We start from the raw sequence: 54,401 nt of genomic DNA, 5'->3' as shown, positions 1-54,401 counted from the left end.
GCGCGAGTTGCTCACTGAGAAGGGCATCGACATGGACCGCCTCAACCGCGACCTCACCACCAACGCCAAGGCGATCGACGCCATCCTCGCGCGCAACCACGCCCAGGCCGAAGCTTTCGGTTTCCGCGGCACCCCGTCCTTTATCGTCGGAAAGTTTCGTGTGCCGGGCATCCTGACCATGGCGGAGTTCGAAATGGTCATCAAAGACGCGCGGAAAGCCAAAGCCGCCAACTAATCGCGTCAAAGGAAAGGGCGCCCCCGTCGATGACGAGGACGCCCAATTTCGCTCGAATAAGCTCGCGTGATTACTTCGACGCGATCCTGGTCCACTCCTCATGGGCGCGCGTTTTCAGCGCCTTCCAATCGGTGGCGGCGACATCCCAGTTGACGATCGTGCGGTTGGCCTGCGCGACCTGACCGTTCGCCACGCTGGACGTGTTCATCGAATCATAGACGTAAACGCCGCAAACCAGCAGCAGCGCGCCCAAAATCATTCCAAAAAAAGTTCGCATGACGTCCTCCGATGATGCGCAAACAACGCAGCTTTGAGAGGAAAGTTCCGCCGGGCTATTTGCCGATCCGGCTCACTCGTTCCACAAGGAAATCGACGAATAGTCGCGCCCGCACCGGCAGTTGCCGGCCAAAGGCGTGCACGACGTGCATCGGAACCGATGGCATCGCGACGTCAGGCAGTATTTCGACCAACCGACCGGCAGCAAAATCGTCCTCGACGGCGAAGCGGAGCACCTGCGTGATGCCGGCGCCGTGAAGGGCAGCGTGATACAGCGTAATGCCGTCGTCTGAATCAAGCGCGCCTTCCGGCGTGATGGTAGTGCCATCGGCGAAAGCAAACGGATAGGGCTTTCCGGCGAGCAGATAGCGCAGACAAGCATGCTGGCGCAGATCTTCGACGCTGCGGGGCACGCCGCGCGCGGCGACGTAACCGGGCGAGGCGATCATCACCAAGGCAAGATCGGCCAGCTTGCGCGCCGTCAAATCGGTATCGGCGAGATCGCCGATGCGCAACGCGACATCAAAACCTTCGCGGATCAGATCGGCATGGCGATCGCTGACGCTGAGTTCGAGCTTGACGTTGGGATGCCGCGCCAGGAAGGCTTGCGACCATTCACCGACCAGCGTTCGCCCGACAAACACCGGCGCGGTCACGCGCAACAGGCCGCGCGCGCTTTCGGCCATCTGCACGACATCCTCGGCGTCCTCGATCGCGCGGAGTAGCGGCGCGACGCGTTCGTAATAGGCCGCGCCCTCGGTGGTGAGGCTCAGCGTCCGCGTCGATCGCTGCAGCAGCCGGACGCCGAGCCGGCGCTCCAGCCGCGCCACGCTTTTCGAGACGGCCGACGCGCTGGAGCCGATGGCGCGGCTGGCGTTCGAGAAGGAGCCGGAATCCACGGTTCGCACGAACGCGACCAGACCGGCGGTTTTCTCCAGAATTGTCGTCATTACGGAATTCCAGGCACAAATCCTGCGATTAATGCGATCCTAATAAGCCATATGATCCGAAGTAGATAGCCGGTCACAAACGCCGGCAACTGGGCCGGCCCGTCAGGAGAATCCAAATGAATGACCTCAAGGGCAAGGTGGCGATCGTCACGGGGGCGTCGAAAGGCATCGGCGCCGGTATCGCGAAAGGTTTGGCCGCGGCCGGCGCCGCCGTGGTGGTCAACTACGCGTCCAGCCGCGAAGGCGCCGATCGCGTCGTAGCTGACATCACGGCCAAGGGCGGCAAGGCGATCGCGGTGCAGGGCGATGTCGCGGATGCCGCCGACGTGAAGCGTTTGTTCGAACAGACCAGGACGTCGTTCGGCAGGCTGGACGTGCTGGTGAACAATGCCGGCGTCTACCAGTTCGAGCCGCTCGAGAAGGTGACCGAGAAGGAGTTTCACCGCGAGTTCAACACCAACGTGCTGGGAACGCTGCTGACCATCCAGCAAGCGCTGAACTATTTCGGCCCGCAGGGCGGCAGCATCATCAACGTCTCGTCGATCGCAAGCCTCAATCCGACGCCCGGTTCGGTAGTCTATGCCGCCACCAAGAGCGCGGTCGATTCGATCACGCGCGGGTTGGCGAAAGAGTTCGGCGCGCGACAAATCCGCGTCAACGCCATCGCGCCGGGAGCCACGGCATCGGAAGGGCTCGAGAGTGCCGGCCTGCTCGGAGGCGAAGTCGAAAAGCAGGTGATCGGCATGACGCCGCTCGGCCGCTACGGCCAGCCCGACGACATCGCGAAGGTGGCGGTGTTCCTCGCGTCGGATGATTCGGCGTGGCTGACAGGTGAGCGCATCTCGGCGTCCGGCGGTTGGCGCTAACCCGGCCCACGACTTGCGGACGTTCGCCGCTCAAATGCGACCGAACGCCCGCATTACTGGAATCATTCGCCGCGCAGCCAGGCCAGCATTGGCGCGTTCATTTCGCGCGGGTAGGTGTGGCTGAGATCATCCAGCTCGCGATAGGCCACCTTGGCGCCTGCCGCCGACAGTAATTGCCGGGTTTGCCGCGCCACTTGCACCGGAAACATCCAGTCGAGCTTGCCATGCACGAGGTGAATCGGCAGGCCGCGCAATCTCTCCGCATCCGCCATTTCAGCCATCAGCGGATGGAACGTCGCCGAGACCGGCGCGAGATGCGTGAACGGTGAGCCACTTTCGAGCCCGCTGACATAGCAGAAGGTGCCGCCGTCGCTCATGCCGGTCAGCAGCATTTTTGTCGCGTCGATATTCCAGCGCGCGCGCACCTGTTCGAGGATGCGCATCAGGTTCGGCGTATCGGTATCCTCGCCCATCAAGGCCCAGGTGGTTTTGCTGTTCGAAGCGTTTCCGGTCGCGGTCGGCGCGATCAGGATTGCGCCGTGGCTTCGCGCGTCGCGCAGCCAGCTCCACAGAAAACCGCGGCCATTGCCGCTGCCGCCATGCAGCGCCATGACAAGCGGAAGAGCGCGGTCCGGCGTGTAATATTCCGGCACGTAGAGCGAGAAGCCACCGCGGCTGCCGGGCTCGTTATGGTCGTGAAAGATGCCGGTGTTTTCATTGGCCGGTTGCGCCAGCCGTGCCGCGAGGTCGGCATCCTCGCGGAGCGAAGGCTCGACAAAGAACTCGCTGACCGGCGGCAGTTTTTCGACCAGCGCATAGAGCGCCTCCTGCGCGCGCGGCGAATAGCGCAGTGCCCGAAACACGCTGACCAGATCGCCATTGCCGTTCTGCACGTCGCGCAGGCCGTCGAAGGCGGCCAGCGCTGCGTCGCTGGCGGCCTCGAGCGAGGTCTTGACATCGCTGAACTCCGCGGGCCACTGCGAGAGCCGCGGGCGCACCGCGCGCAGCGCCTCGTCCGGCGTGCCCGCAGCTTCCATCACGCGGCCGAAATCCGGCGGGTTCAGATGGCGCGCGACAAAGCCGAGCGCTTCAAGCGATTGCAACAGCGGCGGCAGCACGGCAACGATGTCGTCCACCACGGCCTCGCTCATCGCGCATTCCCTGCTTGTTGGAGTTATTGTTCTGGCGCGGCGTTCTCGGTGCAGTCTTCTTAGTGCAGCCTTGCTCAGTGAAGTCTTGCTCAGTGCAGTCTTGGCGCCTTCAGCAGCTTGGCGCGTTCGACCGAGGTCAGCACCACGTCGAAAGTGACGCCCTCATGATAGACCGTGAGCGGCACGTCGACGCCGGCAGGGCCCAGCGACCAGAGTTTTCGGTAGAAGCCGGTCTGGCTGGTGATCTTGTCGCCGTTGATCGCGAGGATGACGTCGCCGGTCTTGATTTCGGCGCGTGCCGCGGGACCCTTGCCGGCAACGCCGACCACCACGATGCGGTTGTCGATCTCGGTCGAAAACATCCCGAGCCATGGCCGCGCCGGCTTGTTGACGCGGCCGAACTTGCGCAGATCGTCGAGCACCGGCTTCAACAGGTCGATCGGCACGATCATGTTGACGTGTTCGGCCTTGCCCTCGCGCTCGCGTTCGAGCTGCAGCGAGCCGATGCCGATCAGTTCGCCCCGGCTGGAGATCAGCCCGGTGCCGCCCCAGTTCGGATGCGCGGGGTGGGTGAAGAGCGCTTCATCCAAGAGATATTCCCAATAGCCGGCGAATTCCTGCTTGGCCGCGATCTGGCTCGCGACCGATCGCGTGCGGCCGCCGGCGCCGCCGAGCACGACGCGGTCGCCGACCCTTGTGATGGCGGAAGAGCCGAGCGGCAGCGGCTCGATGTCGAGACGCCCGAGCGCCTGCACCAGGCCGAAGCCGGATTCGAAGTCGAAGCCGAGCGGATGGCCCTGCATCACGCGGCCGTCGCCCAGATGCAGCCACACGGTTTCGGCCTCGGTGATGAGATAGCCGATGGTCAGCACCAGGCCGTCGTCGATCAGCACGCCATTGCCGGCGCGCTCGGTGCCGAGCGTTTCCGCGCTGAAGGCGTCGGCGGGGATAATCGAATGCAGCCCGACCACCGAGGCCAGTGCGCGGTCGAGATCAAAACTGTAATCGCCCGGGCGCGGCTGGTTGGCCGGCGGCACTTTCCATTCGGTCAAAGAGGGCATGAAGGGTCTCCCATACGGTTGCGCACAGCTAACCAACGCCGCGCAACCCGAATAGATCATGGTCCTGTCAGCGGCAGCCTTTGCCGGATTATACCAGCGAAACGGCCGCGGATCGAGATCGCGGATCGAACGCGGTTTGCGATCCGTGCATCGATGGAACGCGCGTCAGCTCCGCCATTCCCGATAATCGCGCTTGACTTTGTCGGCCGCAACCGCTGCGGCCGCGTTCAGCCAGCCGCGCGGGCGTTTCGCAAGGTCGGCCTGCAGCGCCTCGACCGGCACCGCGCCTGCCGCGTGGACCGACGCCACTTCCAGTCCCATCGCCTCCAGCAGCTTGAGGTGCAATTTCTTCCCCGCGGCATCACCCAGCTCGATCTTGCGGGAATCGGCGGCGATGCGCCGAAAGATGAATTGATGGCGCACGTCGAGAAACGGATCCGGCGCGCGATAGCGGCTGTTTGCCAGCGCCAGGAAATTCGACTTGCTGGATTTCTTGCCAGATTTCGTGCCGGATGTTTGGCCGTTGGCATATGTCCACGCCGAGGGCACCAGCGCCTTGGCCTCGCGCAATACCTGCCCGCCGCGCCAGTCGCCGACCGCGACGTAGCGCGGCCGCCCCAGGCTGCCGCCACCCTTGTAGAGCAGGCGGCACAATCGGATGCTGTTTTTGTCCACGCCGTCAGGCAGGCTTTCGATCAGCGCTTTGGCGATTGCGGGCGGCGGCCTGTAATCCGGGTAGTCGGCAACTTCCTTCCAGAACTCCTTCAGCTTCTCTTCCTCAGGCTCGGCATAGGGCCGCAACCAGCTTTGCGCTTCGAACAGCAGCGCCGGCCGTGGCTCTTTAAGGCCGTCGCGATAGCCCCGGAGCAGGGCGCTCGCGGCATGCCTGGGATCGACCGCCGGATTCGGCGCAAGCTGGATGCTGGCCGCAAGCCGGACCAGATCGAGCACGTAGGGCATCACGGCGGCTTCGTCGAAATCGTTGATGCCCCAGACCAGGCGGCCGTCCGCATCGCGCCAGGTCCCGAAATTCTCCAGATGCAGATCGCCGACCGAAAGCAAATGCGGCGCATCCATCAGCTCCGGACACCAGTCGCCGATTTTTCTGGCCCAGCGGAAATAGGTCGCCCGCAGGAAGATAAAAGGGCTCTCTTTCATCCGCTCGTGCTTGCGGGCGATGTCCTTTTTGACGACGCGGCACTGCCTGGCCAGCCAGGCTTCGTAAGCCTTGTTGTCGCTGCGGAAAGACATTGCAGATCCTCATGCGGTGCGGCCGGCGACCGGCACGTCAATCGGATCATCCTACCTCAGGATGTCTTGATATAGAACATCCCGAAAAACGAGAGATGGCTTTCCTGACACTTCAGGCGGTCGTTCAGTCCGCTCCTCACTCCGCCTTGGCCCGCGCCCGCGCGGGCAATATCCGGAACGCGCGATTCTCCTTCAGCCAGGCGGCGCGCTCGTCGCGCAGCAAGGTGCGGCGGACCTTGCCGGAATCATCGCGCAGGCCGAAATTGACCACTTCAAAACTTTCCGGGTGCTTGTAGCGGCTGAGCAGGTCGGACAGGAAATCCCCCATGCCATCGGCGACCGATTGCGCGTCGGTGTCGGGCCCAAGTTCCAGGATTGCGTGGACGCGCTGGCCGAATTCCGGATCGGGCAGGCCGACCGCAACGCAGGAGCGAACTAACGGATGCGCTGATACCGCAGCCTCGATTTCGGCCGGGTAGATGTTGGCGCCGCCGCGCAGGATCATGTCGGCGAGCCGGTCGCCGAGATACAGATAGCCGTCGGCGTCCAGCCTTCCGATATCGCCGAGCGATTCCCAGCCGTCGGCGCGGCGCTTTGGTTCGGCGCCGAGATAATGATAGCTGCTGCCGGCGCCGTCATTGGGCAGGAAATAGATTTCACCGGTCTCGCCGGTGGCGACCTCGTTGCCGTCCTCGCCGATGATGCGCAGGCGGGAGGTCTCGGCGATCTTGCCGACCGATCCCCTGTGTTCGAGCCATTCGACGCCCGAAATGATGCATGCGCCCTGCGCTTCGGTGCCGCCATAGAGCTCATAGATGCGCTCGGGCCCGAGCCATTCGATCCATTTTTCCTTCAGCCATGGCGGCATCGGCGCTGCCATGTGAAACACGATTTGCAGGCTCGACAGATCGTAGCGGCTCCGCACCTCGCCCGGCAGCGCCCAGATCCGGTGCATCATGGTCGGCACGAAATTGACCCACTGCACCCGGCTCGCTTCGATCAGGCGCAGGCATTCCTCGGCGTCGAACTTGACGAGGCCGGTGACGCGCCCGCCATGGAACAGCGCGGTGTGCGAAACAATGAAGGGAGCGTTGTGGTAGAGCGGCCCGGGGTTGAGCAGCGAAGCGCCAATCGGCATGCCGAGTGCGGCGGGGCCCGCAGTATCGATTACGGCGGGCCGGTGGTCGAGGATCACCTTCGGCCGGCCGGTCGAGCCGCCAGAGGTCATCGCCTTCCAGTAGCGCGCCACCGGATTGTCGATCGGATCTCCGGAAAAGCCGTCCGGCATGAAATCAATCGGTAGGGCATTTGGCGCATTCCAGTCCGGCTGACCGCCGACAACAAGCGAGGGCTTGAGAATCTCCAGCACCGCAGCGGCCTCGCCGCGCGGCAACCGCCAGGTCAGCGAGGTCGGCGTCGCGCCGCATTTCCATACCGCAAACGTGGTCTCGAAGAACGCGTTGCTGTTGGGCAGGCCGATGGCGACGAAATCGCCGGGCTTGACCCCCTTGGCGGCAAAAGCGCGGGCGCGGGCGTTGGCATTGCGCTCCAGCTGCTCCCAGCTCAGCGTCTCAGCGCCATGGCTGACCGCGATCGTGTCTTTCGGTTTGCGCTCGGCATACCAGCGCGGCACGTCGGCAAGGGGGATCAGCATGGGGCGTTTCCATTGCGGGGCGTCTTGATGCCGCTCTTGTGTTTCGTATCAGGCGGCATACGGCCACCGCTGGCACTTCGCCAACAGGAGACATTGTCACTCAAGACGGGCGCGGCGTCCATATTGCCGCAGATATCCCCGATCGCGAGCGTTCACCTCATTGCGCGGCTCGGGCGCCTGACCGCCGACGGCTTCCGTTCACGGACATTCTCGGGGTCCACCGTCATGTCTCAAAAGTGCTACCTGCCGATATCGCAATGGGCTCGCGCACCGATAGGTCGCGTCCGCTTCCGTCGTGTGCCGTGCGCCGGAATTGGAACCACGCGTTCCGCATTACTACGGTGGTACTCATGCGCATTTTGTTGTTGCGTCCGGTGCATTTGCATCTAACTCTGCGAAATCCACATCGCGGCCGACGCTTAGAGTCTTGTTGTTGGGAGCAAATTTTTTGTCGAGAGTAAAAGCGTACCAAGGTGAGTTTGATCGCGGAGCAAGATCGCCGTTTCGCGACGCTCCAGATGATGAAGGCCGCGAATGCCTCATCGCGGGCTTCCTTCAGTGAAGCCTCTGGGCGGAACTGGTAACCGCCTTCTTGCAGCGCTGGCGCCGTCGGACCTCGACCTGCTGGGGCCCGTGCTGGAGACGGTCGCGCTCGATCCGGACGCGGTCATTTCGCGAGCGGGTGACCCGATCGAGGATGTCTTTTTCCCTCATAGCGGCGCCATCTCGCTGATGATCGACATGGCGGACGGACAGACGGTTGCCACCGCCGCAGTCGGGCGCGAGGGAGCAATAGGCATTCTTTCAGTGCTCGGGCCGTCACCTTCGGCTGTTACCGCGGTCGTTCGTGCGGCGGGCATCGCCTCGCGGATTCCTGCATCGCGCTTTCATGCCGCTTTCAATCGGAGTCCGGCGATCCGGCACCAGGTCCAGAATCACGTCAGGGCGATGCTGGTACAGTTCCAGCTCGGCTCGGCCTGCAATGCGCTGCACCCGGTCGAAGCCCGCATGGCCCGCTGGCTGCTGCAGTTTCGCGACCGCATCGACCACGACGTTCTCCCGCTCACCCAACAGGCGTTGTCGCAGATCCTTGGTGTGCGACGAACGACGGTGACCCTCCTGATGGGCAAACTGCGCGCTTCCGGAGCGATCAGGTCCGATCAACGAGGCCGGATCGAGATCGACCGATCGCGACTCGCGGCGGCCTCGTGCGAATGCCACGGCACCATGCGTCTCGAAGTCGAGGAGATCTTTTCGTCGAACACGGGCCGATCACGCGCGGCGGCCGCGCCCGCTGCTGTGCGCATCCCGGAAACTGAATCGGGCGATGTCGTGTGAGCGGGCGGCCGCCGACCTAGCCGCGCTGCGACTGACCGTTGCGTCGTTTCTTCCCGTTGTGTCGTTTCTTCGCCTCGAGTTTGGCAAGCTCGTGCAGCACTTTCGCGGTCTGGCGCAGCTCGTTGCGCGCGGGGCCCGGTTTCAGCCGTCGTGCTTCTTCAAGAAAATCCTTGGCCTGCAGCAGCCAGGTCGACGTTTCAGTTGAGATTTCCATGCGCGCCATGGTGTCCCCCATTGCGCAGCGACGGTCAGGCGCTGGAGCCCGCGCCGAGACGCCGCGTCCGGATGCTCGGCTCGTGGACCCAGGCTTCCCGTGCGAACCAGTCGTGATAAGTGCTGCAGATCGGACAATGGGTGCGCGAGAAGAACACCGCGCTACGTCCAAAGCTCTCGCGATCGATCTTGATGCCGGTGGGAATCGCGCGTCCGCTTTGCGGACATTTCACCATAACCATACCCATGTTTCCCTCCCTTGAAATGGTACTTGCTGTCTTTGCAGCAAAAGTACCGGCCGGTTGGATTTGCGCCTCTTGTCGGTGCGGTGACTGGGGGGCATAGCGCACCTGTGCCTTTGTTTGATCGAGCATGGGGTGGGCATGCTCGTTGCTGGGCTTAATCCAACCGGCCGGATCCCTCCTGAACGAATCCTCTATGTGAATGGAGCGCCGTTTTTTTAGCCGGCTTTGTGGAGAATCTTGGTGAAGTGATCTCTGATCGGCTCACCCGTTTCCGTCGCAAGCTTCTGGGCAAGGGCCAGCAATTCCTTGTTCTGGCCGGATGCGGCGTCGAAGGTCTTGCGCGCCTGCGACGCAGACAAGGTAAAGACATCCGAAACGGATTTGCTGCCCAGCAGATTGACGAAGAAATCGATCGCGGAGGCGGCATTGGCGTTTGAGATTTCGAGCACCTTGAGCCCGTAGTCGGTGGTGCTTCTGGCGTTGCTCGAATAGCTCTCGCGCAGCGCGTCCGTCATCCCCTTTGACGCGACCATCATCTTCTCGCAACCTTCCCGCGCGCGGGCAAGACCCTGCTCGGCCAACTCGAAGCTCACGCCAGGCAACGCGATCTTCGGCAGTTCCAACAACGGCATCCCGAATACATTCGTTCCGTTCGGTACAATTTTCGTTTCGCTTTCACTCACTGCGGCATCACCTTTCTCAAGCGAAAGCCCTTTCTCGAGACGCTCGCTTGCGTCACGAGAGCTCACGCTTCCGTGTTCGATCTGCTTTTTTGATGAGCTTCAATCCAGCCCCGCACCACTGTGCCCTGCGAAAACGGGGCGGTCGGTCCGATTTGCGACTCTCGATTAAAATTTTTTCGATGATGTCAATTCACACCATCGTATATAGGTATGGTTAACGGGGATGATGTTGTGAATTGAGTGGACACTGCGAGGCGCGGGCTTTCGTTCGTTTCCGCCGCTGTCCTGGGCGGCCGCGTCGCCCAGGGGTAACCCAATAGGGCGCGTCTCAGGGGCATGCTCGTGCGGTAAAATTGCTGCCGATCGGCATGCACGCAGTATCGGAGCGGAGACCGAGATGCGCGAACCGACCGAGGAATTGCATTCAACAAATGGAGCTGATCATGAGCAGGATGGCACAGGTGATTGCATTCGTGCTGGCGTTGATCGGACCTGCGTCGGCACAGAAGGCGGAAATCGAGGCGACAAACGCCAAATGGATCGAATTCTTCAATAAGGCGGATTTCGCCGGGATCGCATCATTCTACACCGCTGATGCCATCGCACTTCCGCCCGGTGCTGCGATGGTGCAGGGACGAGCGGCGATCGAGGCAATGTGGAAAAGCATGGCCGAACAAGTTGGCGATCCGAAACTCACAGTGCTGGACGTCAAGCCGCTCGGCCCCTCTGCGGCACGCGAGATCGGGAATTTCAGCTTGAAGACGAAGGGCCCGACGCCACAGGAAGTGAGCGGGAAGTATGTTGTAGTTTGGGAAAAGATCGGAAATGACTGGAAAATGACGACCGATATCTGGAACGATGGCAAGTAGGCTCCTCGCGGTTGTTGGCTGAACTCCGCTCGTGATGCTTTGGCTCGCCGCTGCAATCATGTTGGTCAGGTCATCCTGGCCCGCAACGGTAACGCTGGCACTCCAGGTCCCATTACCGCTCGGTTATGGCTCGGCAATCCAGGTCCGAAAGTGCCGGAAGCGGAACTCTAACCCATTCTTCGTTTGGTCAGGATCTGCGCCCGCGCGTACGCGTCGTCGGCGACCCTGATCACGTAGGGCTTCTCAAGTTTGCGCTCTACATCAAACTCGGAGCGTCCAGTGTAGTTGATGTGCCGGCCGTAAGTGTGCAGCGACATCGAGATGCCTGTTCCAACGTTCCGGACGCTATGTATGTGTTCAGGATAACAACAGGCAGTGTCACCAACGGTCATCACTTGTTCACCGCTGCGTTTCAGGTCGGCATAGCCGGGCTTACCACCGTCATCGCGCCGGTCGTAGTTGATCTCTTGTTCCTGGCCTTCGATACCGACCACCACGGCCCAGGTTTTGTGGTTGTGCGGGGTGGTGCCGCGGTTAGGCAGCCACGATACCAGGAAAACGGCCAGATCGTGATTGGGCTCTTCATGGAGCATGTGAACGCCGAAGCCTTGCTCGGCATCGCATTCACGATATTCGGGGCGGCGTAGTTCCGGCGATTGCGCAAATTTCTTGGCGAGCGGTACAACTAGGTCCGTGATTTCAACTGGATCAGAATGCTGAGCAGTAATCTCCCGCAGGTCACGCACATACTGGTCGAGGGTCATTGCATCTACCTCCAGGGTTTCAAGGCGTTGCAATCCGGACGAAGTTTACGACGTTCGCTGCGAAACTCAATGTCTGCTCCGGGTCTGCAAGAAGCCGACCTGCGCTTGATGGGTGTGTGGGGATACCTCCGTGTTGCCCGACGGGCAAATCATTTTCGGTTTTCAGAAATCGTGTCAAGCCCTGAAATGAAAAATATTTCTGTTTACCAGAAGGCAAATCAGGTGCATATCTTTGGCCATCCCGTCCTCCTCAGAAGGGCGTCGGCCGTCGTCACGGACGTTGGACGGGTTGCGGTGGACGCTGGTTTACGCTGAGACGATGGCGTGGATTTAGCGTACGGCAAAACCGTGTGGTCCTGGCACCCGTTGCAGGTGTCAAGCTGTCGGGTAGGCGAGAGCCGAACGGCAGCGACGGAGTCAACCAAGAACTCGTCTCCGGGGAGAGCGCGGCATAAGCCGTAAAGCCATTGCGCAGGGAAGGCCGGGTGTTCACCGCTGCCCTGTATGCTCGTGTGCAGCCTACTTAGTGCAAACCGCACACGGGACCGCGGGTGCAGCGCGCACCCGGTCTTCCCTGCGCCCTCTTGATGAGAGGGCAAGGATTTCTGGCAAAGCTCGGGCTTATCAAGCCGCGAGATCGCAAAAGTGCGTTTGGATAATGGTGCAGCGACAAACACAGCCGTCGTCCCGGCCTTGAGCCGGGACCCATAACCACAGGAAGAAATTTTGCGAAAGGTCTCTGCTACCGAGCCTTCATCGAGAGATCACGCGGTATGGGTCCCGGCGTTCGCCGGGACGACGCGTTGATGGAGCGCAGATCGCTGCGCCTAAACCGGCTTCCCCGTATACGGCATCGAGGCCGTCAGGCCGCCGTCGACCGGGATCGCCTGGCCGTTGACGTAGGACGCATCATCACTCGCAAGGAACAGTCCCATCGCTGCGAGTTCATGCGGCTGGCCGGCGCGCTTCAGCGGATTGAGCTGGCCGATCTTGTCTTGGGTGCCGCGCTGTTTGGCGTTGTCGAAGATCGGCTTGGTCATGCCGGTTTCGATCAGGCCCGGGCACACTGCGTTGATGCGCACGCCGGTGCCGGACAGCGAATAGGCGGTCGTTTGCACCAAACTGATCACGCCGGCCTTGCTCGCGCCATAGGGATGTCCGCTGGCGCCGGCCTTGAGACCTGCGACGGAAGCGGTGCAGACGATCGAGCCGGACTTCTGCCCGATCATGTGCGGCATCGAATGCTTGATCGCGAGGAACGGTCCGATCAGGTTGATGCGCAGCACTTCCTGCCAGTGCTCCACCGTCTGTTCGGGAATCGGAACCAGCCCGCCGCTGACGCCGGCATTGGCCCAGATCGCATCGAGCTTGCCGTATTTCGAGACCGCCTTGTCGATGAAGGCCTTCACGTCGGCTTCCGATCCCGCATCCGCCATCACGGCTTCGACAATGCCGCCGGCGTCACTGACGAGCTTTGCGGTTTCCTTCACCGCTTCGCTGCGATCGACCGCAATCAGCTTTGCGCCTTCCCTGGTGAACAGCAAGGAGGCCGCGCGTCCGATCCCGCTGCCTGCGCCGGTGATGATGACGGATTTGCCTTCGAGGCGGCCCATGAGTTTCTCCCTGGTGTGGATGTGGTTATAGCGTTTTCAAGCGAAGTGGCTACCGGTTCGCGTGCAGAAAACGCGTCAGACATAGATACGCTTGCCGCCTTGCGGAATTTCAAACAAGATTTCAAACGCTGAAGTCACTTGAGACGTTGCGTGCTCTGACGTACAGCGACAGTGAACACTATTGAAGGGTGCCAGCGATGTCCAATACCGACAAATCAGTAGCTGCTCCGAAGACCGGAGTGGTTACCACGCGCTGGTGGTGGGTACGGCATGCGCCGGTCCGCGAGGATGGCGGCTGCATCTACGGGCAAAAGGATCTGGGCTGCGACACCAGCGATCGCGTGGTGTTCGACGCGGTCGGAAAAATCCTGCCGCGGGGCGCGGTCTGGTATTCAAGCAACCTGAAGCGCACGCATCAGACCGCGGACGCGATCTGGGCCGCCGGATTTCCGAGGCCCGCCGACATGCCGCACATCAAGGACTTTGCCGAACAGCATCTCGGCGAATGGCAGGGCATGAATCGCGCGGCGTTTCTGGCCAGCCGTCCCGCCGGCAGCCATTGGTTCGCGGCGATCGACGAACCGGCTCCCGGCGGCGAAAGTTTCATGGATCTCTACAACCGTGTCTGCGGCGCGATCGAGCGTATCACCAGGGAGCATGCCGGCAAGGACGTGATTGCCGTCACCCATGGCGGAACGATCAAGGCCGCGGTTGGTCTTGCGCTCGGTGGCTTGCCGGAAAAGGGCCTCGCCTTCGACATCGATAACTGTTCGGTCACGCGGCTTGATCACGTCGCAAGCGAGAACCATTCGATCTGGCGGCTGCCGATGGTCAACCAGCAGCCGTGGATTGCGGACGCCTCGCACAATGCGATGCATCAGCCGGCCGGACCGGAGATCGTGCCGCCTGCGACGAAGCTTGCCTGAGCCGTCATTCCGGGGCACGCGAAGCGTGAACCTCAGATGCGCAATTGCGCATCGGGGAATCGAGATTCCGGGTTCGATGCTTCGCATCGCCCCGGAACGACGTTAAGTTTTAACGAGAACCGGCTTGCCGCCGGACCAACATCTGGGAGAGAGACATGAGCTTGTTCGACATGAAGGGCAAAGTCGCCGTCATCACCGGCTCCACGCGCGGCATCGGCCTTGCCATCGCCGAGCGGATGGCCGAGCACGGCGCCAAGGTCGTGATCTCCTCGCGCAAGCAGGACGTCTGCGATTCCGTCACCAAATCGATCAACGAAAAATTCGGCAAGGGCACGGCGGTCTCGATCGCGGCGAATATTTCGAGCAAGGAAAACCTTCAAAACCTCGTCGATGAATCCAACCGCGCTTTCGGCAAGATCGACGTGCTGGTCTGCAACGCGGCGTCCAATCCCTACTATGGTCCGCTCGGCGGCATCTCCGACGATCAGTTCCGCAAGATCCTGGACAACAACATCGTCGCCAACAACTGGCTGATCAACATGGTCGTGCCGCAGATGATCGAACGCAAGGACGGCTCGATCATCATCGTGTCTTCGATCGGCGGTCTGAAGGGATCGACCGTGCTCGGCGCCTATGCGATCTCGAAGGCCGCCGACATGCAACTCGCGCGCAACCTCGCCTGCGAATACGGCAAGCACAACATCCGTGTGAACTGCATCGCGCCCGGCCTGATCAAGACCGATTTTGCCAAGGCGCTGTGGGACAATCCCGATACCCTGAAAGCCTCGACCGCGCGCTCGCCGCTGCTCCGCATCGGCACTCCCGACGAGATCGCGGGCGCCGCCGTGTTCATGGGATCGGCGGCCGGCGACTTCATGACCGGCCAGACCATCGTGATCGACGGTGGGGCGACGATTAGTTGACGCGATCCTGTCGTCCCGGCGAAGGCCGGGACCCATACGCCGTGTCGCCAATTGTTGCGGACGACACGGCGTTACGGATGGGCCGCGGAGTACGGGTCCCCCGATGCGCAATTGCGCATCTGACTTCGCCGGGACGACGCTATTGTTTGCGTGAAACAGTCACTCCACCGCCGCGTACACCAGGTTCCGCAACATCGTGCGGATGTACTCCCGCTGGCCGGGGCCCTGCATCATGAACACCGCGAACAGATCCTCCTTCGGATCGATCCAGAAGAACGTCCCGGCCATCCCGCTCCAGAAGAAGTTGCCGCGCGAGCCCGGGAACGGCGCCATGCCGTCATGGGTGCGGACCGCAAAGCCGAGGCCAAAGCCGTGGCCGGCCGGCATCAAGGGCGAGTTGACCTTGACTGACGGGGCGAGGTGATCGGACGCCATCAGTTCCAGCGTCTTGCGGCCGACGATCCTGACGCCGTCAAGCGTGCCGCCGCTCAGCAGCATCTGGCTGAAGCGGGCGTAGTCCATCGTGGTCGACACCAGCCCGCCGCCGCCGGATTCCATGACCGGCTTCTCGAGCATGTTGAAGAGCTGGACCTTGTCGCCGTTCCAGGGATCGGTCGGGAACGCCTCGGCCAGCCGGCCGGCATTTTCCTCTGCGGTGTGGAACGCGGTCTCGGCCATCTGCAGCGGCGCCAGGATGCGCTCGGTCAGGAAGGCGCCGAGCGACTTGCCGGAGACGACTTCGATGATGCGGCCGAGGATGTCGGTGGAGCGGCTGTAATTCCATTCGGCGCCGGGCTGGCAGATCAGCGGCATGCTCGCGACCATCACCGCATGTTCGGCATTGGTGATCTTGCGGCTGCGCAGCCGCGACTGCTGATAGAGCTGTTGCACCAGTCCGTTGCCGGTATGGTCGTAAGTGATACCCGAAGTGTGGCGCAGCAGATCCTGCACCGTCATCTGCCGCTTCGGGGACACCAGATCGAGCTGGCCGTTGTGCTCGACGCCGACCTTCTGGCCGGCGAATTCGGGGATGAATTTTGCGACGGGGTCGCTGAGCAGGAAGTGGCCGTCCTCGATCAGCATCATGATGCCGATCGAGACGATCGGCTTGGTCATCGAGAAGATGCGGAAGATGCTGTCCTGCGCCATCGGCGCGGACAGGATGGGCGCCTGCCTGCCGATCGCGTCGAACCAGCCGATCTGGCCGCGGCGGGCCACCAGCACGGTCGCACCCGGCAGGGTTCCCTTGTCAACCTCGCGCTTGAAGGCGTCCGACATCCGCTGCAGGCGGGTGGCGGAGAGTCCGATCTGTTCGGGCTTGGCGTGGGGGAGGGACGGGGTCTGCGGGGAGGCGGCGTGTTTGGGGGCGGTCTGCGCGTTCATGGTCTCTCCCATTGCTCTTGTTGTTATGGCAGGAGGGAAGTTTGGCGCAGAACCCTTGACTTGAACAGGGCGGTCACCGATTTCCATAGGGCCGCGCGCGGCTTCGCCCTTGCAATCGGGGCATCGCCTATGCTTGAAACGGGCCGAAACCGGCGGCGACGCATGGTTTGCGTAGGGGTGTAGCTCAGTTGGTAGAGTACCGGTCTCCAAAACCGGTTGTCGCAGGTTCGAGCCCTGCCGCCCCTGCCAGTTAAATCAAGGATTTGAAATCAAGGACTTGGTCGAGGTTCCTGCCGCCAGTCCTGAACTAGCCGAAGAAGGCGACGACCACTGCCATATCCGAAGTCGCAGGCTGGGCGCCGCGCAGATTCGCGTCAATCACCCGTCGGCAGGCATCGATGGTGACGGTATCGCCGAGGTCGTTGGCCGCGTCGAGAACGCTCCAGGCGATGTCACCTGCAGGTCCGTCCTGGCCGGTCTGGTGTTGGCTGAGCAGCGACATCGTCACCTCATGGTCCATCAAGGGGACGGTCAGGATGGCGGGGAGCCTTTAAGAACCCGATCACGCTCTGATTCGGATTTGAGGTGCGCCCGGCACCAGCGGTTAACCAAGGGCCTTCGGTCCGGCCGGGGCGTTTCCGCCGGCCCGGGGACCTTCCGCGGCCGGCGCATACCTTGACCTTTTGCCCGACTGGCAGTAGATACCCGCCACCTGCTGCCGGCCCGTTATGCGGATATCCGGCGCGGCTTTGAAATCCCCCGAACAATCGAGCCCGCTTGGCGGCTCATCCTTCGAGAGAGGGCTGGGCGCTAGAGGGCTGTTCGGATTCGTTTAAATTCAGAAATTCGTCTCAAAGGACGCGGTACCCAACGATGGCTATCAGCCCGTTCAAGTTCCTGCAGGAAGTGCGTTCGGAGACCGCCAAGGTCACTTGGCCGACCCGCCGCGAAGTGACCATCACCACCATCATGGTGTTCATCATGGTGGCGCTGTCTTCGATCTTCTTCTTCGCCGCGGATATGATCATCCGCTATCTCATTACCTTCCTGCTGGGCGTCCACTGATGAGCACCGGAACCCAAACGATGGACAAGCGCTGGTATATTGTTCACGCCTATTCGAACTTCGAGAAGAAGGTCGCGGAATCGATCCGCGAACAGTCCAAGCAGCGCGGGCTGGAGGAACTGTTCGAGCAGGTGCTGGTGCCGACCGAAAAGGTCACCGAAGTGCGCCGCGGCCGCAAAATCGACGCCGAGCGCAAGTTCTTCCCGGGCTACGTGCTGGTGAAGATGAAGCTGACCGACGAGGCGTTCCATCTCATCAAGAACACGCCCAAGGTAACCGGCTTCCTGGGCGCCGAAAACAAGCCGATGCCGATCTCGGAGTCCGAGGCGATGCGGATCCTGCACCAGGTGCAGGAAGGCGTCGAACGTCCGAAGGCGTCGGTGTCGTTCGAAATCGGCGAGAACGTCCGCGTGGCCGATGGGCCGTTCGCGTCGTTCTCCGGCGTGGTCGAGGAAATTGACGAGGCGCGCAGCCGCGTGAAGGTCGCAGTGTCGATCTTCGGCCGCGCCACGCCCGTCGAACTGGAATTCGGTCAGGTCGAGAAGGTCTGATCGTCTTGACCTCTCCCCGGCAAGTCCGGGGCGGGGAGAAGTGCCGTGGGAGGAGATGGGTGATCGCCAGTCATCCGTTGAACCGCACCACGGTCCTGTGAAGCTTCCGGATGATCCGGAGCAACATGAGGAGTGACGTATGGCAAAGAAAGTGACCGGATACCTGAAATTGCAGGTGCCGGCGGGTGCTGCGAATCCTTCGCCCCCGATCGGTCCCGCGCTTGGTCAGCGCGGTCTCAACATCATGGAATTCTGCAAGGCGTTCAACGCCCAGACGCAGAAAGAAGAAAAGAACACCCCGATTCCGGTGGTGATCACGATCTACGCCGATCGTTCGTTCACCTTCGAGATGAAGACCCCGCCGATGTCCTTCTTCCTCAAGCAGGCCGCCAAGATCCAGTCCGGTTCGAAAGCCCCGGGCCGCGACAAGGCCGGCCAGGTGACCAAAGCGCAGGTGCGCGAGATCGCCGAGAAGAAGATGAAGGATCTCAATTGCGATTCCGTCGAGTCGGCCATGAAGATGGTCGAGGGCTCCGCCCGTTCGATGGGTCTGGAAGTTGCGGGGTAACGGACCATGGCAATCGGAAAACGTTTGAAGAAGGCCCGCGAGGGCGTCGATCGCGAGAAGCTCTATCCGCTCGCGGACGCCATCAAGATGGTCAAGGAACGCGCCAAGTCGAAGTTCGACGAGACGATCGAGATCGCGATCAATCTCGGCGTCGATCCGCGTCACGCCGACCAGATGGTTCGCGGCGTGGTGACCCTGCCGAACGGCACCGGCCGCACCCTGCGCGTCGGCGTGTTCGCGCGCGGCGCCAAGGCGGAAGAGGCCAAGGCTGCGGGTGCTGACGTCGTCGGCGCCGAAGACCTGGTCGAGAAGGTGCAGGGCGGTGCGATCGATTTCGATCGTTGTATCGCCACCCCCGACATGATGCCGCTGGTCGGCCGCCTCGGTAAGGTGCTCGGCCCGCGCGGCATGATGCCGAACCCGAAGATCGGCACCGTGACGATGGATGTCGCCACCGCCGTGAAGGGCGCCAAGGGCGGCTCGGTCGAGTTCCGCGTCGAGAAGGCCGGCATCGTGCAGGCCGGCATCGGCAAGGCCTCGTTCACCGAAGAAAAGCTGGTGCAGAACGTCAAGGCGCTCGCGGATGCGGTCTCCAAGGCGAAACCCGCCGGCTCGAAGGGCACCTACATCCAGCGCGTGGCGGTCTCCTCCACCATGGGCCCGGGCGTCAAGGTCGAGCCGGGCACGCTGCTCGGTTAAGGTCTTGCGGCACTGATGAGAAAACAGGGCGGAATCGGGTGACCGGTTCCGCCCTTTGCTTTGCGACAGGGAAAGAACAACATGCCCGAGAAGGTCCTGGTCTATTCGCGCTTCCCAAAAGCCCTGATGGTGCGGATCGGTGAGCGCTACGAACTGCTGGACGCTGCGGGCAAGCCACCGAACGAGACGTTCTCGGCCGAACAACTCTCCGGTATTCGCGCGATGATCACGGCAGGCGGCACACCGCTCAGCGCCAACACGATGGACCAGATGCCGAAACTGGCCGCCATTGTCTGTTACGGTACCGGATATGACGGCGTCGATCTGGCCGCCGTCGCCAAGCGCAACATTGTGCTTGGCCACAGCCCGGGCGCGAATGCCGCCTCCGTTGCCGACATCGCGGTGACGCTGATGCTGGCCGCGACCCGGCGCTTGCTGGTGGCCGATGATTACGTGCGCAGCGGTAGCTGGGCCGGCGCAAAGCCATCGCCGATGATGCGTCCGCAGGCCGGCATGCCCGGCCGAAAGATCGGCGTCTACGGCATGGGCGAGATCGGTCGCAAGATCGCCGCGCGTGTCGCAGCCTTTGAAACCGAGGTCGGCTATTTCAGCCGCAGCCAACACGACGTGCCGTATCAATATTTTCCGACGCTCGAGGCGCTCGCGGAATGGTGCAGCGTGCTGATGATCGCGGTTCGCGCCGGCAGCGACACGCACCATGCCGTCGACGCCAATATCCTGAACAAGCTCGGCAAGGACGGCTACGTCATCAACATCGCGCGGGGTTCGGTGATCGACCAGCAGGCACTGGTCGCGGCGCTGACCGACCAGACCATCGCCGGCGCCGGCCTCGACGTCTACGCCAGGGAGCCGCACGCGCCCGACGCGCTGACGGCATTGCCGAACGTCGTGCTGTCTCCGCATATCGGCGGCCACACGCTGGAATCGCACGTGGCGATGCAGGACTGCGTGATGGCCAATCTCGAGGCGTACTTCGCCGGCCGGCCATTGCGATATGAGGTCCGGGCCGCCTAGACCATGATCCGCTAGCTGTCGCGATTGTGGTACCGTTCCTGCAGATTGCGCCGGAGCATCTCGTCCTTTACCGCCGCGATGCGGACTGCGCCGCGTTCGCGTAGCTGGCGGGTCGCCGCGGTGAGGGTGGCCTCCTCCGGAGCGTCGCGATTCCAGCCGGCCGCAATCAGAAACTGTTCCAGCACTGCATCCGGGACACGATCGAGCTGTTGCGCGAAAAATTCGCGCTGCTCGTCATTGTTCAGAAGATAGACCCGCTTGAACGCGAGCGCGCGGCTGACGAAGGCGCCGCTGCTGTCGTCCTGGATCGAACGAAAACGCTGGCGCTGCTCGGCAAAATACTCCACGGATTTGTAGGGGATCCGCTCGTTCTGGGCGAGGCGCAACGCCAGCTCGTATTGCCAGGTCTTGAGATCGCGCCGGTCCTCGAAGATGCGCAGAGCCTGATCCGCGACGCCCGGGAACCTTCCGGCCCCCCAGCGAAATGCGGCGTGATTGTAGTCGAAGCCGATCGTGGGATCCTGCATGCGCGCCATGACCAGATCAATGAATTTGCGCTGCTGGTCGGGATTGAGCTTGAACCAGAATTCCTGAATCTTGTCATAGGCGGTGCCGCCGAAATATGCCGTTTCGATGAAGGAGGAGACCACGCCGAGAACGTCGTCATCGACAACGCCCTTGCCCTGAACCGTCAGGGCGATGTCGAGCGCGGCAGCGCGGGTCGATCGCCTGGAAATTTCGACCGCGCGCCGGATGAGTACCGCGGTGCTGACATCGGCGGTTTTCGGTGGCGCGTCCCAATCGATGCCGTAAGCGGCGGCCGCGAGGTCTTCACCGGCGAAGGTTGGGCCACCGATCCAGATCATCAGTAAAGGGCCGCCAGCAAACCCGTCCCACAGGGACAGCGTCGGATCGGGCGCATTCGGCATCCCAAAGAGCGGGACATAGCTGAGCACGATTTGCCGGCCTGAGTGCCAGGTCGCCGCGGCGCGCTCTTCACCATTCTGCCTGATGTTGATCGTGCCAACCGTGCAGCAGCCGACCATGGGGTAGTATGGTCTCTCCTGCATGCGGATCACGAGCCCGTCGGGAATCGCATCGATTGTGGTCGTTTTCAGACATTCGTCGATGCGGCCGGCGCGCTGCAACAGCTCGGATTGGCGCAGCTCGTCGCTCGTACAGTCCTTTGCCGCGGCCAGCTGCGTGAGGCGGATCGGTCCGATATGACCGTTCTCACCGTCATAGGCGTGGACGTAGCCGTCGACCAGGCCGTTGGCGAGGAGCGAGGCATGTCCGCAGCAGCCTCGCGTTGCCCGGGTCACGAGGGTGACTGTTCGGATGTTACGCAATTCCGCCGGCACCGCGCGGACGGCCAGTGCGGGATCGGTTTCGTCAGCTACCTTGTACCGCTCCGCCAGCGCGGCGCCGAACCAGATCGCGAAAAACAATGGCGGCGCGACGACCAGGCCCGGATGTTTCCGGATCGCACCGAAGGTCATCATTCCGATGACGATCGCGACCCAGACGAAATTGAGGCCGCCGGTAATGACCAGAAGGAGATAGACAAGGGCGATCGCCCTGAACGGAAAGTTCGCCAGCACCCAGTAGACCCCGGCGAGGATCGCGAGGCCGAGCAGGAGGGTGAGGATATGCCGGATCATTCGCGGAGCTCTGACTTAAACTGGCCGGAGGCCGGTTAGCGGCTACCGGTACCAAGAATAAATTGCCTGATCCGTAAGGCGTTTGGGACGATGTCTTGCCACGGCGCAGGCATTCGCTAACCTTCATCGGGACGTCGTCGCTCCGGGTTCCATCAGGCTCATCCGCCGCGGCCCGAAATTTGCTCTTGGCAAGACGGGCGAGACTCGGTAAAGAACGGCTTCCGGGCGTGCTGGCCGTTGCTGGCACGTCTGTGCTCGCATTCCGAAAACCCGATACGGTAGGAGATCATTCCTTTCAGGACATCCGCTATGGATTGCTCGAAAGGGAGGAAACCCATCGTCAGGCTGGAATGCGGCAGGGGGCGTCCGGCTTGCCGGATAACCTCGATCCTGTCCAAGACTGCAGGCGCCCGCGACGAGATGCAAGTCTCTTCAACGGCTTAATCGCATAGCCTGCACAGACGGGTGAAGACCGGATTTTGCTTGGCGTCGCGTTATGCGGCGCTTGGGCCGATTTGGTTCGAACCTCGACACCCCGCGCCATCTGGTTCGGGAGGGCAGGCTTTTCAATGTCGTCTTGCCCGACGTGTCCGAAGGACTGGTGTCTTGAGGTCAGGTTTTGGGTGAGACGGTGGGTGCAACCCGGCGGTCTCGCCTCACGCGAAGGCCGCCAACCGGAGAGAGCTTGCTGTGGAAAGAGCGGCAAAAAAGGACGCGGTTGAGGCGCTGAACGGGGTCTTCAAGACCACCAGCGTTGCAGTCGTCGCCCACTATTCCGGCCTCACCGTGGCCCAGATGCAGAAGCTGCGCATGCAGATGAAGCAGGCGGGTGCGTCGGTGAAGGTCTCGAAGAACCGTCTCGCCAAAATTGCTCTTGAAGGCACGGATGTCGTTGCCATCGGTTCCCTGCTGAAGGGACCGACCGTGATCGCCACTTCAGACGATCCGGTAGCGGCGCCGAAGGTTGCCATCGAATTCGCCAAGACGAACGAGCAGTTCGTCATTCTCGGCGGCTCGATGGGTAAAACCGTCCTGGATGTTAACGGCGTGAAGGCTCTTGCCTCGCTGCCGTCACTCGATGAACTGCGCGGAAAGCTTGTCGGCCTCCTGGTGGCGCCGGCGACCAAGATCGCTCAGCTCTCGACTGCGCCCGCGGCCAAGCTCGCGCGCGTCGTCCAGGCCTATGCCTCAAAGAGCGAAGCGGCCTGACCCTTCGCAAATCAAACCTGGTTCGAACCAATACGTTTAAGGAAACAGATCAATGGCTGACTTACAGAAAATCGTCGACGACCTCTCGAGCCTGACCGTGCTCGAAGCTGCCGAGCTCGCAAAGCTCCTCGAAGAAAAGTGGGGCGTGTCCGCCGCTGCCGCCGTTGCGGTTGCCGGTCCGGCCGGTGGTGGCGCTGCCGCCGCTCCCGCTGAAGAAAAGACCGAATTCACGGTCGTTCTCGCCGCCGCCGGCGAGAAGAAGATCGAAGTCATCAAGGAAGTCCGCGCCATCACCGGCCTGGGCCTCAAGGAAGCCAAGGACCTCGTCGAAGGCGCGCCGAAGCCGGTCAAGGAAGGCGTCAACAAGGACGAAGCCGAGAAGATCAAGGCCCAGCTCGAAAAGGCCGGCGCCAAGGTTGAACTCAAGTAACGCAAGTTACTTGAGACAAGGTCCCGGGCGGGGCGCAGCTGCACCCGGGATCGATGCAAAAGTCGTGCTATGGGACAACCGGACGCACGGCGTACACAAAAACGTGTGGGGATTCGCGGGGTTAACCCTCGAATCTCCACTATTGTGATCCCATATCGGGCTGGCAGCAGGAAAATACGGTAGGCGGCGGGAACGGCAGGGTTCTCGGCGTAAGCCGTTGGGAGACAGTCAAATTTCGGGCTTTTTCAGTCCGTGAAGCGATGGTTGGACGGGCGAGGTGCAGTCATGCGCCTCGCGCGTCGTTTTGCGTTTTGAAGGTCTGGAGAACGGATTTGGGACTTAATTCCTGAATTTGGGCTTGGTTCCGGCGAAGCGATTCGAAAATTCAACCCGGGGGCGATGGCAGTCGCGCTTCGGAAGGTTCGTCCATCAAGGGCGACGAAAATGAGAGGCCACGATGGCGCAGCAGACATTCACCGGTCGCAAACGCATCCGCAAGTTTTTTGGACACATCAAGGAAGTCGCAGAGATGCCGAACCTCATCGAGGTTCAGAAGGCGTCCTATGACCAGTTCCTGATGGTCGACGAGCCGGTCGGCGGCCGTCTGGACGAGGGCCTGCAGGCGGTCTTCCGTTCGGTGTTCCCGATCTCGGATTTCTCCGGCACCTCGATGCTGGAGTTCGTCCGCTATGAATTCGAACCGCCGAAATACGACGTCGACGAGTGCCGCCAGCGCGGCATGACCTATGCGGCGCCGCTGAAGGTGACGCTGCGCCTGATCGTGTTCGATATCGACGAGGAAACCGGCGCCAAGTCGGTCAAGGACATCAAGGAGCAGGACGTCTACATGGGCGATATCCCGCTCATGACCATGAACGGCACCTTCGTCGTCAACGGCACCGAGCGCGTCATCGTCTCCCAGATGCACCGTTCGCCCGGCGTGTTCTTCGACCACGACAAGGGCAAGACCCATTCGTCCGGCAAGTTGCTGTTCGCCGCCCGCGTGATCCCGTACCGCGGTTCCTGGCTCGACATCGAGTTCGACGCCAAGGACATCGTGTTCGCGCGCATCGACCGCCGCCGCAAGATCCCCGTGACCTCGCTGATGTATGCGCTTGGTCTCGACGGCGAGACGATCCTGTCCACCTTCTACAAGAAGATCAATTACAAGCGCGGCAAGGAAGGCTGGCGCGTGCCGTTCGACGCCACCCGTTTCCGTGGCTACTCGACCATCAACGACCTGATCGACGCCGACACCGGCAAGGTCGTGCTCGAGGCCGGCAAGAAGCTGACCGTGCGCAGCGCGCGCCAGATGCAGGAAAAGGGCCTCAAGGCGCTGCGTCTGTCGGACGAAGAGCTGATCGGCAACTATCTGGCCGAGGACCTCGTCAACCCGAAGACCGGTGAAATCTACGCCGAAGCCGGCGAGGAACTGACCGAGAAGTCGCTGAAGGCCCTCAACGAGCAGGGCTACAAGGAACTGCCGCTGCTCGACATCGACCACGTCAATGTCGGCGCCTACATCCGCAACACGCTGCATGCCGACAAGAACATGACGCGTGAAGACGCGCTGTTCGACATCTACCGCGTGATGCGTCCCGGCGAGCCGCCGACCATCGACTCGGCGCAGACCATGTTCCAGTCGCTGTTCTTCGACAGTGAGCGCTACGACCTGTCCGCAGTCGGCCGCGTCAAGATGAACATGCGCCTCGAGCTCGACGCGCCCGACACCCACCGCACGCTGCGCAAGGAAGACATCCTGGCCGTCATCAAGACGCTGGTCGACCTGCGCGACGGCAAGGGCGAGATCGACGACATCGACCATCTCGGCAACCGCCGGGTGCGTTCGGTCGGCGAATTGATGGAAAACCAGTACCGCATCGGCCTCCTGCGCATGGAGCGTGCGATCAAGGAGCGTATGTCCAGTGTCGATATCGACACCGTGATGCCGCAGGACCTGATCAATGCCAAGCCGGCGGCTGCCGCGGTGCGCGAGTTCTTCGGCTCCTCGCAGCTGTCGCAGTTCATGGACCAGACCAACCCGCTGTCGGAGATCACCCACAAGCGCCGTCTTTCGGCGCTTGGACCGGGCGGTCTGACCCGCGAGCGCGCCGGCTTCGAAGTGCGCGACGTGCATCCGACGCATTACGGCCGTATCTGCCCGATCGAAACGCCGGAAGGCCCGAACATCGGTCTGATCAACTCGCTCGCGACGTTTGCGCGCGTCAACAAGTATGGCTTCGTCGAAACGCCTTACCGCAAGGTCAAGGACGGTCGCGTCACCGAGGAGGTCGTGTACCTCTCGGCGATGGAAGAGGGCCGTTATCGCGTGGCGCAGGCCAACGTGCCGCTCGACGCCAAGGGCCGCTTCACCGAGGACCTGATCATCTGCCGTCACGCCGGCGAAGTTTTGCCGATCACGCCGGACAAGGTCGACTACATGGACGTGTCGCCGAAACAGCTGGTTTCGGTTGCCGCGGCCCTGATCCCGTTCCTCGAGAACGACGACGCCAACCGCGCGCTGATGGGCTCGAACATGCAGCGCCAGGCGGTGCCGCTGGTTCGCGCCGAGGCGCCGTTCGTCGGCACCGGCATGGAAGGCGTGGTTGCGCGTGACTCCGGTGCTGCGATCGCGGCGCGCCGTTCCGGCGTGATCGACCAGATCGACGCTACCCGCGTCGTGATCCGCGCCACCGAGGATCTCGATCCCACCAAGTCGGGCGTCGATATCTACCGGCTGATGAAGTACCAGCGCTCCAACCAGTCGACCTGCATCAACCAGCGTCCGCTGGTGAAGGTCGGCGACATCGTCAAGAAGGGCGACATCATCGCCGACGGTCCCTCGACCGATCTCGGCGAACTCGCGCTCGGCCGCAACGTGCTGGTCGCGTTCATGCCGTGGAATGGCTACAACTTCGAAGACTCGATCCTGCTCTCCGAGCGGATCGTGAAGGACGACGTCTTCACCTCGATCCACATCGAGGAATTCGAGGTGATGGCCCGCGACACCAAGCTTGGTCCTGAGGAAATCACCCGCGACATTCCGAACGTTTCGGAAGAAGCGCTGAAGAACCTCGACGAAGCCGGCATCGTTTACATCGGCGCCGAAGTTCGCGCCGGCGACATCCTGGTCGGCAAGATCACGCCGAAGGGCGAAAGCCCGATGACGCCGGAAGAAAAGCTGCTGCGCGCCATCTTCGGCGAAAAGGCTTCCGACGTCCGCGACACCTCGCTCCGCGTGCCCCCGGGCGTGCAGGGCACCATCGTCGAAGTGCGCGTGTTCAACCGTCACGGCGTCGACAAGGACGAACGCGCTCTGGCGATCGAGCGGGAAGAGATCGAGCGTCTGGCCAAGGACCGCGACGACGAGCAGGCGATTCTCGACCGTAACGTCTACGGCCGTCTGGCGGAGCTTCTGGAAAACCGCCAGGGCATCGCCGGTCCGAAGGGCTTCAAGAAGGACACCAAGATCACCCGTGCGGTGCTCGACGAGCATCCGCGCTCGCAGTGGTGGCTGTTCGCTTCGCCCAACGACAAGCTGATGGCTGAAATCGAGGCGATGCGGAAGCAGTACGACGAATCGAAGAAGGGCCTTGAACAGCGCTTCCTCGACAAGGTCGAGAAGCTGCAGCGCGGCGACGAACTGCCGCCCGGCGTGATGAAGATGGTCAAGGTCTTCGTCGCGGTGAAGCGCAAGATCCAGCCCGGCGACAAGATGGCCGGCCGTCACGGCAACAAGGGCGTGGTGTCCAAGATCGTTCCGATCGAGGACATGCCGTTCCTCGAGGACGGCACCCATGCCGACATCGTGCTCAATCCGCTCGGCGTGCCGAGCCGGATGAACGTCGGTCAGATTCTGGAGACGCATCTCGGCTGGGCCTGCGCGGGCCTCGGCAAGCGCATCGGCCAGACCATCGACAGCTATTATCAGAAGCAGGATCTCAAGCCGCTGCGCGAGACCCTGAAGAAGATCTACGGCGACGATGAAACCATCAAGACGATGAACGATGGCGAGTTGATGGAGCTTGGCAAGAACCTGAGCCACGGCGTGCCGATCGCAACGCCGGTGTTCGACGGCGCCAAGGAAGCCGACATCGAGGAGATGCTGAAGCTCGCGGGCTTCGACGCCTCGGGCCAGTCGACCGTCTATGACGGCCGGACCGGCGACGCCTTCGACCGCAAGGTGACGGTGGGCTACATCTACATGCTCAAGCTGCACCATCTCGTCGACGACAAGATCCATGCGCGTTCGATCGGACCGTACTCGCTCGTCACCCAGCAGCCGTTGGGCGGCAAGGCGCAGTTCGGCGGCCAGCGCTTCGGCGAAATGGAGGTCTGGGCGCTCGAAGCGTACGGTGCCGCCTACACGCTGCAGGAAATGCTGACCGTGAAGTCGGACGACGTCGCCGGCCGTACCAAGGTGTACGAGGCGATCGTTCGCGGCGACGACACGTTCGAGGCGGGTATCCCGGAATCGTTCAACGTGCTGGTCAAGGAAATGCGCTCGCTCGGCCTCAACGTCGACCTGCACAATTCCAAGATCGGCCCGGCCACGACGTCCGAGGCGGCAGAGTAACGCTTACGATTTCATGTCCGGCGCATGCGGGCGAAGCAAGTCTTCGCTCAGATGTGCCGGGCATTCGCACTCCGCTCGGACGTTGAGCAGGGCGCGCGCTGACAAAGAATTTCGAATTTGCTGCCGGTGACGATCGGCACGCGAGGAGAAGACGATGAACCAAGAAATTATGAATCTCTTCAATCCGACGACGCCGGCTCAGGTCTTCGACCAGATCCGGATTTCGATTGCGTCTCCGGAGAAGATTCTGTCGTGGTCGTATGGCGAAATCAAGAAGCCGGAGACCATCAACTACCGTACCTTCAAGCCCGAGCGCGACGGCCTGTTCTGCGCCCGCATCTTCGGGCCGATCAAGGACTACGAGTGCCTGTGCGGCAAGTACAAGCGGATGAAGTACAAGGGCATCATCTGCGAAAAGTGCTCGGTCGAAGTGACGCTCTCCCGCGTCCGTCGCGAGCGCATGGGCCATATCGAGCTGGCGGCGCCGGTTGCGCACATCTGGTTCCTGAAGTCGCTGCCGTCCCGCATCGGCCTTCTGCTCGACATGACGCTGAAGGATCTCGAGCGGATCCTGTACTTCGAATATTACGTCGTGCTGGAGCCGGGCCTGACCGCGCTCAAGGACCGTCAGCTGCTGTCGGAAGACGAGTATCTGAAGGCGCAGGACGAATACGGCCAGGACAGCTTCACCGCCATGATCGGCGCCGAAGCGATCCGCGAGCTGCTCAAGGGTCTCGAGCTCGAAAAGCTCGAGGCGTCGCTGCGCGCCGAGATGCAGGAAACTGAATCCGACATCAAGCACAAGAAGCTCGCCAAGCGCCTGAAGATCGTCGAAGCGTTCCGCTATTCCGGCAACAAGCCGGAGTGGATGATCCTGACCGTGGTGCCGGTGATTCCGCCGGACCTGCGTCCGCTGGTGCCGCTCGACGGCGGCCGCTTTGCGACCTCGGACCTCAACGACCTCTACCGCCGCGTCATCAACCGCAACAACCGCCTGAAGCGGCTGATGGAGCTGCGTGCGCCCGACATCATCATCCGCAACGAAAAGCGCATGCTGCAGGAGGCCGTCGACGCCTTGTTCGACAACGGCCGCCGCGGCCGTGTCATCACCGGCGCCAACAAGCGTCCGCTGAAGTCGCTGGCCGACATGCTCAAGGGCAAGCAGGGCCGCTTCCGGCAGAACCTGCTCGGCAAGCGCGTCGACTATTCCGGCCGTTCGGTGATCGTGGTCGGTCCCGAACTGCGGCTGCATCAGTGCGGCCTGCCGAAGAAGATGGCGCTCGAACTGTTCAAGCCGTTCATCTATTCGCGGCTCGACGCCAAGGGTCTGTCCACCACGGTGAAGCAGGCCAAGAAGCTGGTTGAAAAAGAGCGTCCCGAGGTCTGGGACATCCTCGACGAGGTGATCCGCGAGCATCCGGTGCTGCTGAACCGCGCGCCGACGCTGCATCGCCTCGGCATTCAGGCGTTCGAGCCTGTCCTGATCGAGGGCAAGGCGATCCAGCTGCATCCGCTGGTTTGCGCCGCGTTCAACGCCGACTTCGACGGCGACCAGATGGCCGTGCACGTTCCGCTGTCGCTCGAAGCGCAGCTGGAAGCGCGCGTCCTGATGATGTCGACCAACAACATCCTGCATCCGGCGAACGGCCAGCCGATCATCGTGCCGTCGCAGGACATCGTGCTCGGCCTCTATTACGTGTCGATCATGCGCGAAGGCCTGCCCGGCGAGGGCAAGATCTTCGGCGAGATGGCCGAACTCGAGCACGCCCTGCATTCGAAGGTCATCCACCTCCACACCAAGATCAAGTACCGGTGGGAAGGCATCGACGAGACCGGCAAGGTGTCCAAGCGCTGGATCGAAACCACCGCGGGCCGCGTCATGCTCGGCAATCTGTTGCCGAGCTCGGCGAAGATTTCGTACGACATCATCAACAAGCTGATGACCAAGCGCGAAATCTCCGGCGTCATCGACCAGGTCTACCGTCACTGCGGTCAGAAGGAGACGGTGATCTTCTGCGACCGCATCATGGCGCTCGGCTTCTACAACGCGTTCAAGGCCGGCATTTCGTTCGGCAAGGACGACATGGTCGTGCCGCACTCCAAGTGGAAGATCGTCGACACCACCCGTACGCTGGCGAAGGATTTCGAGCAGCAGTACAATGACGGCCTGATCACCCATGGTGAGAAGTACAACAAGGTGGTCGACGCCTGGTCGAAGGCGACCGAAGAAATCGCCAAGGAGATGATGAAGGAAATCTCCTCGACCAAGAAGAACGCCAAGGGCGCCGACGCCGACATCAACTCGATCTACATGATGGCGCATTCGGGCGCGCGCGGTTCGCCGGCCCAGATGCGTCAGCTCGCCGGTATGCGCGGCCTGATGGCCAAGCCGTCGGGTGAGATCATCGAGACGCCGATCATTTCCAACTTCAAGGAAGGTCTGTCGGTGCTCGAATACTTCAACTCGACCCACGGTGCCCGCAAGGGCCTCGCGGACACCGCGTTGAAGACCGCGAACTCGGGCTACCTGACGCGCCGTCTGGTCGACGTGGCGCAGGACTGCATCATCACGCAGGACGATTGCGGCACCAAGCTCGGCATCAAGATGCGCGCCATCGTCGATGCCGGCACGGTCGTGGCCTCGCTGGCGTCCCGCATTCTCGGCCGCACCGCGGGCGAGGATCTGCGCGATGCCGCGACCAACAAGGTCGTGGTCAAGCGCGGCACGCTGATGGAGGAGACTCACGTCGACGCCATCCAGCAGGCCGGCATCCAGGAAGTGAAGATCCGTTCGGCCCTGACCTGCGAACTCGTCAACGGCATCTGCGGCAAGTGCTACGGCCGCGATCTGGCCCGCGGAACGCCGGTCAACCATGGTGAAGCGGTCGGCGTCATCGCGGCGCAGTCGATCGGTGAACCCGGCACCCAGCTGACGATGCGTACGTTCCACATCGGCGGCGCGGCGCAGATCAACGAGCAGTCGTTCATCGAGTCGAACTTCGACGGCAAGGTGACCATCAAGAACAAGGCCATCGCCAAGAACAGCGAAGGCCATCTGGTCGCGATGGTCCGCAACATGGTGGTTGCGATCACCGACGCCGACGGCACCGAGCGTGCGACCCACCGCATTCAGTACGGCGCGCGCATGCACGTCGATGAAGGCGATATGGTCAAGCGCGGCCAGCGGATCGCCGAATGGGATCCGTACAGCCGTCCGGTTCTGACCGAAGTCGAGGGCACGATCGGGTTCGAGGACCTGGTCGAAGGCCAGTCGATCTCGGAAACGCTCGACGAATCCACCGGTATCGCCAAGCGCGTCGTCATCGACTGGCGCGCCTCGCGTGGTGGCGCGGATCTGCGCCCGGCTATCGTGGTCAAGGGCAAGGACGGCAAGGTCCTGAAGCTCGCACGTGGCGGCGATGCCCGCTACATGCTGTCGGTCGACGGCATTCTGTCGGTCGACACCGGCGCGAAGGTCAAGGCCGGCGACATCCTGGCGCGTATCTCCACCGAGAGCGCCAAGACCCGCGACATCACGGGCGGTCTGCCGCGCGTGGCCGAACTGTTCGAGGCTCGCAAGCCAAAGGATGCGGCGATCATCGCGGAAATCGCGGGCACGATCCGCTTCGGCCGCGACTACAAGAACAAGCGCCGCATCTCGATCGAGCCGATGGACAAGACCGAGGAGACCAGGGAGTACCTGATCCCGAAGGGCAAGCACATCCATCTGCAGGACGGCGATATCGTCGAAAAGGGCGATTTCATCGTCGAAGGCAATCCGGCACCGCACGACATCCTGGCGATCAAGGGCATCGAGGAACTCGCAGCCTATCTGGTCAACGAAATCCAGGAAGTCTACCGGCTGCAGGGCGTGCTCATCAACGACAAGCACATCGAGGTGATTGTCCGTCAGATGCTGCAGAAGGTCGAGATCACCGACCAGGGCGAGACCGACATGATCTCGGGCGAACAGGTCGACAAGATCGAGTTCGACGTGATCAACGCCAAGGCCAAGGAAGAGGGCAAGAAGATCGCCACGGGAACGCCGGTACTGCTCGGCATCACCAAGGCGAGCCTGCAGACCCGCTCGTTCTTCTCGGCTGCCTCGTTCCAGGAGACCACCCGCGTGCTCACCGAAGCCGCCGTCAACGGCAAGGTGGATCCGCTGGAAGGCCTCAAGGAGAACGTCATTGTCGGCCGGCTGATCCCGGCGGGCACCGGCGCCTCGATGGCCAAGATCCGCGAAGTCGCGGTCAAGCGCGACAAGCTGATCCTCGACGAGCGCGAGAAGCAGGCCGCGATCGTGCCGACCGCTCCGGAAGCGGAACCGCTGGCGCTGCCGCCCGCGGAATAGGGACCTGTCCAGTTCCGCCCAACAAGAAAGCCGGCTGCGAAGCCGGCTTTTGCTTTTTACAACGCGGGGTCCTGACGCTTCACGCCCAACAACGGTGTGTGCTATCAGTATGGAATTTGGTGAACAACACGCTCCTTGCGATTCCCCATGAGCGACTCAATTTCAGAACATTTGATCGACCGCATTTACGAGGCGGGGCTCATTCCTTCCCTTTGGCCGGCTGTGCTTGGCGAGCTCGGTGCGGCGACCAGCGGTAGCGGTGGGTTTATGTTCGCCGTGCGGGACGGATACGTCAGCGCGGTCAACTCAGTCGAATATGATGCGACCATGCCGCTCTTTCTGAATGACGGGTGGAGCGAGCGCGATCCGAATCTGCCGCGCGCCATCGCGCTGAATCATGCAGGCTTCCTCACGGACGGCGATCTTCTGTCGGATGAGGAAATTGCAACCAACGAAGTCTATTGCAATTTCTATCGCAAATACGGCCTCGGCTACCGGGCCGGCACGATCATCCCGATACCGAGTGGCGATTCGATCGCCATCGTCGTGCCGCGGCACCAGGATCTTGGTCCGGTGCCGCGCGAGATGGTCACCTTCCTGGATGGACTGCGGCCACATTTGGCGCGGGCATCGCTTACGGCGAACCGCCTTGGCTTCGAGCGCGCACGCGCCCAGGCGGACGCGTTGCAGGCGCTGGGGTTGCCCGGCGCGGTGCTACGTGCGCGCGGCCAGGTGTTCGCGGCCAACGGCCTGTTCGAAGCCTTGATGCCTTCGCTGTTTGAAGACCGTGCCGAGCGCGTGACTATGACGGATGTGACGGCGGATGCGCTGCTGGCCGAAGCGCTCGCCGCGCGGCCTCTTGGCGATGGCCGGATCATCAAGTCCATACCGGTTGCCGCGACGGCCAATTATCTGCCGATGGTCTTGCACGTCATTCCCGTCCGTGGGGCCGCGCGCGACATCTTCACGCAAGCGAGCGTGCTGCTTGTGGTGACGCCAGTCGATCGCGCCGCGGTGCCGACCGCCGAAGTCCTGCAAGGCCTGTTCGACCTGACGCCGGCGGAAGCGCGTGTGGCGCGCGGCATCAGCGAGGCCCGCACGATCGAGGTACTCGCAGGGACGCTTGGTGTCAGCCGTGAAACGGTGCGCTCTCAGCTCAAGTCCGTGCTCGCGAAAACAGGCCTTTCGCGGCAGCAGGAACTGATCAGTCTGCTCGCCGGCAAGGCGTTCCAGAAATAACGAAATGTCCGCGGGAATCCGAAGGCGCACTCCACGTCTGCGGGAATAAGGCCAGCGGAGCCGCTTGCCGCTACCGTGGCTGCGAATTCACACACGGCGACGCCCGATCAACCACCGGCGCCGAACCCCCGTAAGAGTACGGATTCGGATGAAAAAGCGCAGTTATCGTGGGCTCCCTGGCGCTTTCCGGCATTGCTGCAATGCGCGGACCCGCTTTGTTCATCTTCCCTTCAGGGTGAAAAGCGCTTTTGCTAAGGAGACTTAAACCGGCTGCACTTGGGGGCAGGCGGGAACTTGCGGAAAACACATGCTCGATCTTGCAATCGTAGGCGGCGGCCCGGGCGGGCTGATGAGCGCCTGGTATCTGAAAAAGAAGCTCGGCGATCTCTGCCGCATCACGATCTACGAGGCATCCGACCGGGTCGGCGGCAAGATCGTCACGCGCAAATTCGATTCGGCGCCGGCGATGTATGAGGCCGGCGTTGCCGAGATCTATGATTACTCGATGACCGGCCCGGATCCGCTGCGCGAGCTGATCCAGCATTTCGGCCTGCAGACGATTCCGATGGACGCCGAGCAGGTGCAGTTCGACGGCGAACTCCTCAATGACGTGCCGGGCATGCGCCGCAAATACGGCGCGAAGACCGCAGCCGCGATCGAGGGCTTCCGCAAGCGCTGCAGCGATATGGTGTCGCCGCTCGAATATTACGAAGGCGTCGGCGCCCACGATAACGAGCATCCGTGGGCCTACATGACCGCCGAGGAACTGCTCGAAAAGTTCGTCGACGACGATACCGCCAAGCGCTTCTTCAAGGTGATGGCCCGCTCGGACATCGCGACCGAGCCCCACAACACCAACGGGCTGAACGCGCTGAAGAACTTCGTGATGGATGTCGACGGCTATATCGGGCTGTATTCGATTCAGAACGGCAACGAACAACTGGTCGATTGCCTGCGCAGCGAAGTCACGGCCGATATCCAGCTCAATCACCGGGTGCTCCAGGTCGGCAAGACGTCCTCCGGCCGCTATCAGCTCAACATGATGAACGGCAAGGGACCGGAGACGCGGGACTTCGATCTCGTGGTGATGTGCCTGCCGCATTCCTGGCTCGGCACGATGCGCTGGAACGGCGAACAGCTGCGCAAGTCGATGGTCAAGCACGTCGCCTATTTCGACCGGCCCGCGCATTATCTGCGGGTTTCGATCCTGTTCGACGAACCGTTCTGGGGCGAGAAGATCCCCGGCGCCTGGTTCATGTCGGAGGCATTCGGCGGCTGCTGCGTCTACAACGAGGGCGCGCGTCATGATGTGGGCAAGCATGGCGTCCTGAACTGGCTGATCGCGGGTTCCGATGCGCTGGCATTTGCCAATCTCAGCGATCAGGAACTGATCGACGCCGCGTTGAAGTCGCTGCCGGCGGCGCTCGGCAACGCCCGTGACTATTTCAAGGAAGGCAAGATCCATCGCTGGCTGTCGTCGGTGAACGCGCTGCCGGGCGGCTTGCCGGTGCGCGACGTCATGACCAACCACCGGCCCGAGCCGAAGGAACATCCGGGGATCGTCGTGGTCGGCGACTATCTGTTCGACTCCACGCTCAACGGACTGCTCGACTCCTCCGACGCCGCCACCGACATCATCGTCTCCGAGATGATGCGGCTACGCCGCGCACGCGCGCAGGCGGGCGGGTCGCTCTCCGACAAGATCGATCGCGATTATTTCGAAAATTATCGCGGGCTTGGCCCCTACAGCGAGGTCTGGAGCGAGTTTACCGACCCGGCCTATCTGACGGACCTGATCAAGATCGTCTGGAACCGGGCGAGGGGCTACAAGCTCCTGATCGCCGGCTCGGCCAGCGGCGAACTAGTCGGCGCGCTGCGCGAGCGCGGCATCGACGCCTGGGGCATCGAAAACAACCGCGCCATCCATGCCCGGACGCCGAAGGCGCTGAAGAAATTCAACAAGCTCGGCTCGATCGTCGATATGCCGTTCAAGGACGGCGAGTTCGATTTCGTGTTCGAGACCAGCCTGTGCCACGTCGCGGAGAAGCAGGTCCCGCGCGCCGTGCGCGAACTGAACCGGGTGATCAAGACCGGACTGCTGTTCGGCTCCGTCACGTCGGACACGCCGCCGGCGCTGATCGACCGCTACGACCTGCTGCGCGGGGTGAAGAAGCTCAGCACCTGGTGGGAATGGTCGGAGTTGTTCTTCGGCAACGGATTCGACCTCTCAATGCATCGCCGCGACGTCACCGATGCATTGTGGGCAGCGACGCTTGCCGCCAACAAGGGGCCGGGACAGTGGTACGCCGACTCCGACAGCCTGCGCTATTCGTTCTTCGACAAGGTGGAGTCCGAAGACTGATCGGCAGCTTCCGGTACTCGGATTGTTTGCCAATTGTTTTGCCGAATTCATCCTGATCGCATAGGATCGGCGCGGTAGCGTCCACCGCTATCGCGTTTCGATTTGCGGTCATGCCGGCCGTGCAGCATCGGTTGGTTTCATGGCGCCAAAGCCTCCTTCTTCGGATGATCAGAATCCCGCGTCAGCGGACGATCCTGAGCTTGCGAAGAAGCTCGCGCTCGAGGCTATCGCCAGTGGCAAGCCGGCCGGCTTGCCCGCCGCCGATGACGGCATAAAAGACAAAAAAGCCAAGAAAGACGAGGACGAGGACGACGAGCTGGAGCTCGACGACGATGATGACGAGGACCTCGTCGTCTTCACCGCGAAGGAAGCCGCCGGCGCGATGGCGACGGTCTACGGCTTCGTCAAGCCCTATCTGGGCAATTACAGGAAGCCATTGGCGATCGTCACCTTCGGCGTGCTGGTCGAGACGCTGTTCAACGTCATCATGCCGCTCAGCCTGAAGTTCCTGATCGACGACGCGCTTGGCGAAGAGGATTTCCAGGCGCTCTACAAGATCCTCGGCGTGCTCGCGGTCGCCGGCATCATCACCTCGATCGTCGCGATCTGGTATGAGCGCTGGGATGCGCGGTTGGCAGCCGGCATCATTTCCGATGTCCGGACGCGGTTGTTCGAGCATGTCCAGAGCTTGCCGGCGGGCTATTTCGCCCGCACCAAGCGTGGCGAAATTCTCTCGCGCTTCTCGATCGACCTCTCGGCGTTCGAGGGGGCGGTCAAGACCTTTGCCAACAGCGCGGCGCTGCCGTTCCTGGAACTGATCGCCGGCATCATCCTGATGCTGTTCCTGAACTGGCAGCTCGCGGCCGTCGCGCTTCTGGTGTTTCCGATCACGCTGATCGGCCCGCGGATTTTGACGCCAAAGGCGGTGCAGGCCAATTACGAGCAGAAGCTGAATGAATCGGCGCTGCTCGGCATGGTGCAGGAAAACGTCGCGGCCCAGGCGGTGGTGAAAGCGTTCAGCTTGCAGCGCCGCGCGTTCGGCTGGTTCTCCCTGCGCAACCAGGATGTGCGCACCAAGACCGCGTCCGCGGTGTTCCTGTCGACCATGGTGGAACGCACCGTCACGATCTCGGTGCTGTTGCTGCATCTGGTGGTGCTCGCGATCGGCGCCTATCTCGCCACCACGGGCCAGATCACCATCGGCACCTTCGTAACCTTCGAGAGCGCGTTCTGGGAGGTGTCCTACAACATCGCCCATCTGATGCATTTCATTCCGGTGTCGATCCAGGCGGCCGCATCGGTGCGGCATATGCAGGAACTGCTGGACGAGCCGACCCGCGGGGCCGACCGCCCCGGCGCGCCCGACCTGCCGCGCATCACCAACGACATCACCTTCGATCGCGTGACCTTCCAGTACGAGGGCAGCGAGACGCCGGTGCTCGACAATCTCAGCCTCAAGCTCAATGCCGGCAAGCGTATCGCCATCGTCGGACCCAGCGGCTCCGGCAAGAGCACGCTGCTCAATCTGATCCTGCGGCTCTACCAGCCCGACGAGGGGCGCCTGACCATCGACGGCGTCGACGTCCGCCGCGTCACCCTGGAATCGCTGCGCGGGAGCATGGCGGTCGTGTTCCAGGAGAACATGCTGTTCAACATGTCGATCCGCGAAAACATCCGGCTCGGCAAGGAAGGCGCGAGCGACGAAGAGGTCGTGGAGGCCGCCAAGAAGGCCGAGATTCACCAGTACATCATGAGCCTGCCGCAGAAATACGACACGCCGGTCGGCGAACGCGGCGACACGCTGTCGGGCGGCCAGCGCCAGCGCATCGCGATCGCGCGCGCCGTCATCCGCAACCCGTCCGTCCTGCTGCTGGACGAAGCGACGTCCGCGCTCGACCAGACCACGGAAGCGGCGATCAATCGCACGCTGCTGAAGGTGGCGGAGGGACGCACCATGATCTGGTCGACGCACCGCCTGACGTCGGTGGTCGAGATGGACGAGATCATCGTGATTTCAAACGGCAAGGCGATCGAGCGCGGCTCGCACGCGGAGCTGCTTGCCCGCAATGGCGCCTACCGCAAGCTCTGGGACGACCAGGGCCACAAGCCGCACAATGCGGCCGGTCAGGCCGACGACGACAATGAAGACGACGATGATGATGAGGACGAGGACGACGAGGAGTGAGCGTGGGTTTTTGCTTCCGCGCTGATTGCCTTGCGTAACCGTCGCAGATTGCCTTCGCCAAACCACGCCAGGAATCGCGCCAGGCGTTGTGCGCGCCAGTAGATGCCGCGGTCCAGGGTGACCTTGCGGAAGCTGAAGGCCTTCGCCATCGACCAGGCGTCGCAGGCCTGCTTGACCGGATCTTCGTAGTACGACGCGATCTTGGCCTCGTTCATGCCCTCGGTCGCCAACCAGGCGGGAATATGGACGTTGCAGAGCTGGGTGACGTCAGTGAGTACCTTGTCTGTGCCGGTGCCCGTGACGGGGCAGGTGGTGGCGAAGGCGTCGCCGACCAGGACGATGCCGGGCTGCCGATAGCCTGTGCTGACGTGGATATCCGCTGGCCTGATCTTGACGTCGCCTGACACGGTATACTCGCCGGTGATGCGGCGCAGCCGCGGCAGCGCGGCATTCATGGTCTCGACCGGCTTTTGCCGCATCTCGCGCAGCCAGGGATCGTCGGCCTCGCGATAGGCGAACAGATTCGCTCGCATCCTGGTGCCAACCGGAAACAGCGTCAGATAGGGGATACGGGCGCTCGGACGTTCCGAAAAATAGGTCAGCGCGGGAAATGCGAAAGCGGCGCGACCGGCGGGCGCAAGGTCGAATCCGATCGAGATCGAGTGGCACGGGCTGATGATCTGGCGTTCGATGCCGAGATTGCGGCGGAGCCCGATGTTCAACCCATTGGCCAGCACCACCAGCCGCGCCGAGATCGATTCGCCGTTCGAGAGCGTGAGCTTCTGGCGATCGTCGCTGGTCGAGACATCCGTGACCTTGGCGTAGACCAGTTCGGCAGGTTTGGGGATTTCGGCCCGAATCGCCATGATCAGCGCGTCATACATGATGCCGAACTGCTGGCTCGGCCGCTTGTCGAGCAGATAGCCGGCCCGCGCGATCCAGTTTTCGCCGTCATGGGTGGTCGAACGCAGCAGCGAATCGGCGAATCCCGTCTTGTACAAAAGGTCGACCTGGGTGCCGCCGCTTAGCTTTTCGACGCGAAAATCGAACGGATAATTTTCATGCGGGTCGATCAGGAGCGTCGGAATCCCGGCGCGTCCGAGCATCGCGGCCGCGGTCGAGCCGGCGAGGCCGCCCCCGATAATTGCAATGTCCGTGTACTGCATAGGAATTTCCGGCCTTGAAGGGCTAGTTTTGCGCCGGGAAAGGCAAATAAAGGCTTAGCTTGGCAATCCGCTTTGGACGGGAACCGGGGGAATTATGTTTCTGGATATATTTACCCGGGTAAAATAGGCGAGAATCGCTGGTGCCGCTCGATTCGAAGAAGCGGGGAGTGCCGTCGATTTCGCTACGCACCGATTCACGCGAAGCTCTGAATCTGCAGGTGCCATAGGCGTTTCCTGCGTTGTCGTTTCGCTTGACTTAGCTACCCACGGCTTATAGAAGACCCCCACTTCACGACAGGCGGTGAGCGTCGCCAGCGTCGGAACGGAACACCCTTCAAATCCTTATGGACCCAAATCCTTCTGGACTGAGACGGGCACCAACCTCGACGAATGCCGCTCAAACGCTGTCGATCATATAGCTAGGCAATGCCAGTGCGATTTTAGTTCTCTTGAGCACGTTCTCTTGAGAGTGAACTCGGATGCATGACCTCGGTAGCAGGCCGAACAGCGAACGCTGATCGGCCTTCAGTCGCGGTCCTCTGTGGCGTCGAAGCGCTTTCCGCTCAGCAATGAGTGGTTGGCGCGATTTCGTTTTGCGTGGGTGTTTTTCCCGTGCAAAGCGGCCGAACGGGGCGGCTAGTCCCGAGAAGAATTTGCGAAGCCATCTCCGGTTTCGCGCGAACTAAAGGGTGAAGGCTGACATGCCGACGATCAACCAGCTGATCGCAAAACCGCGTACCGTGCAGAAGTCGCGCAAGAAGGTGCCGGCGCTGCAGCAGTCGCCGCAGAAGCGCGGCGTTTGCACGCGCGTCTATACCACGACCCCGAAGAAGCCGAACTCGGCGCTTCGTAAGGTTGCCAAGGTGCGCCTGACCAACGGCTTCGAAGTGATCGGCTACATCCCCGGTGAAGGCCATAACCTTCAGGAACACTCGGTGGTCATGATCCGCGGCGGCCGCGTCAAGGATTTGCCCGGCGTGCGCTACCACATTCTCCGCGGCGTCCTCGATACCCAGGGCGTCAAGAACCGTAAGCAGCGTCGTTCGAAGTACGGCGCGAAGCGTCCGAAGTAAGCGGGAACAGCCAAGATGTCTCGTCGCCATTCAGCTGAAAAGCGTGAAGTGAACCCGGATCCGAAGTTCGGGAACATCATCATTACGAAGTTCATGAATTCGATCATGTACGACGGCAAGAAGTCTGCCGCCGAGAGCATCGTCTACGGCGCGCTCGCCATGATCGAGGCCAAGACCAAGCAGGGCCCGCTGCCGGTGTTCGAGCAGGCGCTGGAAAACGTCATGCCGACCATCGAAGTGCGTTCGCGCCGCGTCGGCGGCGCCACCTATCAGGTGCCGGTTGAAGTGCGTTCCGTCCGCCGTCAGGCGCTGGGCATTCGCTGGATCATCACCGCGGCGCGCGATCGCAACGAGAAGACCATGACGGAGCGGCTCTCGGCCGAGTTGCTCGACGCGTCGAATAACCGGGGGAACGCCGTCAAGAAGCGTGAAGACGTGCACCGGATGGCTGAAGCCAACCGCGCCTTCTCGCACTATCGCTGGTAACGGCGAAACACGGATTTTAAGGAACAACCCATGCCCCGCGTTCATGCCATAGAGAACTACCGCAACTTCGGTATCATGGCGCATATCGATGCCGGCAAGACCACGACCACCGAGCGCATCCTTTATTACACCGGCAAGAGCCACAAGATCGGCGAAGTGCACGAAGGTGCCGCGACGATGGACTGGATGGAGCAGGAGCAGGAGCGCGGCATTACGATTACGTCGGCTGCGACCACCGCGTTCTGGGAAGGCAAGCGCCTCAACATCATCGACACTCCCGGCCACGTCGACTTCACCATTGAAGTCGAGCGTTCGCTGCGCGTGCTCGACGGCGCGGTATGCGTGCTCGACTCCAACCAGGGCGTTGAACCTCAGACCGAAACCGTCTGGCGTCAGGGCGACAAGTACCGCGTTCCGCGCATCGTCTTCGCCAACAAGATGGATAAGACCGGCGCCGACTTCTACAAATGCATGCAGGATATTGTCGATCGCCTCGGCGCCAAGCCGATTGCGATCCAGCTTCCGATCGGCTCCGAAAACAACTTCAAGGGCCTGATCGATCTCGTCCGCATGAAGGGCGTCGTCTGGGAAGAAGAGAAGCTCGACGCCAAGTTCGTCGACATCGATATTCCCGAGGACATGGTCGAGAAGGCCAATGAATATCGCGAGAAGCTGCTGGAAGCCGCCGTCGAACTCGACGACGACGTTCTTGCTGCTTACCTCGACGGCAAGGAGCCCGATGTCGCGACCTTGAAGCGCATGATCCGCAAGGCCGTGCTGACCGGCGCGTTCTTCCCGGTGCTGTGCGGTTCGGCGTTCAAGAACAAGGGCGTGCAGCCGCTGCTCGACGCGGTCGTGGACTATCTGCCGTCGCCGGTCGACGTGCCCGCCATCAAGGGCATCGATGAAGACGGCAACGAAGTCACCCGCAAGGCCGACGACAAGGAGCCGCTGGCTCTGCTCGCGTTCAAGATCATGGACGACCCGTTCGTCGGCACCATCACCTTCTGCCGCATCTATTCGGGTGTGCTGATGAGCGGTACCGGCGTGGTCAACTCGACCCGCGAGAAGAAAGAACGTATCGGCCGCATGCTGCTGATGCATGCGAACAACCGCGAAGACATCAAGGAAGCTTATGCCGGCGACATCGTTGCTTTGGCGGGCCTGAAGGAAGCGCGCACCGGTGACACGCTGTGCGATCCCGACAAGCAGGTGATCCTGGAGAAGATGGAATTCCCGGAGCCGGTGATCGAAATCGCCATCGAGCCGAAGTCGAAGGCCGACCAGGAAAAGCTCGGCGTCGCACTGGCGAAGCTCGCTGCGGAAGATCCGTCGTTCCGGGTGTCGACCGACCAGGAGTCCGGCCAGACCATTCTCAAGGGCATGGGCGAACTTCATCTCGACATCAAGGTCGACATCCTGCGCCGTACCTACAAGGTCGATGCGAACATTGGCGCGCCGCAGGTGGCGTTCCGTGAGCGCGTCACCAAAAAGGCCGAGGTCAAGTACACGCACAAGAAGCAGACCGGTGGTACCGGTCAGTTCGCTGAAGTGTCGATCGTGGTCGAGCCGAACGAGCCCGGCAAGGGCTACGAGTTCGAGTCCAAGGTTGTTGGTGGTTCGGTGCCGAAGGAATATATCCCCGGCGTCGAAAAGGGTCTCAACAGCGTGATGGGCTCGGGTGTCGTCGCCGGCTTCCCGGTGGTCGACGTCAAGGTGACGCTGGTCGACGGCAAGTATCACGACGTCGACTCGTCGGCGCTGGCCTTCGAAATCGCATCGCGCGCGGCATTCCGCGAAGCGCTGACGAAGGGCAAGTCCGTCCTGCTCGAGCCGATCATGAAGGTCGAAGTGGTGACCCCGGAAGACTATACCGGTTCGGTCATCGGCGACCTGAATTCGCGGCGCGGCCAGATCCAGGGTCAAGACATGCGCGGCAACGCCAACGTCATCAACGCGATGGTGCCGCTCATGAACATGTTCGGGTACGTGAATAACCTGCGCTCGATGAGCCAGGGACGCGCGACCTTTACGATGCAATTCGATCACTACGCGGAAGCACCCGCGAACGTGTCCGCAGAAGTCCAGAAGAAGTTTGCCTGATTGTCGTTGGCGGCAGTCAACGATTAAACGGAGAGTCAAATGGCCAAAGCAAAATTTGAACGTAACAAACCGCACTGCAATATCGGAACCATCGGTCACGTCGACCATGGCAAGACTTCGCTGACCGCAGCGATCACCAAGGTGCTGGCTGAAACCGGCGGTGCGACGTTCACGGCGTACGACCAGATCGACAAGGCGCCCGAAGAAAAGGCGCGCGGCATCACGATCTCGACCGCTCACGTCGAATACGAAACCGCGAACCGGCACTACGCCCACGTCGATTGCCCGGGCCACGCCGACTACGTGAAGAACATGATCACCGGTGCGGCGCAGATGGACGGCGCGATCCTGGTGGTGTCGGCCGCCGACGGCCCGATGCCGCAGACCCGCGAGCACATCCTGCTCGCCCGTCAGGTCGGCGTTCCCGCGCTCGTCGTGTTCCTTAACAAGTGCGACATGGTCGACGATCCGGAACTGCTCGAACTGGTCGAGATGGAAGTCCGCGAACTGCTCTCGAAGTACGAATTCCCGGGCGACACGATCCCGATCATCAAGGGTTCGGCTCTCGCCGCCCTCGAAGACAAGGACAAGAAGCTCGGCCACGACGCAGTTCTCGAACTGATGAAGGCTGTCGACGAAAGCATCCCGCAGCCGGCGCGTCCGATCGACCAGCCGTTCCTGATGCCGGTCGAAGACGTGTTCTCGATCTCGGGCCGCGGCACCGTGGTGACCGGCCGTGTCGAACGCGGCATCGTCAAGGTCGGCGAGGAAATCGAAATCGTCGGTCTGCGCGATACCCAGAAGACCATCGTCACCGGCGTCGAAATGTTCCGCAAGCTGCTCGATCAGGGCCAGGCCGGCGACAACATCGGTGCGCTGCTGCGCGGTACCAAGCGCGAGGAAGTCGAGCGTGGCCAGGTGCTGTGCAAGCCGGGTTCGGTCAAGCCGCACACCAAGTTCAAGGCTGAGGCTTACATCCTGACCAAGGAAGAGGGCGGTCGTCACACCCCGTTCTTCACCAACTACCGGCCGCAGTTCTACTTCCGCACCACCGACGTGACCGGCGTCGTGCATCTGCCCGAAGGCACCGAAATGGTGATGCCGGGCGACAACATCGCGATGGAAGTGCACCTGATCGTGCCGATCGCGATGGAAGAGAAGCTCCGCTTCGCGATCCGCGAAGGTGGCCGCACCGTCGGCTCGGGTGTCGTCTCCGCCATCATTGAGTAAGCGAACAGGAATTGGCGAGTGGCGGATGAAATCATTCGCTACTCGCTAGCCACCATTCGCAAATACGACGACAAAGAAAGACAGCGGCAATGAACGGCCAAAATATTCGCATCCGTCTCAAGGCGTTCGACCATCGAATTCTCGATACGTCGACCCGCGAGATCGTGAACACGGCGAAACGTACCGGTGCTCAGGTTCGCGGACCCATTCCGCTGCCGACCCGCATCGAGAAGTTCACCGTCAACCGTTCGCCGCACGTCGACAAGAAGAGCCGTGAGCAGTTCGAGATGCGCACCCACAAGCGCCTGCTCGACATTGTCGACCCGACCCCGCAGACCGTCGATGCTTTGATGAAGCTCGACCTGGCCGCCGGTGTCGACGTCGAGATCAAGCTCTAAGATTTTTTTAGATCGTCCGAAGTTAGCGGACAGAAAGAACAGGAAGCACGCCGATGCGCTCCGGAGTGATCGCACAAAAGGTCGGGATGACGCGGGTCTTTACGGAGACCGGTGAACATATCCCTGTGACCGTGCTGAAGCTGGGCAATTGTCAGGTTCTGGGCCACCGCACGACCGAGAAGAACGGTTACGTTGCGCTGCAGCTCGGTTCCGGCACCCGCAAGACCGTCTATCTGCCCAAGGCAGAGCGCGGCCAGTTTGCGGTGTCCAAGGTCGAGCCCAAGCGGAAGGTCACCGAGTTTCGCGTGTCTGAGGACGCGCTGATCCCGGTTGGCGCCGAAATTCAGGCGGACCATTTCGTGGTCGGCCAGTTCGTCGACGTCACCGGCACCTCGGTCGGTAAGGGTTTTGCCGGCGGCATGAAGCGCTGGAACTTCGGCGGTCTTCGCGCCACCCACGGTGTGTCGGTTTCGCATCGTTCGATCGGTTCGACCGGCGGACGTCAGGATCCCGGCAAGACCTTCAAGAACAAGAAGATGCCCGGTCACATGGGCGTCGATCGCATCACCACGCTCAACCTGCGCGTTGTGCAGACCGACGTCGAGCGCGGCCTGATCCTCGTCGAGGGCGCCGTTCCCGGCTCCAAGGGCGGTTGGATCTCGGTGCGTGATGCGGTGAAGAAGCCGTTGCCGAAGGAAGCTCCGAAGCCCGGCAAGTTCAGGGTTGTCGGCGGTGCCGAGCAGGCTCAAGCGCCGGCCGAGCAGGAGGGCGCGTGAGATGGAACTGAAAGTCACGACCCTTGAGGGCAAGGAAGCCGGTTCGGTCCAGCTGTCCGATGAGATTTTCGGCCTGGAGCCGCGCAAGGACATCATCCAGCGCTGCGTCAACTGGCAGCTCGCCAAGCGTCAGGCCGGCACGCACAAGACGCAGGGCCGCGCCGATGTCTGGCGCACCGGCAAGAAGATGTACAAGCAGAAGGGCACCGGCGGTGCTCGTCACGGTTCGGCCCGCGTTCCGCAGTTCCGCGGCGGTGGCCGTGCGTTCGGTCCGGTGGTGCGCTCGCACGCCTTCGCCTTGCCGAAGAAGGTGCGCGCACTGGCACTTCGCCATGCGCTCTCCGCCAAGGCAAAGGACGGCGGGCTGATCGTGATCGAATCGGCGACGCTCGAGGCCGCCAAGACCAAGGCTCTGGTCGGGCATTTCTCGGGTCTCGGCCTGACCAATGCGCTGATCATCGACGGCGCCGAGGTCAACACCGGTTTCGCGACCGCGGCCCGCAACATTCCGAACATCGACGTGCTGCCGATCCAGGGCATCAACGTCTATGACATTCTGCGCCGTCACAAGCTGGTGCTGACCAAGTCGGCGGTGGATGCGTTGGAGGCGCGCTTCAAATGAAGAATATCGATCCGCGCCATTACGACGTGATCGTTGCCCCGGTGGTGACCGAAAAGGCAACGGTAGCGTCCGAGCACAACAAGGTTGTGTTCAAGGTCGCCTCCAAGGCGACCAAGCCGCAAATCAAGGAAGCCGTCGAGAAGCTGTTCGACGTCAAGGTGAAGAGCGTGAACACGCTGGTCCGCAAGGGCAAGACCAAGGTGTTCCGCGGTAATTTCGGTTCGCAGTCGGATGTGAAGCGGGCGATCGTGACCCTCGAAGAGGGCCACCGCATCGACGTCACCACCGGACTATAAGGCGTTACGACGATGGCATTGAAAACATACAATCCGACGACGCCGGGCCAGCGCCAGCTGGTGATGGTCGACCGTTCGGCGCTGTACAAGGGCAAGCCGGTCAAGGCGTTGACCGAGGGCAAGCAGAGCAATGGCGGCCGCAACAACACCGGCCGTATCACGGTTCGCTTTCGTGGCGGTGGCCACAAGAAGGCCTACCGGATGGTCGATTTCAAGCGCGACAAGGTCGACGTAGCCGCGACCGTCGAGCGCCTGGAATACGATCCGAACCGCACCGCGTTCATCGCGCTGATCAAGTATGCCGACGGCGAGCAGGCCTATATCCTGGCGCCGCAGCGGCTGGCCGCGGGCGACACCGTCGTTGCCGGCAACTATGTCGACGTGAAGCCCGGCAATGTCATGCCGCTCGGCAACATGCCGGTCGGCACCATCGTCCACAATATCGAGATGAAGATCGGCAAGGGCGGCCAGATCGCACGTTCCGCCGGCACCTATGCGCAGATCGTCGGCCGCGATCAGGACTACGTCATTCTGCGTCTGAACTCGGGCGAACAGCGCCTGGTGCACGGCCGTTGCCGCGGCACCATCGGCGCGGTGTCGAACCCCGATCACATGAACATCTCGATCGGCAAGGCCGGCCGTACCCGCTGGCTGGGCTGGCGTCCGCATAACCGCGGCGTCGTCATGAACCCGATCGACCATCCGCACGGCGGCGGCGAAGGCCGCACCTCGGGCGGCCGCCACCCGGTGACCCCGTGGGGCAAGCCGACCAAGGGCAAGAAGACCCGTTCGAATAAGTCGACCAACAGATTCATCCTCCTAAGCCGCCACAAGCGGAAGAAGTAAGGAACGCCGGACATGGTTCGTTCAGTCTGGAAAGGCCCGTTCGTCGAAGGCTCTCTGCTCAAGAAAGCAGATGCCGCGCGCGCGTCCGGCCGTCACGACGTCATCAAGATCTGGAGCCGCCGCTCGACCATCCTGCCGCAGTTCGTCGGCCTGGTCTTCGGTGTCTACAACGGCCAGAAGCATGTGCCGGTATCGGTCAACGAGGAAATGGTGGGTCACAAGTTCGGCGAATTCTCGCCGACCCGTACCTTCCATGGCCATTCTGGCGACAAGAAAGCCAAGAAGGCTTGAGGAATAAGCGATGAGCAAACCAAAGCGCGAAAGAGTGCTCGCGGATAACGAGGCCAAGGCTGTGGCCCGGATGCTGCGCGTGAGCCCGCAGAAGCTTAATCTTGTCGCGCAGCTGATCCGCGGCCGGAAGGCGTCTGCGGCACTGGCCGACCTGCAGTTCTCGCGCAAGCGGATCGCGGTCGACGTCAAGAAGTGCCTGGAATCGGCGATCGCCAACGCCGAGAACAACCACGACCTCGAGGTCGACGATCTGGTCGTCGCCGAGGCCCATGTCGGCAACGGCATCGTGATGAAGCGTTTTTCGCCGCGCGGCCGTGGCCGTTCGGGGCGTATCTACAAACCATTCGCACACCTGACCATCGTGGTTCGTCAGGTCGAGGCCGAGGCTGGCGCTTAAGAGCGCAGGAGAAGACGATGGGTCAAAAAATCAATCCAATCGGACTGCGTCTCGGCATCAACCGTACGTGGGATTCCCGTTGGTTCGCCGGCAAGAACGAATACGGCAAGTTGCTGCATGAGGACGTCAGGATCCGTGAGATCCTGCACAAGGAACTCAAGCAGGCAGCCGTCGCCCGCATCGTGATCGAGCGTCCGCACAAGAAGTGCCGCGTGACGATCCATTCGGCGCGTCCGGGCGTCGTGATCGGCAAGAAGGGCGCCGACATCGACAAGCTGCGCAAGCGGGTTGCCGACATCACGGCTTCCGACGTCGTCATCAACATCGTCGAAATCCGCAAGCCGGAACTCGACGCCACCCTGGTCGCCGAATCGATCGCCCAGCAGCTCGAGCGCCGCGTCGCATTCCGCCGCGCCATGAAGCGCGCGGTGCAGTCGGCGATGCGTCTTGGCGCCGAAGGCATTCGTATCAACTGCTCGGGCCGTCTCGGCGGCGCCGAAATCGCGCGTATGGAATGGTATCGCGAAGGTCGCGTTCCCTTGCACACGTTGCGCGCCGACGTCGATTACGGCGTGGCGACCGCGTTCACGACATTCGGTACCTGCGGCGTCAAGGTCTGGATCTTCAAAGGCGAGATCCTCGAGCACGATCCGATGGCCCAGGACAAGAAGATGGCCGAAGGCGACAATACCCGTCCGCGTCGCGACGCTGCTTGAGACATTAGAGAAGGTTTGAGGGCGTAAGCCATGATGCAACCAAAGAAAACGAAGTTCCGGAAGGCGCATAAGGGCCGTATCCACGGCGTTGCGACTTCGGGCGCGACGTTGTCGTTCGGACAGTTCGGCCTGAAGGCGATGGCGCCCGAGCGCATCACCGCCCGTCAGATCGAAGCCGCACGCCGCGCGCTGACCCGTCACATGAAGCGCGCCGGCCGCGTCTGGATCCGCATATTTCCGGACCTGCCGGTGTCGAAGAAGCCCGCCGAAGTCCGCATGGGCTCGGGCAAGGGTACGCCGGAATTGTGGGTGGCCCGGGTCAAGCCTGGCCGCGTGATTTTCGAGATCGACGGCGTCACGGTGCAGACCGCAAAGGAAGCGCTCTCGCTCGCCGCCGCCAAGCTGCCGATCAAGACGCGCTTCGTCGCGCGCATTGCGGAGTAACCGTCATGGCCGAGATGAAAACCGCCGACATTCGCGCGATGAGCGACGATCAGAGGGAGGACGCCGTCCTCAACCTGAAGAAAGAGCGTTTCAACCTGCGTTTCCAGCGCGCCACCGGGCAGCTGGAAAACACCACGCGGCTGCGTGAAGCCCGCCGCGATATCGCCCGCATCAAGACCATCGCCGCGCAAGCGCGCGCGAAGAAGAAGTAAGAGGCCGGATATGCCGAAACGAACCCTTCAGGGCGTGGTCGTGAGCGACAAGCAAGCCAAGACGATAGTGGTGCGCGTCGATCGCCGCTTCACCCACCCGATCTACAAGAAGACGATCCGTCGCTCCAAGAACTACCACGCGCACGACGAGAACAACGAGTTCAAGCCGGGCGACATGGTGTGGATCGAGGAGAGCAAGCCGATCTCGAAGTTGAAGCGCTGGACGGTTGTCCGGGGCGAACAGAAGAAAACGGCCTGAAGCAGGTCGGGCTTAGCCTGACCGGTTTTGGGAAATTTTAAGCGCGTTCCAGCGCATCAGAAAGAGGACGAGGTGCATCAATGATTCAGATGCAGACCAACCTCGACGTGGCCGATAATTCAGGCGCACGCCGTGTCATGTGCATCAAGGTGCTTGGGGGCTCCAAGCGCCGCTATGCCACCGTGGGCGATGTTATCGTTGTGTCGATCAAGGAAGCGATTCCGCGCGGCAAGGTGAAGAAGGGCGACGTGATGAAGGCTGTCGTGGTGCGGGTCCGCAAGGACATCCGCCGCGCCGACGGCTCGGTCATCCGCTTCGACCGCAACGCCGCCGTGCTGATCAACAATCAGTCGGAGCCGGTCGGCACCCGTATCTTCGGGCCCGTGCCGCGCGAGCTGCGCGCCAAGAACCACATGAAGATCATTTCACTTGCGCCGGAGGTGCTGTGATGGCTGCCAAGATCCGCAAGGGTGACAAGGTCATCGTGCTGAACGGCCGCGACAAGGGCCGTACCGGCGAAGTATTCGAGGTTCGTCCCGACGAGAACAAGGCTCTCGTGCGCGGCGTCAACCTGGTGAAGCGTCACCAGAAGCAGACCCAGGCCCAGGAAGGCGGCATCATCTCCAAGGAGGCGCCGATCCACCTGTCCAACATCGCGTATGTCGGCAAGGACGGCAAACCGACCCGCGTGGGCTTCAAGATTCAGGCTGATGGCAAGAAGGTACGCATTGCCAAGAGCTCGGGAGCAGAGATCGATGGCTGAAACCGCTTATGTGCCGCGCCTGCGCGTGGAGTATGACAAGAGCATCCGCAGCAAGCTGACTGAACAGTTCGGCTATGCCAACGTCATGCAGGTGCCGCGTCTTGACAAGATCGTCCTCAACATGGGCGTCGGCGACGCCGTCAACGACCGCAAGAAGGCCGAGACCGCAGCTGGCGACCTGTCGCTGATCGCCGGCCAGAAGGCGATCGTGACCTATTCGCGCGTCGCGATCGCGACCTTCAAGCTGCGTGAAAACCAGCCGATCGGCTGCAAGGTCACGCTGCGCAAGACCAAGATGTACGAGTTCATCGACCGCCTGGTGAACGTGGCGCTGCCGCGCGTGCGCGACTTCCGCGGCCTCAATCCGAAGAGCTTCGACGGCCGCGGCAACTATTCGCTCGGCCTCAAGGAGCACATCATTTTCCCCGAAATCGACTTCGACAAGGTTTCGGAAGCCCGCGGCATGGACATCACGGTTTGCACCACGGCGCAGACCGACGACGAGGCGCGTGCCTTGTTGACCGCTTTCAATTTCCCGTTCCGGCAGTGAGACGCAGTTAAAGCCTCTCAAACGCGGAAACCCAGGAGCCAAGCATGGCAAAGAAGAGTTCAATCGAGAAGAACAACCGGCGCAAGCGGATGACCAAGAACGCCGCACCCCAGCGCGCGAAGCTGAAGGCGATCATCGCCGACAAGACCAAGCCGATGGAAGAGCGCTTCGCGGCGACGCTGAAGCTTGCCGAGATGCCGCGCAACTCGTCGGCGACGCGCATCCGCAACCGCTGCGAACTCACCGGCCGTCCGCGTTCGGTCTATCGCAAGAACAAGCTCAGCCGCATCGCGCTGCGTGAACTCGGCTCCAAGGGCCTGGTTCCCGGGCTCGTGAAGTCGAGCTGGTAAGGGAGGGTCGTCAGATGTCTACGCACGATCCGATCAGCGATCTCATCACCCGCATCCGCAACGCGCAGATGCGCTCGAAGTCCAAGGTTTCGACCCCGGGCTCGAAGATGCGCGCCAACGTGCTCGAAGTGCTGAAGTCCGAGGGTTACATCCGCGGCTACGCCAGCGTAGAGCATTCGTCCGGCCGCAGCGAACTCGAGATCGAACTGAAATATTTCGACGGCGAGCCGGTCATTCGCGAAATCGAGCGGGTGTCCAAGCCAGGCCGTCGGGTTTACGCCTCGGTGAAGAACCTGCCGCGCGTGAACAACGGTCTCGGTATTTCGGTCTTGTCGACACCGAAGGGAATCATGGCTGACCACGAAGCGCGTGAAGCGAACGTGGGCGGCGAAGTTCTCTTCACGGTGTTCTGAGGAAGGATTCTAGCATGTCACGTGTTGGCAAACGGCCCGTGCCGATCCCGTCCGGTGTGACGGCGACCGTCGAAGGGCAGACCGTCAAGATGAAGGGGCCGAAGGGCCAGCTTCAGTTCGTCGTGCATGACGACGTCGAGGTGAAGTTCGAGGACGGCGCGGTCAAGGTCGCGCCGAAGCTCGAAACCAACCGGGCGCAAGCCATGTACGGCACCGCGCGCGCGCAGGTCGCAAACCTGGTCGAGGGCGTCACCAAGGGTTTCGAGAAGAAGCTCGAGATCACCGGCGTCGGCTACCGCGCCGCGCTGCAGGGCAAGAACCTGCAGCTCGCGCTCGGCTACAGCCATGACGTCGTCTACGCGATCCCCGATGGCATCACCATCGCGGTGCCGAAGCCGACCGAGATCACGATCACGGGCAATGATTCCCAGCGCGTCGGTCAGGTTGCGGCCGAAATCCGCGCCTATCGTCCGCCGGAGCCCTACAAGGGCAAGGGCGTGAAGTACGCCAACGAATTCATCTTCCGCAAGGAAGGCAAGAAGAAGTAACGGAGCCGGCCATGTCACTGAAAGTTACAAATGCCCGGCGCAAGCAGCGTGTGAGGAATTCACTGCGCCGCTCCGCTAATGGACGTCCGCGTCTGTCGGTGTTCCGCTCGTCGAAGCATATCTATGCCCAGGTCATCGACGACCTGAAGGGCGAGACGCTGGCTTCCGCGTCGTCGCTGGAAAAGACGATGCGCGAGAGCGGCAACACGGGCGCCAACATCGATGCGGCCAAGGCCGTCGGCAAGCTGCTGGCGGAACGCGCCGTGCAGAAGGGCGTCAAGGAAGTGATATTCGATCGCGGTCAGTATCTGTATCACGGGCGCGTCAAGGCGCTCGCGGATGCAGCCCGCGAAAGCGGATTGAGCTTCTAACAACCGGTTTTGAACCAAGATTAAGGACAGGGGCGTTAGGCTCCCTGAGATTGGAAAACACCATGGCAGGTGAACGCGAACGCGGCGGACGCGAACGGAGCAGGGATCGCGAAGAGCGCGACAGCGAGTTCGTCGACAAGCTGGTCCACATCAATCGCGTGGCGAAGGTCGTCAAGGGCGGCAAGCGCTTCGGCTTTGCGGCGCTGGTCGTGATCGGCGACCAGAAGGGTCGGGTCGGTTTCGGTCACGGCAAGGCGCGCGAAGTTCCCGAGGCGATCCGCAAGGCGACGGAATCGGCGAAGCGTAACCTGACGCGCGTTGCTCTGCGCGAAGGCCGCACGCTGCATCACGATATCGCCGGCCGTCACGGTGCGGGCCGCGTCTATCTGCGCGCAGCCCCCGCCGGTACCGGCATCATCGCGGGCGGTCCGATGCGCGCGGTGTTCGAAACGCTCGGCATCCAGGACGTGGTGGCGAAGTCGATCGGCTCGTCGAACCCCTACAACATGGTTCGCGCAACCTTCGACGCGCTGAAGCATCAGGATTCGCCGCGTTCGGTGGCGGCACGCCGCAACATCAAGGTGTCCACGCTGCAGTCGCGCCGCGTCGGTGGCGATGCCGAAGTGGTGGCTGAATAAACAATCAGGCGCAGCTTCCCGCGCCGTTCGGAGTCAAGACGATGGCCAAGGCCGCAAAGATGATCAAGGTCGAGCAGACTGGCAGCGCAATCCGCCGCCACCACTCGCAGCGTGCGACGCTGATCGGCCTCAAGCTCAACAAGATCGGCCGGGTTTCCGAGCTGCAGGATACGCCTGAAGTTCGCGGCATGATCAGCAAGGTTCAACATCTCGTCCGCGTCGTCGGCGAGTAAGCAAGACAGGGAGGAGCATGATCCCGAAAAGTGGGGACCGGGTTTTCGGTCAAGATCATGCTCCATAGATAAGGGAATTTCGCGATGAAGCTCAGCGATATCGCCGACAACGCCGGCTCGCGCAAGAAGCGCATGCGCGTCGGCCGTGGCATCGGTTCAGGCAAGGGCAAGACTGCGGGCCGCGGCGGCAAGGGCCAGACCGCGCGTTCGGGCGTGCGCATCAAGGGTTTCGAGGGCGGCCAGATGCCGCTGCATCGGCGCCTGCCGAAGCGCGGCTTCAACAACATCTTCAAGCTCGATTTCGCCGAGATCAATCTCGACCGCCTGCAGGACGCGATCGATGCCAAGCTGGTCGATGTCAACGAAACCGTCACCGCCGAATCGCTGGTGAAGACCGGCGTGCTGCGCCGCGCCAAGGACGGCCTGCGGCTGCTCGGCCGCGGCGAAATCAAGGCCAAGCTCGCCATCGAGGTGCATGGCGCCTCGAAATCCGCGATTGCGGCGGTCGAAAAGGCCGGCGGTACGGTGAAGGTTCTGGCTCCGGCCAAGAAGGAAGAAGGCGAGGCGGCGTAACATCTGCGTCATTGCCCGCCGCGGCGCGGGCAATGCGCCGATTGAACGATGGACTTATCGAAGCCGAGCACCAAATAATGTCCGGCGTCTGCCGATGGCCCCGCTCGGGGCTAGAGGCGTGAGGGACGGCGGGAGAAAGCCTAGACATGGTCTCAGCAGCAGAACAACTTGCGGCAAACCTCAATTTCTCCGCGCTCGGCAAAGCCGACGAACTGAAGAAGCGCATCTGGTTCACACTGGGTGCGCTGCTTGTTTATCGGCTCGGCACCTACATTCCGCTGCCCGGCATCGATCCCGCGGCCTGGGAGCAGG

Annotated in this window: 59 protein-coding genes and 1 tRNA gene (2 of these 60 only partly in view); 45 read left to right on the top strand and 15 right to left on the bottom strand. The window is 62.1% G+C overall.

Annotation, left to right across the window (positions count from 1 at the left end):
- Window positions 1-235, top strand: the 3' end of a protein-coding gene (locus tag JQ611_RS17395) for a DsbA family protein (RefSeq protein WP_212270281.1). Its footprint begins 443 nt before the window's first position; only the last 235 of its 678 coding nucleotides appear in the window; its start codon lies beyond the left edge, outside the window; the stop codon is at window positions 233-235.
- Window positions 236-305: 70 nt separating this feature from the next.
- Here the strand turns inward: JQ611_RS17395 and JQ611_RS17390 are convergent, their stop codons facing one another.
- Both JQ611_RS17390 and JQ611_RS17385 read right to left on the bottom strand, forming a co-directional pair.
- The gene (locus JQ611_RS17390) at window positions 306-512 is read right to left on the bottom strand and encodes a hypothetical protein (protein ID WP_212270280.1); all 207 of its coding nucleotides are present in this window, start codon (window positions 510-512) and stop codon (window positions 306-308) included.
- 55 nt (window positions 513-567) lie between these two features.
- Complete coding sequence (locus JQ611_RS17385) at window positions 568-1,461, bottom strand: LysR family transcriptional regulator (RefSeq protein WP_212466093.1); 894 nt, start codon at window positions 1,459-1,461, stop codon at window positions 568-570.
- A 116-nt stretch (window positions 1,462-1,577) separates the two neighbouring features.
- On the opposite strand from JQ611_RS17385, the gene JQ611_RS17380 reads away from it, so the two are divergent.
- Window positions 1,578-2,327 (top strand): SDR family NAD(P)-dependent oxidoreductase, encoded by a 750-nt coding sequence (locus JQ611_RS17380; RefSeq protein ID WP_212466092.1) that lies wholly within the window; start codon window positions 1,578-1,580, stop codon window positions 2,325-2,327.
- A 62-nt stretch (window positions 2,328-2,389) separates the two neighbouring features.
- Here JQ611_RS17380 and JQ611_RS17375 read toward each other — a convergent pair whose 3' ends face one another.
- The 4 genes from JQ611_RS17375 to JQ611_RS17360 all read right to left on the bottom strand — a co-directional run bounded on the left by JQ611_RS17375 (window position 2,390) and on the right by JQ611_RS17360 (window position 7,444).
- Entirely contained in the window at window positions 2,390-3,478 is a 1,089-nt protein-coding gene (locus JQ611_RS17375) for a phospholipase (RefSeq protein WP_212270277.1), read from the bottom strand.
- An 89-nt stretch (window positions 3,479-3,567) separates the two neighbouring features.
- Window positions 3,568-4,539: a S1C family serine protease gene (locus JQ611_RS17370; RefSeq protein WP_212270276.1), complete on the bottom strand. Its 972-nt coding sequence runs from the start codon at window positions 4,537-4,539 to the stop codon at window positions 3,568-3,570.
- A gap of 165 nt (window positions 4,540-4,704) precedes the next feature.
- Window positions 4,705-5,790 (bottom strand): DUF2252 family protein, encoded by a 1,086-nt coding sequence (locus JQ611_RS17365; RefSeq protein WP_212466091.1) that lies wholly within the window; start codon window positions 5,788-5,790, stop codon window positions 4,705-4,707.
- Between the two features lie 136 nt (window positions 5,791-5,926).
- Window positions 5,927-7,444, bottom strand: a complete 1,518-nt coding sequence (locus JQ611_RS17360) for an AMP-binding protein (RefSeq protein WP_212466090.1) — start codon at window positions 7,442-7,444, stop codon at window positions 5,927-5,929.
- 534 nt (window positions 7,445-7,978) lie between these two features.
- On the opposite strand from JQ611_RS17360, the gene JQ611_RS17355 reads away from it, so the two are divergent.
- Entirely contained in the window at window positions 7,979-8,782 is an 804-nt protein-coding gene (locus tag JQ611_RS17355; protein WP_212466089.1) for a Crp/Fnr family transcriptional regulator, read from the top strand.
- Between the two features lie 16 nt (window positions 8,783-8,798).
- Here the strand turns inward: JQ611_RS17355 and JQ611_RS17350 are convergent, their stop codons facing one another.
- The 3 genes from JQ611_RS17350 to JQ611_RS17340 form a co-directional block, all read right to left on the bottom strand.
- A complete protein-coding gene (locus tag JQ611_RS17350) occupies window positions 8,799-9,005 on the bottom strand; it encodes a hypothetical protein (RefSeq protein ID WP_212270272.1) in 207 nt (68 codons plus the stop codon).
- A 25-nt stretch (window positions 9,006-9,030) separates the two neighbouring features.
- A complete protein-coding gene (locus tag JQ611_RS17345; RefSeq protein ID WP_192738344.1) occupies window positions 9,031-9,243 on the bottom strand; it encodes a hypothetical protein in 213 nt (70 codons plus the stop codon).
- 212 nt (window positions 9,244-9,455) lie between these two features.
- Window positions 9,456-9,863: a phasin family protein gene (locus JQ611_RS17340; RefSeq protein ID WP_212466088.1), complete on the bottom strand. Its 408-nt coding sequence runs from the start codon at window positions 9,861-9,863 to the stop codon at window positions 9,456-9,458.
- A gap of 491 nt (window positions 9,864-10,354) precedes the next feature.
- On the opposite strand from JQ611_RS17340, the gene JQ611_RS17335 reads away from it, so the two are divergent.
- On the top strand, window positions 10,355-10,792 hold the full coding sequence (locus JQ611_RS17335) for a DUF4440 domain-containing protein (RefSeq protein ID WP_249133235.1): 438 nt from the start codon (window positions 10,355-10,357) through the stop codon (window positions 10,790-10,792).
- 167 nt (window positions 10,793-10,959) lie between these two features.
- Here JQ611_RS17335 and JQ611_RS17330 read toward each other — a convergent pair whose 3' ends face one another.
- Together JQ611_RS17330 and JQ611_RS17325 are read right to left on the bottom strand one after the other, a co-directional pair.
- Complete coding sequence (locus JQ611_RS17330; protein ID WP_212466087.1) at window positions 10,960-11,556, bottom strand: cysteine dioxygenase family protein; 597 nt, start codon at window positions 11,554-11,556, stop codon at window positions 10,960-10,962.
- An 827-nt stretch (window positions 11,557-12,383) separates the two neighbouring features.
- Complete coding sequence (locus JQ611_RS17325; protein ID WP_212466086.1) at window positions 12,384-13,169, bottom strand: SDR family NAD(P)-dependent oxidoreductase; 786 nt, start codon at window positions 13,167-13,169, stop codon at window positions 12,384-12,386.
- Window positions 13,170-13,366: 197 nt separating this feature from the next.
- On the opposite strand from JQ611_RS17325, the gene JQ611_RS17320 reads away from it, so the two are divergent.
- Both JQ611_RS17320 and JQ611_RS17315 read left to right on the top strand, forming a co-directional pair.
- On the top strand, window positions 13,367-14,095 hold the full coding sequence (locus JQ611_RS17320) for a histidine phosphatase family protein (RefSeq protein ID WP_212466085.1): 729 nt from the start codon (window positions 13,367-13,369) through the stop codon (window positions 14,093-14,095).
- Between the two features lie 155 nt (window positions 14,096-14,250).
- Window positions 14,251-15,018, top strand: coding sequence for an SDR family NAD(P)-dependent oxidoreductase (locus tag JQ611_RS17315; protein WP_192733886.1), 768 nt, complete (start codon window positions 14,251-14,253; stop codon window positions 15,016-15,018).
- A 159-nt stretch (window positions 15,019-15,177) separates the two neighbouring features.
- On the opposite strand, the gene JQ611_RS17310 is transcribed toward JQ611_RS17315, so the two are convergent.
- Window positions 15,178-16,401: a serine hydrolase gene (locus tag JQ611_RS17310; protein WP_212466084.1), complete on the bottom strand. Its 1,224-nt coding sequence runs from the start codon at window positions 16,399-16,401 to the stop codon at window positions 15,178-15,180.
- 173 nt (window positions 16,402-16,574) lie between these two features.
- On the opposite strand from JQ611_RS17310, the gene JQ611_RS17305 reads away from it, so the two are divergent.
- Window positions 16,575-16,650 (top strand) — tRNA-Trp (locus JQ611_RS17305).
- 58 nt (window positions 16,651-16,708) lie between these two features.
- Here the strand turns inward: JQ611_RS17305 and JQ611_RS17300 are convergent.
- Window positions 16,709-16,903, bottom strand: a complete 195-nt coding sequence (locus JQ611_RS17300) for a hypothetical protein (protein WP_212269299.1) — start codon at window positions 16,901-16,903, stop codon at window positions 16,709-16,711.
- A 371-nt stretch (window positions 16,904-17,274) separates the two neighbouring features.
- On the opposite strand from JQ611_RS17300, the gene secE reads away from it, so the two are divergent.
- The 5 genes from secE (at window position 17,275) to JQ611_RS17275 (ending at window position 20,319) form a co-directional block, all read left to right on the top strand.
- Window positions 17,275-17,466, top strand: coding sequence for a preprotein translocase subunit SecE (secE, locus tag JQ611_RS17295; protein ID WP_211998077.1), 192 nt, complete (start codon window positions 17,275-17,277; stop codon window positions 17,464-17,466).
- 20 nt (window positions 17,467-17,486) lie between these two features.
- A complete protein-coding gene (gene nusG, locus JQ611_RS17290) occupies window positions 17,487-18,017 on the top strand; it encodes a transcription termination/antitermination protein NusG (protein ID WP_192734252.1) in 531 nt (176 codons plus the stop codon).
- A 139-nt stretch (window positions 18,018-18,156) separates the two neighbouring features.
- Window positions 18,157-18,585 (top strand): 50S ribosomal protein L11, encoded by a 429-nt coding sequence (rplK, locus tag JQ611_RS17285; RefSeq protein WP_065728804.1) that lies wholly within the window; start codon window positions 18,157-18,159, stop codon window positions 18,583-18,585.
- 6 nt (window positions 18,586-18,591) lie between these two features.
- On the top strand, window positions 18,592-19,284 hold the full coding sequence (gene rplA / locus JQ611_RS17280) for a 50S ribosomal protein L1 (RefSeq protein WP_192733881.1): 693 nt from the start codon (window positions 18,592-18,594) through the stop codon (window positions 19,282-19,284).
- 81 nt (window positions 19,285-19,365) lie between these two features.
- Entirely contained in the window at window positions 19,366-20,319 is a 954-nt protein-coding gene (locus JQ611_RS17275; RefSeq protein ID WP_212391693.1) for a 2-hydroxyacid dehydrogenase, read from the top strand.
- 11 nt (window positions 20,320-20,330) lie between these two features.
- Here JQ611_RS17275 and JQ611_RS17270 read toward each other — a convergent pair whose 3' ends face one another.
- Window positions 20,331-21,980 carry a hypothetical protein gene (locus JQ611_RS17270; protein WP_212466083.1) on the bottom strand — a complete coding sequence of 550 codons (1,650 nt, stop codon included), beginning with the start codon at window positions 21,978-21,980 and terminating at the stop codon, window positions 20,331-20,333.
- Between the two features lie 690 nt (window positions 21,981-22,670).
- Between JQ611_RS17270 and rplJ the strand changes: the two genes are divergently transcribed.
- The 7 genes from rplJ (at window position 22,671) to JQ611_RS17235 (ending at window position 38,335) form a co-directional block, all read left to right on the top strand.
- A complete protein-coding gene (rplJ, locus tag JQ611_RS17265) occupies window positions 22,671-23,189 on the top strand; it encodes a 50S ribosomal protein L10 (protein ID WP_192733879.1) in 519 nt (172 codons plus the stop codon).
- Between the two features lie 52 nt (window positions 23,190-23,241).
- Window positions 23,242-23,619, top strand: a complete 378-nt coding sequence (rplL, locus tag JQ611_RS17260; RefSeq protein WP_212269295.1) for a 50S ribosomal protein L7/L12 — start codon at window positions 23,242-23,244, stop codon at window positions 23,617-23,619.
- A 457-nt stretch (window positions 23,620-24,076) separates the two neighbouring features.
- Window positions 24,077-28,195, top strand: coding sequence for a DNA-directed RNA polymerase subunit beta (gene rpoB / locus JQ611_RS17255; protein ID WP_212391695.1), 4,119 nt, complete (start codon window positions 24,077-24,079; stop codon window positions 28,193-28,195).
- Window positions 28,196-28,349: 154 nt separating this feature from the next.
- Complete coding sequence (gene rpoC / locus JQ611_RS17250; protein ID WP_212269293.1) at window positions 28,350-32,549, top strand: DNA-directed RNA polymerase subunit beta'; 4,200 nt, start codon at window positions 28,350-28,352, stop codon at window positions 32,547-32,549.
- Window positions 32,550-32,720: 171 nt separating this feature from the next.
- Window positions 32,721-33,788: a helix-turn-helix transcriptional regulator gene (locus tag JQ611_RS17245; RefSeq protein WP_212466082.1), complete on the top strand. Its 1,068-nt coding sequence runs from the start codon at window positions 32,721-32,723 to the stop codon at window positions 33,786-33,788.
- Between the two features lie 307 nt (window positions 33,789-34,095).
- Complete coding sequence (locus JQ611_RS17240) at window positions 34,096-36,150, top strand: FAD-dependent oxidoreductase (protein ID WP_212391699.1); 2,055 nt, start codon at window positions 34,096-34,098, stop codon at window positions 36,148-36,150.
- Window positions 36,151-36,289: 139 nt separating this feature from the next.
- Window positions 36,290-38,335, top strand: a complete 2,046-nt coding sequence (locus JQ611_RS17235; RefSeq protein ID WP_212466081.1) for an ABC transporter ATP-binding protein — start codon at window positions 36,290-36,292, stop codon at window positions 38,333-38,335.
- Here the strand turns inward: JQ611_RS17235 and JQ611_RS17230 are convergent.
- A complete protein-coding gene (locus JQ611_RS17230) occupies window positions 38,275-39,501 on the bottom strand; it encodes an NAD(P)/FAD-dependent oxidoreductase (protein ID WP_212466080.1) in 1,227 nt (408 codons plus the stop codon). The genes JQ611_RS17235 and JQ611_RS17230 overlap by 61 nt on opposite strands.
- Before the next feature lie 701 nt (window positions 39,502-40,202).
- Here JQ611_RS17230 and rpsL point away from each other — a divergent pair.
- The 26 genes from rpsL to secY form a co-directional block, all read left to right on the top strand.
- The gene (rpsL, locus tag JQ611_RS17225) at window positions 40,203-40,574 is read left to right on the top strand and encodes a 30S ribosomal protein S12 (protein WP_057849132.1); all 372 of its coding nucleotides are present in this window, start codon (window positions 40,203-40,205) and stop codon (window positions 40,572-40,574) included.
- Between the two features lie 15 nt (window positions 40,575-40,589).
- Entirely contained in the window at window positions 40,590-41,060 is a 471-nt protein-coding gene (rpsG, locus tag JQ611_RS17220) for a 30S ribosomal protein S7 (RefSeq protein WP_192733871.1), read from the top strand.
- A gap of 30 nt (window positions 41,061-41,090) precedes the next feature.
- Window positions 41,091-43,163: an elongation factor G gene (gene fusA / locus JQ611_RS17215; RefSeq protein ID WP_212466079.1), complete on the top strand. Its 2,073-nt coding sequence runs from the start codon at window positions 41,091-41,093 to the stop codon at window positions 43,161-43,163.
- A 39-nt stretch (window positions 43,164-43,202) separates the two neighbouring features.
- A complete protein-coding gene (gene tuf, locus JQ611_RS17210) occupies window positions 43,203-44,393 on the top strand; it encodes an elongation factor Tu (RefSeq protein WP_192733869.1) in 1,191 nt (396 codons plus the stop codon).
- Between the two features lie 89 nt (window positions 44,394-44,482).
- Complete coding sequence (rpsJ, locus tag JQ611_RS17205; protein WP_002712302.1) at window positions 44,483-44,791, top strand: 30S ribosomal protein S10; 309 nt, start codon at window positions 44,483-44,485, stop codon at window positions 44,789-44,791.
- A gap of 53 nt (window positions 44,792-44,844) precedes the next feature.
- Window positions 44,845-45,567, top strand: a complete 723-nt coding sequence (rplC, locus tag JQ611_RS17200; RefSeq protein WP_212269288.1) for a 50S ribosomal protein L3 — start codon at window positions 44,845-44,847, stop codon at window positions 45,565-45,567.
- 1 nt (window position 45,568) lies between these two features.
- Entirely contained in the window at window positions 45,569-46,189 is a 621-nt protein-coding gene (gene rplD / locus JQ611_RS17195) for a 50S ribosomal protein L4 (RefSeq protein ID WP_192733867.1), read from the top strand.
- Window positions 46,186-46,485, top strand: a complete 300-nt coding sequence (locus JQ611_RS17190) for a 50S ribosomal protein L23 (RefSeq protein WP_192733866.1) — start codon at window positions 46,186-46,188, stop codon at window positions 46,483-46,485. The genes rplD and JQ611_RS17190 overlap by 4 nt, the downstream gene beginning before the upstream one ends.
- A gap of 12 nt (window positions 46,486-46,497) precedes the next feature.
- The gene (rplB, locus tag JQ611_RS17185; protein WP_212269287.1) at window positions 46,498-47,331 is read left to right on the top strand and encodes a 50S ribosomal protein L2; all 834 of its coding nucleotides are present in this window, start codon (window positions 46,498-46,500) and stop codon (window positions 47,329-47,331) included.
- A gap of 12 nt (window positions 47,332-47,343) precedes the next feature.
- Complete coding sequence (rpsS, locus tag JQ611_RS17180; protein WP_027536815.1) at window positions 47,344-47,622, top strand: 30S ribosomal protein S19; 279 nt, start codon at window positions 47,344-47,346, stop codon at window positions 47,620-47,622.
- A 10-nt stretch (window positions 47,623-47,632) separates the two neighbouring features.
- Window positions 47,633-48,019, top strand: a complete 387-nt coding sequence (gene rplV / locus JQ611_RS17175) for a 50S ribosomal protein L22 (protein WP_212269286.1) — start codon at window positions 47,633-47,635, stop codon at window positions 48,017-48,019.
- Between the two features lie 17 nt (window positions 48,020-48,036).
- On the top strand, window positions 48,037-48,735 hold the full coding sequence (gene rpsC, locus JQ611_RS17170) for a 30S ribosomal protein S3 (protein ID WP_192733863.1): 699 nt from the start codon (window positions 48,037-48,039) through the stop codon (window positions 48,733-48,735).
- A 30-nt stretch (window positions 48,736-48,765) separates the two neighbouring features.
- Window positions 48,766-49,179, top strand: coding sequence for a 50S ribosomal protein L16 (gene rplP, locus JQ611_RS17165; protein ID WP_027536812.1), 414 nt, complete (start codon window positions 48,766-48,768; stop codon window positions 49,177-49,179).
- Window positions 49,180-49,184: 5 nt separating this feature from the next.
- Window positions 49,185-49,391, top strand: coding sequence for a 50S ribosomal protein L29 (gene rpmC, locus JQ611_RS17160; protein WP_192733862.1), 207 nt, complete (start codon window positions 49,185-49,187; stop codon window positions 49,389-49,391).
- 10 nt (window positions 49,392-49,401) lie between these two features.
- On the top strand, window positions 49,402-49,650 hold the full coding sequence (gene rpsQ / locus JQ611_RS17155; RefSeq protein WP_192733861.1) for a 30S ribosomal protein S17: 249 nt from the start codon (window positions 49,402-49,404) through the stop codon (window positions 49,648-49,650).
- An 80-nt stretch (window positions 49,651-49,730) separates the two neighbouring features.
- Window positions 49,731-50,099, top strand: coding sequence for a 50S ribosomal protein L14 (gene rplN / locus JQ611_RS17150; RefSeq protein WP_011473865.1), 369 nt, complete (start codon window positions 49,731-49,733; stop codon window positions 50,097-50,099).
- Window positions 50,099-50,413, top strand: coding sequence for a 50S ribosomal protein L24 (rplX, locus tag JQ611_RS17145; RefSeq protein ID WP_212035207.1), 315 nt, complete (start codon window positions 50,099-50,101; stop codon window positions 50,411-50,413). Before rplN ends, rplX begins: the two co-directional genes overlap by 1 nt.
- Window positions 50,406-50,963: a 50S ribosomal protein L5 gene (rplE, locus tag JQ611_RS17140; RefSeq protein WP_212466078.1), complete on the top strand. Its 558-nt coding sequence runs from the start codon at window positions 50,406-50,408 to the stop codon at window positions 50,961-50,963. Before rplX ends, rplE begins: the two co-directional genes overlap by 8 nt.
- A 44-nt stretch (window positions 50,964-51,007) precedes the next feature.
- Window positions 51,008-51,313 carry a 30S ribosomal protein S14 gene (gene rpsN / locus JQ611_RS17135; protein WP_192733858.1) on the top strand — a complete coding sequence of 102 codons (306 nt, stop codon included), beginning with the start codon at window positions 51,008-51,010 and terminating at the stop codon, window positions 51,311-51,313.
- 14 nt (window positions 51,314-51,327) lie between these two features.
- Window positions 51,328-51,726, top strand: a complete 399-nt coding sequence (gene rpsH, locus JQ611_RS17130; protein WP_192733857.1) for a 30S ribosomal protein S8 — start codon at window positions 51,328-51,330, stop codon at window positions 51,724-51,726.
- 14 nt (window positions 51,727-51,740) lie between these two features.
- Window positions 51,741-52,274, top strand: coding sequence for a 50S ribosomal protein L6 (gene rplF, locus JQ611_RS17125; protein WP_192733856.1), 534 nt, complete (start codon window positions 51,741-51,743; stop codon window positions 52,272-52,274).
- An 11-nt stretch (window positions 52,275-52,285) separates the two neighbouring features.
- Window positions 52,286-52,645 (top strand): 50S ribosomal protein L18, encoded by a 360-nt coding sequence (gene rplR / locus JQ611_RS17120; protein ID WP_192733855.1) that lies wholly within the window; start codon window positions 52,286-52,288, stop codon window positions 52,643-52,645.
- A gap of 62 nt (window positions 52,646-52,707) precedes the next feature.
- A complete protein-coding gene (gene rpsE / locus JQ611_RS17115; protein ID WP_028349043.1) occupies window positions 52,708-53,283 on the top strand; it encodes a 30S ribosomal protein S5 in 576 nt (191 codons plus the stop codon).
- Between the two features lie 41 nt (window positions 53,284-53,324).
- Window positions 53,325-53,516 (top strand): 50S ribosomal protein L30, encoded by a 192-nt coding sequence (rpmD, locus tag JQ611_RS17110; protein WP_192733854.1) that lies wholly within the window; start codon window positions 53,325-53,327, stop codon window positions 53,514-53,516.
- Window positions 53,517-53,600: 84 nt separating this feature from the next.
- Window positions 53,601-54,089 carry a 50S ribosomal protein L15 gene (gene rplO / locus JQ611_RS17105; protein WP_212269284.1) on the top strand — a complete coding sequence of 163 codons (489 nt, stop codon included), beginning with the start codon at window positions 53,601-53,603 and terminating at the stop codon, window positions 54,087-54,089.
- Between the two features lie 146 nt (window positions 54,090-54,235).
- A protein-coding gene (gene secY / locus JQ611_RS17100; RefSeq protein WP_192733852.1) for a preprotein translocase subunit SecY crosses the window boundary here: on the top strand, window positions 54,236-54,401 show its start. The gene runs 1,166 nt beyond the window's last position; 166 of the gene's 1,332 nt are visible here — the first part of the coding sequence; it begins with the start codon at window positions 54,236-54,238; its stop codon lies off the right edge, out of view.

It is taken from the genome of Bradyrhizobium sp. AUGA SZCCT0182 (assembly GCF_018130185.1).
Lineage (GTDB): Bacteria > Pseudomonadota > Alphaproteobacteria > Rhizobiales > Xanthobacteraceae > Bradyrhizobium.
This window is presented reverse-complemented; position numbering and strand designations above follow the sequence as displayed.

What these genes read in the sequence shown, in the direction of transcription:
- JQ611_RS17385 (WP_212466093.1), bottom strand. Translation starts at nt 1,461, where the DNA reads ATGACGACAATTCTGGAGAAAACCGCCGGTCTGGTCGCGTTCGTGCGA.
- JQ611_RS17325 (WP_212466086.1), bottom strand. Translation starts at nt 13,169, where the DNA reads ATGGGCCGCCTCGAAGGCAAATCCGTCATCATCACCGGCGCAGGCAGC.
- rplX (WP_212035207.1), top strand. Translation starts at nt 50,099, where the DNA reads ATGGCTGCCAAGATCCGCAAGGGTGACAAGGTCATCGTGCTGAACGGC.
- JQ611_RS17365 (WP_212466091.1), bottom strand. Translation starts at nt 5,790, where the DNA reads ATGTCTTTCCGCAGCGACAACAAGGCTTACGAAGCCTGGCTGGCCAGG.
- rplF (WP_192733856.1), top strand. Translation starts at nt 51,741, where the DNA reads ATGTCACGTGTTGGCAAACGGCCCGTGCCGATCCCGTCCGGTGTGACG.
- rpsG (WP_192733871.1), top strand. Translation starts at nt 40,590, where the DNA reads ATGTCTCGTCGCCATTCAGCTGAAAAGCGTGAAGTGAACCCGGATCCG.
- rplA (WP_192733881.1), top strand. Translation starts at nt 18,592, where the DNA reads ATGGCAATCGGAAAACGTTTGAAGAAGGCCCGCGAGGGCGTCGATCGC.
- JQ611_RS17390 (WP_212270280.1), bottom strand. Translation starts at nt 512, where the DNA reads ATGCGAACTTTTTTTGGAATGATTTTGGGCGCGCTGCTGCTGGTTTGC.
- rpsS (WP_027536815.1), top strand. Translation starts at nt 47,344, where the DNA reads ATGGTTCGTTCAGTCTGGAAAGGCCCGTTCGTCGAAGGCTCTCTGCTC.
- secE (WP_211998077.1), top strand. Translation starts at nt 17,275, where the DNA reads ATGGCTATCAGCCCGTTCAAGTTCCTGCAGGAAGTGCGTTCGGAGACC.
- JQ611_RS17235 (WP_212466081.1), top strand. Translation starts at nt 36,290, where the DNA reads ATGGCGCCAAAGCCTCCTTCTTCGGATGATCAGAATCCCGCGTCAGCG.
- JQ611_RS17350 (WP_212270272.1), bottom strand. Translation starts at nt 9,005, where the DNA reads ATGGCGCGCATGGAAATCTCAACTGAAACGTCGACCTGGCTGCTGCAG.
- nusG (WP_192734252.1), top strand. Translation starts at nt 17,487, where the DNA reads ATGGACAAGCGCTGGTATATTGTTCACGCCTATTCGAACTTCGAGAAG.
- rplB (WP_212269287.1), top strand. Translation starts at nt 46,498, where the DNA reads ATGGCATTGAAAACATACAATCCGACGACGCCGGGCCAGCGCCAGCTG.
- JQ611_RS17360 (WP_212466090.1), bottom strand. Translation starts at nt 7,444, where the DNA reads ATGCTGATCCCCCTTGCCGACGTGCCGCGCTGGTATGCCGAGCGCAAA.
- rpoC (WP_212269293.1), top strand. Translation starts at nt 28,350, where the DNA reads ATGAACCAAGAAATTATGAATCTCTTCAATCCGACGACGCCGGCTCAG.
- JQ611_RS17190 (WP_192733866.1), top strand. Translation starts at nt 46,186, where the DNA reads ATGAAGAATATCGATCCGCGCCATTACGACGTGATCGTTGCCCCGGTG.
- rpoB (WP_212391695.1), top strand. Translation starts at nt 24,077, where the DNA reads ATGGCGCAGCAGACATTCACCGGTCGCAAACGCATCCGCAAGTTTTTT.
- JQ611_RS17370 (WP_212270276.1), bottom strand. Translation starts at nt 4,539, where the DNA reads ATGCCCTCTTTGACCGAATGGAAAGTGCCGCCGGCCAACCAGCCGCGC.
- JQ611_RS17270 (WP_212466083.1), bottom strand. Translation starts at nt 21,980, where the DNA reads ATGATCCGGCATATCCTCACCCTCCTGCTCGGCCTCGCGATCCTCGCC.
- rplD (WP_192733867.1), top strand. Translation starts at nt 45,569, where the DNA reads ATGGAACTGAAAGTCACGACCCTTGAGGGCAAGGAAGCCGGTTCGGTC.
- rplN (WP_011473865.1), top strand. Translation starts at nt 49,731, where the DNA reads ATGATTCAGATGCAGACCAACCTCGACGTGGCCGATAATTCAGGCGCA.
- rpsJ (WP_002712302.1), top strand. Translation starts at nt 44,483, where the DNA reads ATGAACGGCCAAAATATTCGCATCCGTCTCAAGGCGTTCGACCATCGA.
- JQ611_RS17320 (WP_212466085.1), top strand. Translation starts at nt 13,367, where the DNA reads ATGTCCAATACCGACAAATCAGTAGCTGCTCCGAAGACCGGAGTGGTT.
- rplV (WP_212269286.1), top strand. Translation starts at nt 47,633, where the DNA reads ATGAGCAAACCAAAGCGCGAAAGAGTGCTCGCGGATAACGAGGCCAAG.
- JQ611_RS17375 (WP_212270277.1), bottom strand. Translation starts at nt 3,478, where the DNA reads ATGAGCGAGGCCGTGGTGGACGACATCGTTGCCGTGCTGCCGCCGCTG.
- rpmD (WP_192733854.1), top strand. Translation starts at nt 53,325, where the DNA reads ATGGCCAAGGCCGCAAAGATGATCAAGGTCGAGCAGACTGGCAGCGCA.
- rplR (WP_192733855.1), top strand. Translation starts at nt 52,286, where the DNA reads ATGTCACTGAAAGTTACAAATGCCCGGCGCAAGCAGCGTGTGAGGAAT.
- rpsE (WP_028349043.1), top strand. Translation starts at nt 52,708, where the DNA reads ATGGCAGGTGAACGCGAACGCGGCGGACGCGAACGGAGCAGGGATCGC.
- JQ611_RS17345 (WP_192738344.1), bottom strand. Translation starts at nt 9,243, where the DNA reads ATGGGTATGGTTATGGTGAAATGTCCGCAAAGCGGACGCGCGATTCCC.
- JQ611_RS17310 (WP_212466084.1), bottom strand. Translation starts at nt 16,401, where the DNA reads ATGAACGCGCAGACCGCCCCCAAACACGCCGCCTCCCCGCAGACCCCG.
- rpsQ (WP_192733861.1), top strand. Translation starts at nt 49,402, where the DNA reads ATGCCGAAACGAACCCTTCAGGGCGTGGTCGTGAGCGACAAGCAAGCC.
- rplL (WP_212269295.1), top strand. Translation starts at nt 23,242, where the DNA reads ATGGCTGACTTACAGAAAATCGTCGACGACCTCTCGAGCCTGACCGTG.
- JQ611_RS17355 (WP_212466089.1), top strand. Translation starts at nt 7,979, where the DNA reads ATGCCTCATCGCGGGCTTCCTTCAGTGAAGCCTCTGGGCGGAACTGGT.
- rpsH (WP_192733857.1), top strand. Translation starts at nt 51,328, where the DNA reads ATGTCTACGCACGATCCGATCAGCGATCTCATCACCCGCATCCGCAAC.
- rpmC (WP_192733862.1), top strand. Translation starts at nt 49,185, where the DNA reads ATGGCCGAGATGAAAACCGCCGACATTCGCGCGATGAGCGACGATCAG.
- tuf (WP_192733869.1), top strand. Translation starts at nt 43,203, where the DNA reads ATGGCCAAAGCAAAATTTGAACGTAACAAACCGCACTGCAATATCGGA.
- rplK (WP_065728804.1), top strand. Translation starts at nt 18,157, where the DNA reads ATGGCAAAGAAAGTGACCGGATACCTGAAATTGCAGGTGCCGGCGGGT.
- rplP (WP_027536812.1), top strand. Translation starts at nt 48,766, where the DNA reads ATGATGCAACCAAAGAAAACGAAGTTCCGGAAGGCGCATAAGGGCCGT.
- JQ611_RS17240 (WP_212391699.1), top strand. Translation starts at nt 34,096, where the DNA reads ATGCTCGATCTTGCAATCGTAGGCGGCGGCCCGGGCGGGCTGATGAGC.
- JQ611_RS17275 (WP_212391693.1), top strand. Translation starts at nt 19,366, where the DNA reads ATGCCCGAGAAGGTCCTGGTCTATTCGCGCTTCCCAAAAGCCCTGATG.
- JQ611_RS17300 (WP_212269299.1), bottom strand. Translation starts at nt 16,903, where the DNA reads ATGTCGCTGCTCAGCCAACACCAGACCGGCCAGGACGGACCTGCAGGT.
- rpsC (WP_192733863.1), top strand. Translation starts at nt 48,037, where the DNA reads ATGGGTCAAAAAATCAATCCAATCGGACTGCGTCTCGGCATCAACCGT.
- rplE (WP_212466078.1), top strand. Translation starts at nt 50,406, where the DNA reads ATGGCTGAAACCGCTTATGTGCCGCGCCTGCGCGTGGAGTATGACAAG.
- JQ611_RS17335 (WP_249133235.1), top strand. Translation starts at nt 10,355, where the DNA reads ATGGAGCTGATCATGAGCAGGATGGCACAGGTGATTGCATTCGTGCTG.
- fusA (WP_212466079.1), top strand. Translation starts at nt 41,091, where the DNA reads ATGCCCCGCGTTCATGCCATAGAGAACTACCGCAACTTCGGTATCATG.
- JQ611_RS17230 (WP_212466080.1), bottom strand. Translation starts at nt 39,501, where the DNA reads ATGCAGTACACGGACATTGCAATTATCGGGGGCGGCCTCGCCGGCTCG.
- JQ611_RS17380 (WP_212466092.1), top strand. Translation starts at nt 1,578, where the DNA reads ATGAATGACCTCAAGGGCAAGGTGGCGATCGTCACGGGGGCGTCGAAA.
- rpsN (WP_192733858.1), top strand. Translation starts at nt 51,008, where the DNA reads ATGGCAAAGAAGAGTTCAATCGAGAAGAACAACCGGCGCAAGCGGATG.
- JQ611_RS17315 (WP_192733886.1), top strand. Translation starts at nt 14,251, where the DNA reads ATGAGCTTGTTCGACATGAAGGGCAAAGTCGCCGTCATCACCGGCTCC.
- rplC (WP_212269288.1), top strand. Translation starts at nt 44,845, where the DNA reads ATGCGCTCCGGAGTGATCGCACAAAAGGTCGGGATGACGCGGGTCTTT.
- rpsL (WP_057849132.1), top strand. Translation starts at nt 40,203, where the DNA reads ATGCCGACGATCAACCAGCTGATCGCAAAACCGCGTACCGTGCAGAAG.
- JQ611_RS17330 (WP_212466087.1), bottom strand. Translation starts at nt 11,556, where the DNA reads ATGACCCTCGACCAGTATGTGCGTGACCTGCGGGAGATTACTGCTCAG.
- rplO (WP_212269284.1), top strand. Translation starts at nt 53,601, where the DNA reads ATGAAGCTCAGCGATATCGCCGACAACGCCGGCTCGCGCAAGAAGCGC.